The organism is Caballeronia sp. Lep1P3 (assembly GCF_022879595.1).
In the GTDB taxonomy this organism is placed as follows: domain Bacteria; phylum Pseudomonadota; class Gammaproteobacteria; order Burkholderiales; family Burkholderiaceae; genus Caballeronia.
Genome location: NZ_CP084265.1, coordinates 2,104,904 through 2,159,786 on the forward strand (window position 1 = coordinate 2,104,904; position 54,883 = coordinate 2,159,786).

Consider the following 54,883-nt stretch of genomic DNA (forward strand, 5'->3'; position numbering starts at 1 on the left):
ATCCTCGCCCCCATCGACGGCAGCGCGACTTCCGCGCACGCGTTCGACGAAGCCCTCAAGATCGCGCGCGACAATCGCGCCGAGTTGCAGCCGCTGTTCGTGATCGATCTCCAGCCGGTCGCCTACGACGCCGCCGCCGCGTGCTATTCCGACATGCGCGAATCCATGCTCGACGAAGGCCGGCGCCTGACATCCGATGCGGCGAAGCGCATGGATCGCGAGGGCGTGAGCGGCAAGCCGCGCATCGCCGAAGTCGAACTGACGGGCGACGACATCGCCCAGCGCATCTGTCATTGCGCGCAGGACTTCGGCGCCGACCTCGTCGTGATGGGCACGCATGGCCGGCGCGGCTGGCGGCGGCTCGTGCTGGGCAGCGTCGCCGAGCGTTTCCTGCGACTTTCGCGCTGGCCGGTATTGCTCGTGCCGGGCCACGACGCCGAGGAAATCGCGCGCCGGCAGGCCGCTGCCGAAAGCGACTGAACGGCCCGGCGCGGCCAGCGTCGGCATTGCGCTCATCGCGCGCGCGGGCGGTGCGGTTCTTCGCGGGATCGAAAAATCGCTCGGCGATGCGCCACCGGAAGCCGCGCGTGCCGCGACGTCCGCATTCCCCAGCGGGCGCGGCTGAAGAACCGCTAGCGTTCGACGTATCCAGTTCGGCCGCCTCTCGCCTCACTCGTGGATACGCAGCACAGCGGCGCCGACCATGCGCCCTTCGCGGAGATCCGCGAGCGCCACGTTCGCGTCGGCGAGCGCGTACACGCGCGTTTGCACATGAAGCGCAATGGCCGCCGCGCGCGCCATGAATTCCTGCCCGTCCGCGCGCGTCAGGTTCGCAACCGACGCGATGCGCCGCTCCTGCCACAGCAGCGAATACGGGAATGCGGGAATGTCGCTCATATGGATGCCGCCGCACACGACGATGCCGCCCTTGCCCAGCGCCGCGAGCGCCGCCGGCACGAGCGCGCCGGCGGGCGCGAAGATGAGCGCGGCGTCGAGTTCGGCAGGCGGGCGTTCGTCGCTGCCGCCGGCCCATGTCGCGCCCAGTCGCATAGCGAGCGATTGAGCGGCGCTGTCGCCGCGGCGCGTGAAGGCGTAGACGGTGCGGCCCTCGTGCCGCGCGATCTGCGCGACGATATGCGCTGCCGCGCCGAAACCGTAGATGCCGATGCGCTCGGCGTCGCCCGCCATTTTCAGCGTCCGGTAGCCGATGAGTCCGGCGCACAGGAGCGGCGCGGCCTCGATGTCCGAATAGCGTGATGGAAGATGCAGGCAGAAGCGGCTCTCCGCGACCATGCGCTCGGCATAGCCGCCATTGAGCGTGTAGCCGGTGAAGCCCGGCGCATCGCACAGATTCTCGCGATGCGTCGAGCAGTAGCGGCAGCGCCCGCACGCATGGCCGAGCCACGGCACGCCGACGCGGTCGCCCGGCGCGAAGCCTTCCACGCCCGCGCCGATCGCGGCCACGCGTCCGACGACTTCATGCCCCGGAATGACCGGCCGCCTCGGATGCGCGAGCTCGCCATCGACGACATGGAGATCGGTGCGGCATACGCCGCACGCGATCACATCGATCAGAAGCTGCCCCGGACCGGCAACGGGGTCGTCGGTATCGGCGGCGCGCAATCGCGGGCCGGTTCCGTCGAAGAGCATTGCGCGCATCGTCCGCCTCCGTGCGATGCGTTAGTGTTGCCTTAGTGCTGCATTAGCGATGTGCGCTGCGTTCGCGCGGCGCCGCGTTGTCTGCGGGATGAGCGTCGTCGTGCAGCTTCCAGTCGCGATGCGGGTGCAACGCGGCCGTGCCGTCGCTGAAGCGGAAGTAGCCGCTGCGCAGCTTGACCGGCGTGCGCCCCACGCTCGTCAGCAATTGCTCGGCGGCGCCTTCGATATCCGCGCGATGCGTGTCGAACGCGTGCAGCAAGTCGTCCACCCGCGACGACGCCGCGCCGAAGTGATCCATCAACGCCTCGGCGGAAATGGTGCACGGGATACGTTCGCCGTCGGCGAGCGCGTAGAAAAGGAGCGCGGGTTCGTCGCCCCGATAAAGCGGCGCGCCTTCCAGGAATGCGATGTCCATGATGAAAGTCCTCACATCAGGTCGCGATACCCAACCAGTGTCCGCCCGCATGCGCCCGCCGCCGTTGATACAGATCAAGGGCATCGCGCGCCCGCGCCAGCATCGTCGTGATGTGTCTTGCGCGCCATTCGTCGCTGGGACACGTCCGCCTGTTTGCCTGCGCGTGTCCATCGTGCTTTCGCGCACTGGGCCGCCGATGCGTAAGCAAGTAGCGACCGGCAACCATCAGCGCGCCGGCGATGGCATGCGCCGCTGCGAAAGCAGGCGCACCGCGTTGTCGAATGCGCGATGAATCGCGATGCGGATGTCCGCGTCCGTGCTCCGCTGCACCGGCAACAGCTTGAAGTCGCGCGTGACGAGGTCGAGGCGCGCATCGAAAAGGCGGCGCCCGGAGGGATCGCGATAGGCCTCAAGCGTCAGGCGGCAATCGGCGATGTCTCTTGCGCTGCGCTCGAGCCGCACGAGTTCGATGCCCGCCTCGCGCTCCGCGTCGCTGGAGCCGGCGAATCCGAGAAAGTCGATTTGCATTCCGAGTCCCATGATCCCGCCTCCCCACTCTTTTCTGTTTCCGGAACGCGGGCCATGACTGCCAGCGCCCGGATCGCGGCGTCAGGACATCGTCCGCTATTTGCGTCGGATGGCTTTGACCCACGTCAAGCGCATGCCCGTATCGCCGCGAAAGCACGTTGCCTAGCGCTCATGCGGCTGCGGCTGTGGCGGCTGGCTCACGAGCGCATCGCGCGGGAGGCGCACGTCGTCGGACTATTCGCCGTGTTCGAGCCCAGCGCGCGCATTCGCTGTGATGGCCGGCACCGCGGACCACTACGCGCAGCACGCGGCGTTGCGCCGGAAGCAGTGCGGCGCGATCGAGCGTCTCTTCGCGCGGAGCTTGCGCGCGCCGACGTGCGCGGCGAGTGGATCGACACCGACGAGCGCGCCGCCTTCGCCGCGCCGCATTACGCGCGATACGCCGATCTCGTCATCGCGAGCCAGGACGATCCGAACGATCCCGATTCCTTCATCGGCGATCACTTTGCCGAGACGCTCGTCATGTCGTTGGGGCGTCCGGTACTGTTCGTGCCCTATACGGGCGTCTTCGCGTCGGTGGGAACGCACCCGATGATCGCGTGGGACGGCGGGCGCGAAGCGGCGCGCGCCGTCCACCATACGCTGCCGCTGCTCAAGTTCGCCGAACGCGTGACCGTCGTCACGATCGACGCGGACCACAGCGAAGCGGCCGGCAAGCGGACCGACGGCGCGGCCATCGCCGCCTGTCTCGCGCGGCATGAGCCGAACGTGGCGGTGTCGCCGGGCGCGGCGGCCAGCGATGCGCAAGCCGGCGACCTACTGCTCTCGCGCCCGGCCGATCCCGGCGGGAATTTCGGCGGGAATTTCGGCGGGAATTTCGGCGGGAATTTCGGCGGGAATTTCGGCGGGAATTTCGGCGGGAATTTCGGCGGGAATTTCGGCGCGGATTTCGGCGCGGATTTCGGCGCGGATTTCGGCGCGAATTTCGGCGCGGATTTCGGCGCGAATTTCGTCCCGATGCGCGGCTACGGTCATGCGCGCTGGCAGCAGTTCGTGCTCGGCGGCGCCACGCGCACGTTCCTCGCCTCGATGACGATGCCCGTGCTGATGTCTCACTGACGCTTGGGGCGAGCAAAGCCGCCACCCGCTTCCTCTCAAACAATGCCCGCGTGCTCCACGACGAGCCACGCGGACCACGCGATGAGCGCGACGCCGAGCGGCTTGCCGATGCGCCTGCCCGCGCGAAGGTTCTTCTCGGCAGCCATGATCGCGCCGAGCGCGAGCATCCATCCGACGCTCGCCGTGCCGATAGCGAACATCACGAGCATCAGCGCCCAGCAACAGCCGACGCAGAAAAGGCCGTGACTCGCGCCGAGCACGAAGCTCTCGCGGCGCGCGCGCCTGCCGCGCCAATGCCCGGCGATGAACATGAGCGGCGAGCGGCATCGGTCGAGACATCGGCGCTTGAGCGCGCTGAACTGATAGAGCCCCGCGACGGCGGCAATCGCCGCGCCGATGAGCCAGCCGTTCGCGAGCATCGCGGGCGACCGTTCGACGAGCGCATGAAGCGCCGAATCGAAGCCGTGCGCGACGAGGCCGAAAAGCGCCCACACGGTTGCATAACCCGCGATCAGCAAGGCGATCAGCGTGCGCCTGTCGTCGCGCGCGACGGTCATGCGCGCGAAAGCGTCGAAGAGCGGGAACGCGGTCGGCAGCATCATCGCGGCGATCATGACGAGCCATGCGGCGCTGTAGAGCGATGCCGCGAGCGCCGCGCTCGCGCCGGGCAGCGCGCGGCACAGCGCGCCGATGCCCGCGAGGTCGTTCCAGCTCGCCGTGTGCAGATAGCGCGCATACGGCCCCGCGTCCCATATCCAGAGCACGGTCCACGCGCTCGCCGTCAACGCGACGAAAAGCGGCGCGAAAAGCCTCGCGCGCGGGCGCCTTTTCATGACGAGAAACTGAAGGATCCCTGAATGGCGTTGTGTCCGCTCAAGTCGAGATCGAGATCGAGCGCGTCGTGCCGCAGGCGAAAGGAATTGGCTTTGGCGACGAACGCGGCAGACCCCGGTATCGTCGAAAAAATGCTTTCGACGAGTTTCGTCGGCTCGCCGTTCGGACCGCGATACGGCTCCATGTCCGCCTCGACGACTTCGCCGACCTTCATCCTGCCCTTGCCTTCGACGACCGTGTATTCGATCGGCGCGCGCTGCACCGAGACCATTTCGCCGATCAGCTTCACGATGTCCGCGAGCGGTCCGCCGCGCTCGCCACGGTGCGCGCTCACGAGCGCATCGAACTGCGCGTCGCTCGCGTCTTCGTCGACGAACATCGCGACGCGCCAGCCGCCCTTCAGCACGTTGCCGGGGATGAACGCCGCGAACGCGACCGTCCTGCCGGAGACATCGACGCCATCGATCACGCCTTGCTCATAGTGGTACGCGAGCGCGCTGCGGCACGTGCCGTTGTCGGGGTCTTCACCGACCCAGCACGGGCACAGGATCTTGCACTCGCATACTTCGAGGATGCTTCCCATCAGTTGATAGCCCACTTGCGCCTCCCTGCCGGTCGGACCGGCGGATGAACTGGCCGGGCGCAACATCGCCCGGCAATTCTTGTTGTAGGCGTTAAGCGGGCGGTAAGCAAAGCATCCCGAAAGATGCGCGACGCGTCATGGGCGCGTTATTGAAGCAGTCCGAACAGCGTCATGCGCGCGCGACGCTTAGGATCGACGGCGGAAGCGCCGCGCCGCCGGCTTCAATGCACTGGCGATCCGACGGCGGCGCACCGCGCCTCGCCGTCCGTCGCGGGATGACGCGAACGGTAAGCCGCGAGCGCGAAGACGCTCACCGCCGCGACGACGAGCGGCGCGGCCACCGCGCCGAAGATGAACTTCGGTCCCCAGTGCGCGGCGAGCATCGCGCCGCCGACCATCGAACCGACGATCGAGCCGACGCGCCCCATGCCGAGCGTCCACGCGACGCCCGTCGCGCGGCTCGCGGTCGCGTAGTAGCCCGCCGACAGGATATTGGTGCCGGTCATCGTCCCGCCGGTGCCGACGCCGGTCACGAAGAGCGCCAGCAACGCCAGCGCGGGCGCGCCCGACAGATGGCCGAACGATGCGAGGCTCACCGCCGCGCACACGAACGCCGCGCTGAGCACGTACTGCGGATTCATGCGATCCATCAGGATGCCGAGAAAAATCGCGCCGAGGCTGTTGCCGGTCAGATAGAGCGCCGTCATCAGCGAGGCGTTGTGAAACGACACGCCGCTCTGCTGAATCAGAATGGGCAGCCAGTTGCCGAGGAAATAGATGACGAGAAGCGCCATGAAAGCGGTCGTCCAGAGCAGCAGCGTGCCGCCGCCGACGCCCGGCTGCAGCAGTTGTCGGATCGGCAGGCCCTGCGCGCGCTTTTCTTCGAGCGTGATGTCCACATCGCTCAGGTCGAGATCGGCCGCGATCCGCCCGAGAATGGCGCGCGCCTCGGCTTGCCGGCCTCCGCGTGCGACGAGATAGCGTGCCGATTCGGGCAGCCAGCGCGCCAGCACGACGATGAGCAGCAGCGGAAGCACGCCGCCCACGACGAGCATCGCCTGCCAGCCGAACGCGCCGATGACGCGCGACGCGAACACGCCGCCGAGCGCGCCGCCCACCGCGATGCCGCATCCGATGGGCGCAACCAGCGTCGAGCGTAGTCGATTCGGGCAATATTCCGCCGCGAGCGTGTACGCGTTCGGCATTGCGCCGCCGAGCCCGAGGCCCGTCAGAAAGCGCAGCGCGATCAGCATGCCGATGGAGTCCGCCCACGCCGACGCGAGGCTGAAAAGCGCGAAGAGCGCAATGGATACGAGCAGCGTCGGCTTGCGTCCGAAGCGGTCCGCGACCGGGCCGAAGACGAACGAGCCGAGCGTGAGGCCGAAGAGACCCGCGCCGAACATCGGCGCAAGCTGGGCGGGCGTGGCGCCGAAGTGTGCCTTCAGCGCAGGCGCGATATAGCCGACGACGACCGTGTCGTATCCGTCGAGCACGAGGATCGAAAAGCAGAGTACGAACGTCACGATCTGGAAGCGCGACAGGCGGCGCGCGTCGATCACGTCTTGCAGCACCAGCGTGCGGGAATGCTCCATCGCGTATGTCTCCTTTTATCGCTTGTTTTATGCGCTCCGGCCGCGTCGTTTCCCAATCGTCAGATCTTGAAGCTCTCGAGCGTCGCAGGATGAAAGAGTTCTTCCGGCTTGAGCAGACGGCTCGACAGCCCTTCCGCATGATGCCGCTCGAGAAAGCGCGACAGCACATGGCGATTCGGCTCGAAGCCATAGGACCAGAAATCGTGGCCCATCAGCCGGCGCGCGTTGCTCAGTTGCTCTTCGACGAAAGGCAGCGTCACTTTGGTCGCGGACGTATCGCTGAGTTTCGCGAGCGCGATCGACTTGGCTCTCTCCAACGCCTTCGCGATTGCGCCCGGCAGCCACGGATGCTGCTCCGCGAGCGTTCGCCGCACGCCGAGCAGATGCATGATGGGGAAGAGCTTCGTGCGCGTGTACCAGTCGGCGGCGGCTTTTTGCGGATCGTCGTAGAGATACTTGACGTTCGGATGACCGTTCGTGAAGCACGACGGCGCGCGCGGGCCGATCACCGCATCGATGTCGCCGGACGCGAGCAGGCCGGAGATCGTCGCGTCCGGCGGCGCGTTTTCGAGCCGCACATCGGCGGGCAGGTTGAGACTGATCTTTTCCTCGCGGCCCGTGTGCTCGTAGCCGCCGCGCACCCAGGTCACGTCCGACGCCTTCACGCCGTGATCTTCTTCGAGAAAGAGGCGCGCCCAGACGTTGGCCGTCAGCTGATATTCCGGCACGCCGATGCGCTTGCCCTTGAGATCGGCGGGCGACTCGATGCCGCGATCGTTGCGCACGTAGATCGACGTATGACGAAACGCGCGCGACGGAAAGATCGGCACGCCGATATACGGGCTCGTGCCGGCCGCCGTCTTCACGCTATAGCTCGACAGCGACAGTTCGCAGACGTCGTAATCGGCATGGCGGAAGGCGCGGAAAAAAATCTCCTCCGGTTCCTGCAGCATGAACACCGGATCGACGCCGTCGATCTGCACTTCACCATCGACGAGAGGACGCATGCGGTCGTAGTTGCCCACCGCGACAGACAGATTCAGCTTGCTCATGATTTTCCCTTGTGTATTGCTTTGCGTATTCAACCGCCGATGCACACGTCGCGCTGCTCTTCGCTCGAACGCAGCATCGCGAGGCAGATGTCGAGCGTGCCGCGCGCCCAGACGCCGTCGTGCAGCGGCGCGATGCCGCCATGCACGGCGGCGACCAGTTCGTCGATCACTTCGGCGCGCGGCACGGCGGGCGCGTCGAGTTCGATGCGCTCGCGCCGCTCGTCGCCATAAACGACGATGCCGTCGGGCAGAGGCCGCAGATCGCCGCGCTCGCACGACACGATGAGCGGTCCGAAGTGCTGATGTCTGCGCGCTTGCGCCCGCTCGCGCGAAGGCGGCGCATAGGCGTCGCCGCCATACGTTCCCGCCGCCTTGAGCCGCGCTTCCTCTTCCTTCGACGCCACGCGCGAGAGCTTGCGGCGCGCGTTGCCGTATTCGTCGGGGCTGCGCGTCTGTCCCATTTCTCCGATCCAGCCGGTCCATTCGTCGGAATCGAAGTGCGCATAGCCGTTATAGGCGAGCGTCGCGAATGCGCCGTTCTCGAACCAGAGCGTCGCGGTATAGGCGCCTTCGGTCGGACGCGCCGCATCCCAGTTGCCGACCGCCGCGCGAATGCGCGTCGCACGGCTGCCAGCGAGGAGACGCACGATATCCACCTGATGCGCGGCCTGACTGAACACCGCGCCGCCGCCCTCTTCCGTCCTCAGTTCCTCCGGCCTGCGCGGACGAAAAAGATAGTCGGTGTAATTGAGCGCCTGAATCATCTTCACGCCGCCGTATGCGCCCGATGCGATCAGCTCGCGCGTCTTCAGATACGGCGTATCGAAGCTGTGGCAATGACCGACGATCAGATGCACGTTCGCTTCGCGGCACGCGCGGATCATGTCGTCGCATTCGGCGAGCGATAGCGCCATCGGCTTCTCGACGAGCACATGCTTGCCGTGCCGCGCCGCGATGCGCGCATGCGCCGCGTGAAACTGATGCGGACTCGCGATGTAGATCGCCTCGACTTGCGGCATGCGCGCGAGCGCTTCGATGTCGTCGAACGCGGGCGCGTCGAAGTCCGCTTCGAATTGCTGGCGGGCCTGCGCGCGCGGATCGCATGCGCCGACAAGCTCGACGCGCGCATCGGCGAGAAAGGTCGGCAACATCAGCGAGAAGGCGCGGCCCAGTCCGGCGATGCCGAGCTTGAGCGCCGCCATCAGACCTGAACCTGATAGTTCGGCTCGACCGGCGCGGCTTCGTCCACTTCGATCCACACCGGATGCGCGGCGTGTTGCTTCCAGTCGGTGTCCTTCGGCACCATCGCCTGAAACGAGCAGACGCTGCGCGGAATCGCCTTGTCGCCGGTGCCGATCGCGCCTTCGCCGGCCTCGAATTCCTTCACCGCGTCGAGCATGCGGCGGCGGAACTCGACGACGGCGACATCGCTCGCGCCGAGGCGCTCTTCGGTGCGGTCCGCGATAGCGCCCATCGTCAGCCACATCGCGATGTCCTGGTTCGGAAAGCCCTTGATGCCCGTGAAATTGCCCGACTTCATCGCCTCGCGATCCTGCCAGAAACGGTTGTCCGTGTTGCGCAGCGGCCGATAGTGTTCGTCCAGATCGATGCCCACTTGCTGGCCGAGGAACTTGCGCCACGTTTCCGTTTCGGGCGTCTTGTCCGGATGGCCCCACGCCATGAAATAGAACGCGGTGCTGGTGTCGTCGCACGGCACGTTGATGTTCGCGACGTTATAAAGATTGTTCGGCGGAATCAGCGCCGTGGCGGGCGCGACGAACACCGTCGAGCGCACGTAGTCGTGCGTGGCGGCGTTCTGGATCGGGCGGCGCAGCGCGGCATAGCGAAAGCCGTAGCTCGTGCGATGCACCTGCATGCGCGGCGCCTTGTCGGTGGACGGACGCAGCCAGTTCTTCGATGTCGCTTCCGCGCCGCCGACGCGCGCGGGCACGAAGTCCGACGAGTGCAGGCTGGAGCTATGCGCGGAATCGATCGCGCCTTCGAGAATCTGCGCCCAATTGCACGGCAGAATCGCCTTCGCGATGGCGACGCGCGTCTCTTCGGTCGGCGCCCACGCGGGCGGCACGAACGCGGGAATCGCATCCTGCGGGCCCATGTACGCCCACACGAAGCCGCCGCATTCCTTCGTTTCATACGCCTTGTGCTTGACCTTCTTCGTCATGTCGCTGCACGAAGGCTCGGAGACCATCTCGATCACGTTGCCCTTCACGTCCATCTTCCAGCCGTGATAGAGACAGCGCAGGCCGCAATCCTCGTTGCGCCCATACACGAGCGACACACGGCGATGCGGGCAATACTCGTCCATCACGCCCACGTTGCCGTCGGTGTCGCGGAACACGACGAGGTCTTCGCCGAACACGCGCGCCTTGACCGGTGCGCCATCCGGCTCGCTGACTTCCTCGATGAGGCACACGGGCGTCCAGTGACGCCGCATCAGCTGGCCCATCGGGGCATCGCCTTCGACACGGCACAGCAACATGTTTTCTTCATGGGTGAGCATTGCGCTTCTCCTGACCAGCGTATTCAGTGGGGATGTTCGTTTCGACTTCTCAGAGGTCCAGCACGAGTTCTTCGCTCTTCGCGCGCGACACGCAGATCATGATGTGATCGCGTTTCTCGTCGTCGCCCAAGACCATGTCGCGATGGTCCGCTTCGCCCGCGCAGAGCGTCGTCCGGCAAGAACCGCATGTGCCGCTCTCGCACGAACTCGGCGCGCGGATGCCGTTGTCGCGCAGGATTTCGAGGATCGAGCGGTCCTTCGGAATCTCGAACGTGAGGCCGGAGCGTTCGAGCTTCACACTGAACGGCACGTTCTGCGCCGCGCGCGACTGATCGACGCCGAAGCTCTCGAAGTGCACGCTGCCTTGGGGCCAGTGGCCGGTCATGTCGCGCACGCTGTCCATCAATGCGCGCGGGCCGCAGCAGTACACGTGCGTGCCGCTGCCGGGCTTTTCGAAAACGGGCCAGAAGTCGAACGCGTTCGCGAGATCGCCGTGATCGTGATGAATCACGGCATGCGGCTTCCATTCGGCGCCCGAGAGTTCGTCGACGAAGGCCGTCGTTTCGGGGCTGCGCGTCACGTAGTACAGCTTGAAGCGCGGGCCGGCGGTGTTCTTGAGGTAGCGCATCATCGAAAGAATCGGCGTGATGCCGATGCCGCCCGCGACGAACACGTAACTGCGCGCGCGTTCGCTCAGCCCGAACTCGTTGCGCGGCTCCGATACGTCGATGCGATCGCCCTGCGCCACGTCGTCCGTCATGCTGATCGAGCCGCCGCGACCCGCCGCGTCGCGCTTGACCGCGATCACGTAGCGGTCCGTTTCGTCGGGATCGTTGCAGAGCGAATAGTTGCGGTTGGCGCCGCTCGGCACGCGCACCGTCACATGCGCGCCCGCCGTGAACGGCGCGAGAGCGCCGCCTTCGGGATCGCGCAATTCGAAGCTCACGATGCCGTCCGCGACGGGTTCCTTCTTCGTCACCACGAGCGTCCTGAAGGACAGTTCGCCGTTCGCCGTCTCGCTCATTTCGCTGCTCTCCTGCTTCGTTGATTACCCGCGCGGCCTGGCGTTTGGCAAAGCGTTTGGCCGATTCGCCGTCGCTTGCATCCGCTTGCCGCACTCGATGGCTTTATATTAGATATCTAATCATTTGCCGACAAGCGGGTTTTCCCTGAAACGCGGCGCGCACGCCCAAAAAAGAAACGGCGCCCGAAGGCGCCGCCGATGCTGGTGCTGCTGGGTGCTGCTGGGTGCTGCTGCTGCGAGAAATGCATTGCCGTGCGCTTCGGGTTCGCTCAGGCGCGGTTCACGCGCGCTTCTCCGCATGCTCGCGCAAGGTGTTCGCGGGTACGCCGATGAGCACGGCGAGTCCGCCGAGCACGACGAGCGCGGCGATGGCGGCGAGGCCGATCGCGAGGCTGCCCGTCACCGTCTTGATCCAGCCCAGCGCGATCGGCCCGCAGAACGCACCCACCTGACCCAGACAACTGATCGCGCCGATGCCGGCGGCCGCGGCTTCGTCGGAGAGATACGCGGGCGGAATCGACCAGATGATCGCGGCCGCGCCGAAGTAGGAAATCGAAATCATGCCGAGGCAGACGATGGCCGCAGCCGTGCTGCCCGAGAGCACCGGCAGGAGAAAGCCGCCGAGCGCGCCGATGGCCGTGCATGCGAAGAAGTGCCAGCGGCGTTCGAGCGTCACGTCCGAACTGCGCGCCACCGCGAACATGCCGAGCGCGCCGATGATGTACGGCAGCGCGGACAGGAAGCCCACGTTCAGCACGTCCGCGACGCCCGCCTGACGGATGATGGTCGGCGTCCAGTAGTTGAGGATCGTCCCGCACAAAGGCACCGTGCCCCAGCCCGCCGCGAGAATGTAGACGCGCGGGTCTTTCAGCGCGGTGAGCAGTTGATGGCGCGTGTGCTTCGCCGGCTTTTTTTCCGCGCGGTCGGCGGCGAGCGCATCGAGGATGATTTTCTTCTGCTCGTCGTCGAGCCAGCGCGCGTCCTGCGGCCGGTCGACGAGATAGAAGAACGCGACGATGCCCATCGCGAGCGCGGGCAGGCCTTCCAGAAAGAAGAGCCATTGCCAGTTCTTGAAGCCGAGCGTGCCGTTGAAGTTGTGCAGAATCCAGCCGGACAGCGGCCCGCCGATGATCCCCGCCGCCGCGATGGCGAGCAGAAAGCGCGACGTGATCCGCGCACGGCGCGCGCCCGGATACCAGTACGTGAGATAGAGAATGATGCCCGGCCAGAATCCGGCTTCGGCGGCGCCCAGCAGAATGCGCGCGGCATAGAACTGCGCGGGCGACGTCATGAAGGCCATCGCGGTGGAAATGCCGCCCCAGAGGACCATGATGCGCGAGATCGTGAGGCGCGCGCCGATCTTCTTGAGCCACAAAGTGCTCGGCACTTCCAGCAGGATATAGCCGATGAAAAAGAGGCTGACGCCGAGCCCGTAGGCGGCATCGGACAGGCCGAGGTCCTGCTTCAGGCGCAGTTGCGCGAAGCTCACGTTGACGCGGTCGAGGTAGTTCAGCACCCAGCACACGAAGATGAACGACATCAGCCGCCAGGTGACTTTGTGATAGGTCGCCTCGATGCGGGCCTCGGTGCGCGCGTCGATGCGCGCCGCGCTAGCGTCCGATTCCGACATGAGTTGCGTGACTGTGAATTTGGCCACCAAACGTCTCCGTTGCGTCTGCCCATGAGGACGATGCGGCTTAGTCGGGATCAAGCCCGCAACCAAGTCCGCATTCGACGAATTTTTATTCGATATCTAACTATCATGGTACGGAGGCGCCGGCCCGCGAACAAGCTCGGGTTTGCACCGAGACACGCGGCGCAACTGACGCGCGTGAATGCGCCCGACCCAGCGGATATGATGTCAGGCATGCAAGAACTGCGGCTTTGAAAGAAGGCAACGTCATGACACGAAAGAAGACAGTGGAAGGCGCACCGCGCGAAACGGCGGAGATGCTGCGCCATTGGCACGAATCCGTGCCCCACGACCGCCTCGCGCACCTCGTGAAGGACGCGACACGTTCAATGGTGCGCGCGTTGCAGATGCGGCTCGCGGAACATTCGGTGTCGTTCGGACACTGGACCTTTCTGCGCATCCTGTGGGAATCGGACGGTCTCACGCAGCGCGAACTGAGCGAGCAGGCAGGCGTGATGGCGCCGACGACGTTCGCCGCCGTCACCGCGATGGAAAAGCTCGGACTCGTCGAGCGTCAGCAGCGCCCGGAGAACAAGAAGAACACGCATGTATATCTCACCGCCGAAGGACGGGCGCTCAAGGAAAAGCTCGTGCCGCTCGCGGAGGAAGTAAACGACATCAGCGTGACGGGATTGAGCGAGCGCGATATCAAGGTGGCGCGCAAGGTGTTGCTGACGATCATCGAGAATCTCGCCGAGGACGAAGCGGAGTCCACGAATCCGATGCGACGCGTGCCTTCGACGCGCGAGCTGGGGAGGATTATCGCGGAGCGTGGGGAGACGCTGGAGGATGTGTGAGGGAAGGCGCGGCCGGAGTCGGATGAGTCGCGGATTCTAGTCTCGTTTCCCGTGCGGCGCGGTCTACTGCTGGGTTCAGAGCACGGAGCGCCAAACACGCCGGGCGAAGCGCTTCGAGACGCGCATTGACTGCGCTTGAGCGTCGGCATCTGCATCGGCATGGTGCTGCCCGGCTCCAACTATCCGTGGTCGGTCGGCTGGCCCGGGCCTCTGAGCCCGCTCGCCAAACCGACGCGCCACGCGACCACGAAGTCCTCAAGTTTCATGTCAGCGTGCCGATATAAGAATCTCGCGAAATGACATGAGGTAGATCTTGCTTAACGCCAGAAGGTACGCGGTGGCGATATTCGCCGTTTCGGCGCTCTCTGCATGCGCTCCAGCGATTCAAGTTCAGAAGTCCGAGTTGATAGTTTCCTCTACGCCAGAGGAGTCGGTGCGGGTCCTCACTCCGGTGGTCATCAGGCTCTCGACCGGATATTCCCGCCGATTGAGGGCTGGCTCGGTATGGCGATCAGTCGGGGTAGTGTGCAGAAGAATGTGCAAAAACGCTGAGGCGGCAGGAGCGCAGAGGCAGGGGTGGCCGTGGTGTAAGTTGATGAATGTCCAGTTCGTCAACCTGCCCTCGGGAGGGCTTACGCCATGGCCACGACCAAGCGTATTACGAACCGGCCGCCAGCGGAAGCGCTGGTTGCCGGCGACCGGGACCTGATGAAGGCGCTCATGAAGGATGCGCTGCAGGAAGTGCTTGAAGCGGAAATGACAGAGCTGCTGGGCGCGGCGCCCAATGAGCGCAGCGAGACGCGAAGCGGCTATCGTGCGGGCTACTACGGCCGCGCTCTGGTGACCCGCATCGGCAAACTCGAGCTGCGCGTGCCGCGTGATCGACATGGCGAATTCTCAACGGCGCTGTTCGAGCGCTATGCGCGCAGCGAGAAGGCGTTGGTGGCGGCGTTGGCCGAAATGTACGTGCAGGGTGTGTCTACGCGCAAGGTCAAGGCGATTACCGAAGAGCTGTGCGGTCACAGCTTTTCGGCCTCGGCGATTTCGGCGATCAACAAAGGGCTGGATGCAACGCTGGCAAAGTTTGCACACCGGCCGCTCGAAGAAGCGTATCCGTATCTGATCGTCGACGCGCGCTATGAGAAGGTGCGTGAGTCGGGCGTGATCCGTTCGCAGGCGGTGCTGATCGCCATCGGCATCAACTGGGAAGGCCACCGGCAGGTGCTGGCTGTGGAGTTGGCCAACCGCGAAAGCCAGTCGAGTTGGAAGGAGTTCCTTCTGGCGCTAAAGAAGCGCGGCCTGTCAGGCGTCGAGTTCGTCGCCTCGGACGACCATGCGGGGCTGAAGAAGGCGATCGGTGAGGTGCTCCCGGAAGCCGCCTGGCAGCGCTGCTACGTCCACTTCCTGCGCAACGCGCTGGACTATCTGCCGCGCAAGGCCGACGACGACTGCCTGCAGGAGCTGCGCTGGATGTACGACCGTCGCGACTTGCAGGAAGCGCAACAAGATCTGGCAGCGTGGATCAGCAAGTGGCAGGGCAAATATCCGAAGCTGGTGGACTGGGTCGAAGGCAACATCGCTGAGACGTTGACGTTTTACCGGTTGCCCCGCGCGCATCACAAGCACCTGAAGTCCACCAACATGCTGGAGCGGCTGAATGAGGAAATCCGGCGCCGCACGCGTATCGTGCGCATCTTCCCAAACGATGCGTCATGCCTTCGGCTGATCAGGGCCCTGTGTAGCGAAACGCATGAAACGTGGCTGGAAGACAGCCGTTATCTGAACATGGCCTTGCTGGCCGAGCAGAAAAAGGAGTTCTTGCGCGCTGCTGCATAGCGAGCGTGCGGCGCTGCGGGCTACGCCCTTCGCGCCGCATGCCGCACAGAAGGATCAACTGAAACCACCGGCATCCGGTTTCTGCACAACTTGACGCACACAACTTCAGTCGGCGTGTTACCGCAAGGCACAGTCTATCGGCCGGTCGGCTCAGAGTTCACCATCGAAGGCCGGCAGGTTCATGAAGCGTACGTGGTTATCGCTGGCAATGCATTGGTCGGTTTCTTCCTGCCTGGCGAGTCCAGTTTTTCCGCGTTGAATCCCTCCCAATCCATAAGAATAGAGAAGGTAAATGGCTAATCTGTTTCGCGTTTTGTTGACGGGCTCATTCGTGGCGCTTGTTGCATCGGGTTGCGCCAGTGGTCCGCAATACAAAGACGTAGCTTCGTCGATTCCCACCTTGAAGGAGTCGCAGGGCCGCATCTACTTTTACCGGTCCAATTCGATGTTCGGCGCAGCCCTGCAACCCGGCATCAGTCTGAACGGCGCGGTCGTCGGCCAATCGAAACCCGGCGGCTTTTTCTATGTCGACGAGCCCGCGGGAAAGTACATCGTTTCTACCGCGACCGAGACGGAGAAGACGGTGTCTTTCACGCTTGATGCAGGCGAGACAAAGTATGTAAGAACGAGAGTCGGACTCGGGCTGCTTGTCGGGCGTGTTATCCCTTCCTTGGAATCGCCCGACGAGGCATCGAAGGCACTTGAAGGGTCGCACTACATCGGAACGCTGACCACCTCGGCCTCCAAGTAAAGCGACGGGGTCGCCTATCCGGGCGATTCTCGTCCGATTGCCGCCCCTTCTCGATCCTGCATCATCGAGAGGCAGCGTCCCGGATGCCGAACGACAAAGGCCGTTCGGCATGGCTTGCCACTCATCTGAGCCATCACCGATATATGCTGGAAAGCGGCCTACCGACGCATTGCGGCTGCTAGGAACGCCGCGAACGGCGATCTAGAGATCGGACATGGTCGGAATGCATCATCCGGCCGCACTCGGCAATCGAGCCGTTCTCCGCTCGGCCACACGCCTGGATCGGGCCTGACTCACGGAGCAATAACTGTCCTTGCGACGTCTTTCGCTTAGCGCCAGAGTTGACAGAGCAGTAGCAAGCAGGCTCAGAACCGAGCTTGAGAAGCATCGTGGTCCCCCCGGCAGGAATCGAACCTGCATCTAGCGCTTAGGAGGCACTCGTTCTATCCATTGAACTACGGGGAGCGGACCGCGCGTCCCGCCGAGCGCCCTCGAAAAGCCGGGCCTGGCGGGAGCGCAGAGTATAGCAAAGGCCGCCGGGCGCATCGGGCGCGGCGCGCAGAAAAATATGGGCGGCAACGGCTCGCGATGCCGCTCTCGGGTTTGTCCCTATCAAGTTTCGCGCGACGGCGCCGCCATCGGAAGAATGGACCCCATTTCCGATATCAAGCTCCACGGCGCTTTTTCGGCGTTGCTGGCAGACCAGGACCTCGCGCATCTTCAAAAGGTGCTGGGCCGTTCGTTGTCGTGCGATCTCGGCGGTCCTCTGCTGCCGCCTTCGTACTGGCGCGCGCGGCTCGCCGGCGTCACGCGTCAGGCGCATCTTTCGCACAGGCAGATTCAGACCGTGCACCGGCTGTATCTCTGCATCGATGCATTCGAGGCCGCGTCCGCCGCACGGCACGACGAACCCGCGCTCGCCGACGAAGCCGACCAAGCCGAAGTAGCCGACGAACGCCTCGCAGCGGCAGGCGCCCAGAGCGGCTGAACGCGCATCGGCTCGTCAGTGATGATGCCGGAGCCACCAGTCGCGCAACGCATGCTGCCGCGTGCCCGCGCGCGAGCCGGCTTCGCGACGCTCCTCGCGCCAGTCATGCGCGAGAACCACGAGGCCGAGCGCGGCAAGCCCCGCGAGGCCGACGAGAATATCGGGGAAATGGATCATGGCGCCCTCCCGCTCTGCCACGCTGCCATCTGTCAATCATAGGCCACGCATCGCGCGCGACCGTCGGTATTGCCCCTACGCGGCCTGCCGCGTGCGCTGCTGCTGCGCATGCGCCGCGAGCCGCACGGCCGCGTTCGCCGCGCCGTAGCCGTCGTAGCCGCCGCGCCGCTCGATCACTTCGAGAAAGAAGCGCTGATCGAGCTGCTCCGTGTACGCATGAAAGAACTCGCCGCCGCGCTCGTCGCGATCGTAGAGGATGTTGTGCGCGCGCATCGCGTCGATCTGCTCGTCGGGCAGACCGTAGCGCGCGACGAGATCGTCGTAGTAATTGCCCGGAATGCGCAGGAACCGGACGCCATCGGCCTGAAGCCGCGGGATCGCATCGAAGATGTCGGGCGTGCTGAACGCGACGTGGTTCAGCCCGGAGCCGCGATACGTCGAAAGCGATTCGGCCACCGCCGTGTAGCGGTCCATCGACGCATTGAGCGCGATGCGCACCGATCCATCGCGGCTTCGCACCGCACGGCTGCGCACGAGGCCGTAGGGGTCCGGCACGAGCACGCTCGCTTCTGTCTCGAAGCCGAACGCGCTGCGGAAAAAGAGCACCCATGTGTCGAGCGCTTCGGCGGGCAGCGAAAGGCACACATGATCGATGCGCGCGAGCGGGCCGACCTCATACGGGCCGTCGATATCGGTCAGGACGAAGTCGGATTCCCAGAGCGTCGGCGCGCCGGGCGCTTCATCGACGAAATAATCGAGACTGCCATCGGGCGACTGCACGCCCGGCACCACGCGCTCGTTCGGCCCGACGCGCCCCGAGAACGGCTTCGAGCCGTAAGCCGCGGCGCGCTGGAACGCGAGCTTGGCGTCATCGACGTGAAACGCCGACGCGCACAGCGACAAGCCGTGCTGCTGAAAGAACGCGCTCGCGAACGAATCCGCTTCGGCGTTGAGCACGATGGAGCCCGCGCCGTGCCGGTAGAGCGTCACGTCCTTCGAGCGGTGCGTGCCCGCGAGCCTGAACCCGAGCTTGCGAAGCCAGCTTGCGACGTGCTCGCGCGTCGTGTCGTCGACGGCGAATTCGAGGAACTGGAAGCCGATGTGCTCGGGCGGCGCGGGCGGATCGAACAGTTCGGGAATCGCGCGCTCGCCCATGACGGCGCGCGTCTGTTCTTCCAGAAAACGCAGCGAGCGATGCCCGTCCGCCGCGGTGATCGCGGTGGGCGCGGCGCGAAAGCCGTCGTTGAAGATTTCGAGCGAAAGCGGTCCCTTGTAGCCCGCTTCGAGCACGCGCGCGGTGAAGCCGGCGACATCGAACGCGCCCTGCCCCGGAAAGCAGCGATAGTGGCGGCTCCATTCGAGCACGTCCATCGAGAGGACGGGCGCATCGGCGATCTGCACGAACGCGATGCGATCGCCGGGAATCGCCGCGATCTCATCGACGGTATCGCCGATGGAAAGCGTATGGAAGCTGTCGAGCACGAGGCCGAGATTCGGATGATTCACCGCATCGACGAGACGCCACGCGTGCTTGTACGAATTCACGTGGCGGCCCCACGCGAGCGCCTCGTAACCGACGATCACGCCCGCTTCCTGCGCGAGCCGCGCGAGCGCGCCGAGTTGATCGACGATGAGCGCGTCGTTCGCGATGGTCTCCGGCGACACGTTGCTGCACGCGAGCATGCGGTCGGTGCCGAGTTCGTGCATCAGCTCGAACTTGCGCTTCGCGCGCTCGATGTTTCTCGCGAGCCGCTCGGCGCTCACGCCTTCGAAGTCGCGAAACGGCTGGAACAGGTAGATGGCGAGGCCCAGTTCTTCGCACAGGCGGCGCACGTCGGCGGGCGTGCCGTCGAAATACAGCAGATCGTTCTCGAAGATCTCGACGCCGTCGAAACCCGCCGCGCGGATCGCCTTCAGCTTTTCGACGAGCGTCCCGCTGATGGATACCGTCGCGATGGATGTCGGAATTGAACGCGGCATTGCTGCCTCCTCGTGCATTCGTTGCATTCGTTGCGGGTTGGATCGCTCAAGTGTAGGCGCTTGCCGCGCAATCCACGTCATTGTGCGGCAGAATAGCAAACTAACTAGATGGTACAAAATACGTAGAAATACGGAAGGACATGGGCACCGCGCGCGCTCACACTGCGCTCTGCATCGCGGCACTGCAACATCGCGCCCTTTTTCGTTGCTGTACCCTAGGCGTGAAGCGCCTTGCCTTTTTCGCGGGAGTTCCTCGCATGACCAGCAAAACTTCGTATCTGATCGGACTTATCGGCTCGGGCATCGGCGGCTCGCTCACGCCTGCCATGCACGAACAGGAAGGCCGCACGCTCGGGCTGAATTATGTGTATCGGCGCATCGACTTGCAGGCGCTGAAGCTCGAGCCGTCCGCGCTGCCCGACTTGCTCGCCGCCGCCGAGCGCATGGGTTACGACGGCCTCAACATCACGTACCCGTGCAAGCAAATCGTGATCCCGTTGCTCGACGAGCTCGATCCCGACGCGCGCGCGCTCGGCGCGGTCAACACGGTCGTTCTGCGCGACGGCAAGCGCATCGGCTACAACACGGACTGGTCCGGCTTCGCGCGCGCGTTCGAGCGCGGATTGCCGAACGCGCCGCTCGATCGCGTCGTGCAGTTGGGCGCGGGCGGCGCGGGCGCGGCCGTCGCGCATGCCGCGCTGACGATGGGCGCGCGCACGCTCACGCTGTTCGATTCGGACGCGGCGCGCGCGTCGTCGCTAGCGGACGAACTCGGGGCGCGTTTCCCCGACCGCGAAGTGACGAGCGGCGGCGATTTGCAGGAAACGCTGCGCGCCGCGAACGGCCTGATTCACGCGACGCCGACCGGCATGGCGAAGCTGCCCGGCATGCCGCTGCCGGCGGAGTATCTGCACAAGGATCTGTGGGTCGCGGAGATCGTCTACTTCCCCCTCGAGACCGAACTGCTGAAGACGGCGAAGGCGCTCGGCTGCCGCACCGTGAGCGGCGGCGGCATGGCGGTGTGTCAGGCGGTGGATGCGCTGCGCATCTTCACCGGCCGCGAACCCGACGCGGAGCGCATGTTCGCGCACTTTCAGACCTTGCTCGAAGGCTGACGCGCATCGCAACACGCGTCGCGCAAAGTAGAAACGGCGGCCTCGCAAGAGAGCCGCCGTTTCTACTTTGCGGTCGATGTCAGTCGCCGCGCCGCATGAAGCACAGCACGGCATCGATGATCATCTCCCGATGACGCGCCCGCGAGCGCGGCCCCGACGGATCGCGCCCGAACGCCGCGCTCCATGTATGGCGATTGGCGACGCGATGAAAGCAGAACGAACTGATCATCAGATGCAGGTCGATGGCATCGACGTCATCGCGAAAGCGCCCCGCCGCCACGCCGCGCGCGATCAGGTCTTCGATGGTCTTGACGACGGTGGAATTGCGCGCCTTGAAGGTCTTCGACTGCTCGATGTACTTCGCGCCATGCACGTTTTCGATGGTCACGAGGCGCACGAAGTCGCGGTGCTTGTCGTGATAGTCGAACGTGAAGCCGACGAGTTCGCGCAACGCGTGTTCCGGGTCCATCTCCCCGAGCTGAAGCTCCTGTTCGAGCGCGCGAATGTCGCCGTAGACCTGTTCGAGCACCGCTTCGTACAGCCCTTCCTTGCTGCCGAAGTAGTAGTACAGCATGCGCTTCGTGGTGTTGGTGCGCTCCGCGATGGCATCGACGCGCGCGCCGGTGAGACCCATCGCCGAGAACTCCTGCGTGGCGATGTCGAGAATGTTGCGCTTGGTCTCCTCGGGATCGTACTTGCGCCGGCCTTCCGACGCAGCCGGCAAGCTCGCACCGGCGGCCCTGCTCGCATCGTTGGCGGGCTTGCTTGCTTTTTTCATTTTTGCGTTTTTGCGTCGGGGAACGGCGTGGAAATCGATTCTAGCATGGGGGTTCCGGCCATCTTTATCGTCGCGGGCGGCGCTTCCGGAGGCTTCATCTATACTTTTTTGATCCCTTTTCCTCACGCCGACGCGATCCGCCGCATGACGCATTTCAAGGTTCTCGCTGCCTCTTTCGCGCTTGCAGCGTTCGCCGCTTTGCCCGCGTCCGCGCAGACGCAACTGCCGCCCGGCCATCCGGCGACGCCGCAACTGCTCGCCGCCGAAGGCGTGATGACGAGCGCGAATTTGGCGCGCGGCGCGGCGGACATCTGTCATATCGATGCCGCGAAAGTCGCGCGTTTCAAGGACGCCGCGCGCGCCAACTTCACCGACGCGCCCGACTTCGATGCCGAATGGACGCTCGGCTACAGCCAGGCGCAGGCGGCCGTGGACCGCTTCGAGAAGCTCAAGACGAGCAATCCCGTCGAGTACAGGAAGGAAATCGACGAGGCCTGTCCCGCGCTCAGCCGCGGCATCGACGAAGTCACGCAGCCCGCGCCCGCGCAGTAACGTCGCCGCGCTACAAGCATGCCGACCCGCTGAATTCGGGGGCGGATGCTACACTCGATCGACCACCCCGGCCCTGCCTGCCCAAAGCGTTTCGATGCCTCGGGCATGCTTGCTGCGCCGCTTCGCGCATTCAGCGACCAACGCTAACAAGGAGGCACGACTCTCATGGCTGATTTCCGCATCTGGTCCGATGAGTTTCCGGCGAACGGGTTTCTGACCCGCGCCCACGAGTTTGACATGCAAGCCTTCGGCGCGTCGGGCGAAAACATATCGCCCGCGCTGCAGTGGGAGGCGCCGCCCGCCGAAACGAAGAGCTTCGCGCTCACCGTCTACGATCCGGACGCGCCCACCGGCAGCGGCTTCTGGCACTGGGTCGTCGTGAACATTCCGGCCGACGCGCGCTCGCTGCCGCGCAACGCGGGCAAGGCGGACGGCAGCCTGCTGCCGGCTGGCGCGCTGCAACTGCGCAACGACTACGGCACGGTTGGCTTCGGCGGCGCGGCGCCCCCGCGCGGTGACAAGCCGCATCGCTACATCTTCCGCATTCACGCGCTGCAGGCCGAAAAGCTCCCGCTCGATCCGACCGCGACGAACGCCGTCGCGCGCTTCATGACGCATCTGAACGAGATCGACTCGGCGACCTACACGGGCCTCTACGAACTCAAGTAAGGCGCAAAGGGCCGCGCGTTTGCGCGCGGCCATCTTCGCGCCCCGTCTCGCGGCGTGAGCCTTCCAAGCGATTTGAAAACGGCGCGTCATACAATGCGCCGCCTCGCCACTCTCAGCCGCACCGATGGATTCCGACCAGGGCCTTCCCCTTCCTCAACGATACTGGGCCGTCGCGGTCGTCGCGCTCGGCATCACGCTCGCCGTGCTCGACGGCGCGATCGCCAACGTCGCGCTGCCGACCATCGCGCGCAATCTCTCGGCGTCGCCGGCCGATTCGATCTGGGTCGTCAACGCGTATCAGCTCGCCGTCACCATTTCGCTGCTGCCGCTCGCCTCGCTCGGCGATCGCATCGGCTATCGCCGCGTGTATATGGCGGGGCTGGCGCTCTTCACGGTCTCGTCGCTCGCGTGCGCGCTGTCGGGATCGCTCGTCGGGCTCACCGTGGCGCGCGTCGTGCAGGGCTTCGGCGCGGCCGGGATCATGAGCGTGAACACGGCCATCGTGCGCATCATCTATCCGCACAAGTTGCTGGGACGCGGCGTGAGCATCAACGCCAGCGTCGTCGCCATTTCGTCGGTGATCGGGCCGACGGTCGCCTCGGGCGTGCTGGCCGTCGCGCCGTGGCCGTGGCTTTTCGCGATCAATGTGCCCATCGGCCTCGCCGCGTTCGCCATCGGCGCGAAGGCGCTGCCGCGCACGCCGGGGCATCGGCAGCCTTACGACTACGTGAGCGCGGTGCTCAATGCGCTGTTCTTCGGCATCGCGATCGTCGCCGTCGATGGCCTCGGGCACGGCGAGCATCGCCCGTTCGTGATCGGCGAGTTCATCGTGACGGCCGTCATCGGATACTTCTTCGTGCGCCGGCAATTGACGCAGACCGCGCCGCTCTTGCCGATCGACCTCATGCGCATTCCGGTGTTCGCGCTGTCCATCGGGACGTCGGTGTGTTCGTTCTGCGCGCAGATGCTCGCGTTCGTGTCGCTGCCGTTCCTGCTGCAAAACGGCTATGGCATGAGCCAGGTCGAAACCGGCTTTCTGATGACGCCGTGGCCGCTCGTCATCGTGTTCGTCGCGCCCATCGCGGGCATGCTCGCGGACCGCTACTCGGCGGGGCTGCTCGGCGGCATCGGGCTCGCGATCCTGACCGTCGGCCTCGCGCTGATGGCAACGGTCGGCGCGCATCCGTCGGTGGTCGATATCGCGTGGCGCATGGCCGTGTGCGGCCTCGGATTCGGCCTCTTCCAGTCGCCGAACAATCGTCAGATGCTCTCGTCCGCGCCGCGTCATCGCAGCGGCGGCGCGAGCGGCATGCTCGGCACCGCGCGTCTCACCGGGCAGACGCTCGGCGCGGCGCTCGTCGCGCTGATCTTCGGCGTCGAGCCGCAGCGCGGCGCGGTCATCGCGCTCGGGGTCGCGGCGGGATTCGCGGCGGTCGCTGCGGTGGTCAGCATGCTGCGGCTCACGGGCAAGCGCAGCGTGGAGACGGCTTGAGGGCGTAGCCGGCGTGCTGTTGTATGCGCGTCATGACGCGGCTCGCTTCATCGCTGCGGCGGGCGCGGCTGTCGTCAGCATGCTGCGGCTCACGGGCAAGCGCAGAGTGGAGACGGCTAGAGGGCGTAGCCGGCGCGCTGTTGCATGCGCGTCATGACGCGGCTCGCTTCATCCCTGCGGCGGGCGCGGCTGTCGTCAGCATGCTGCGGCTCGCGCGCGAGCGCAGCGTGGAGACGGCTTGAGGCGTAGTCGGCGCGTTGTTGCATGCGTTTTTATGCGCAGCCGCCTGTCATGACGCGGCTCGCTTCATCGCCGCGGCGGTCGCGGCTGTCGTCAGCATGCTGCGGCTCACGCGCAAGCGCAGCGTGGAGACGGCTTGAGGGCGTAGCAGGCGTGCTGTTGTATGCGCGTCATGACGCGCCTCGCTTCATCGCTGCGGCGGGCGCGGCTGTCGTCAGCATGCTGCGGCTCACGAGCAAGCGCAGCGTGGAGACGACTTCAGGGCGTAGCGGGCGCGCTGTTGCATGCGCGTCATGACGCGCCTCGCTTCATCGCTATGGCGGGCGCGGAACGTCGACCTGAGACAGCAGAGCTCCGCCACGCGCATGCGCGAGCCGCACCGTTCCCCCTAAGCGCGAACGCTGAACTCGCCGTCGCGCGAAGTCTTAGAACCGCCCGCTCACACATTCTTTGGGCACACACCTTGCTACCGCTTCGAGCGTGAATCCGCGCGTGCGTCCTCGCGCGAACCATCCGAAACGAGCAACGAAAAAGGAGTGTGTTCATGCCAACTTCCCTCGACGGCTTCAAGGTAGCGATCCTCGCGGTGGACGGTTTCGAGCAGGCGGAACTCGTCGAGCCGCAGCGCGCGCTGAAGGAAGCCGGCGCGCAGGTCGACGTCGTTTCGCAGAAGCCCGGCCAGATTCAGGGCTTCCAGCACGTCGACAAAGGCGACAAGGTCGATGTCGATCGCACGCTCGACGAAGCGACCGCCGCCGACTACGACGCCGTCGTGCTGCCGGGCGGCGTCGTCAACGGCGACGCGATCCGGCTCGACGCGAAGGCGCAGGCTTTCGTGAAGGAAGCCGATCGCGCGAAGAAGCCCATCGCGGTGATCTGTCACGGCGGCTGGCTGCCGATCTCGGCGGGCATCGTCGCGGGCCGCACGATGACGAGCTGGCCGAGCCTTCAGGACGACGTGCGCAACGCGGGCGGCACCTGGGTCGATCAGGAAGTGCAGATCGACGGCAATCTCATCACGAGCCGCAAGCCCGACGATCTCCCCGCGTTCAATCAGGCGCTCATCGAAGCCATCGCCACGTCGCGCGCAGCCTGAAACGCCGCGCCGCAAAAACGAGCCGTTTCCGACCCACGAACCGGAGCCACGCCGATGCCACGCGTTCCGCTCTCTTCGCCGATGGCCGCGCGCCGCGTCGCCGCCCTTTCGCTCGCGTCGCTCGCGGCGCTCGCCGTCTGCGCACACGCGCAAAGCGAGGACAAGGCAGCGGCGGACGCGAGGCCATACACCGAGCAGTCGCAAAAGCTCTCGAGCGCCGATCAGCAGTTCATTCAGGATGCCGGCACGGCGGGCGCGACCGAAATCGCGGCGAGCAAGCTCGCGCTCGCGCGCTCCGGCGACAAGCAGGTGAAGGAGTTCGCACAGCGAATGATCGCGGACCACGCGAAGCTCGCGCGCAACCTCGATGTCATCGCCAAGCGCCACGGCATCACCGCGCCGCCGGGCGCCGATTCGTCGGTCACGGGCAGTCTGCAAAATCTTCAGGGAGCCGAATTCGACAAGGCCTATATTGAGAAAGTCGCGCTGGCGGCGCATCAGAAGGCTGTCGAGCTTTTCGCGAACGAAAGCGAGAAAGGCAACGATGCCGCGCTGAAAGCGGCGGCGGCGAAAGCGCTGCCGATCCTGCGTCATCACTACGCAATGGCGCAGCAACTCGCCCGCGCGAAGGCAGCGTCATAAATGCACTCCATCTTCCCGACCGCGTGGCCGGCGCCGCTTCCCGCGCGAACGCCAGCCCCCGTCCGGCTTATGAGGACTCGACCATGCACATCACGTTTTCGGACCACCCGCCCGTCTACGACGGCGACGACCTCGCGATTCACTTCACCGCGCTCGTCGACGGAGAGGCGGTCGTCTGCTCGATCAGCGCGGAGGCGCTGGAAGATCACTTCGGCGCGCATTCGCCGCGCGAGGAAGACTTGCTCCCGGCCTTCGAAAGCGGCGCGGCGCGCATCCGCGCGGTCTGCGCCGAAGCGCTCGACGACAACGGCGGCCAGCCGGTCGTGCTGCGCAGCGGGCTTTTCCGCGTGGCCGGCATGGAACCGGAATGAGCGCGGCACCGACGAAACGCCCGCGCCCATCGGCGCGCGGGCAATCCACGCAACCGACATCAAAAAAGGAGGGAACATGTCCCTGATCATTGCGGGCCGCTTCCAGACTTTTCCGGCCGCCGAGACGGCCGCACAGCGGCTTTTCGCGGCCGGCTTCGTCGAGGAGGACGTGACGCTCTTCTTCGTGAATCCGAGCGGACAGCACGCGCGCTTTCCGATCGGCGGCGACGTTCACACCGACAAGGGCGCGGGCGCCGCGCCCAAAGGCGCCGGCAAGGGCGTCACGATCGGCGCGGTGATAGGCGCCGTCATCGGGGCGGCGATTTTCGCGGTGTTCAAGGCGCCGCTGCTCGTGTCGGTCGTTGCGGCCGGCGTCGGGGCGTACATCGGCTCGCTCGCGGGCGCGATGTCGCATACGAAGAAGAAGCCCGATTCGCCCGGGCAAGCCGAGGAACCGACGCGGCACGCGGGCGTGCTCGTGGCCGTGCACGTATCGCCGGAAACGTATGACCGCGCGGCGTCGATCCTGCGCGAAGCGGGCGGCCTCGATATCGAACGCGCGTCCGGCCGCTGGAAACAGGGCCGCTGGAGCGACTTCGATCCGCTCAAGCCGCCGCAGCCCGTCGATCAATACGCGCAGCCGCGTGCGTGACCGGGTTTTGGCCGGTGCAAGAAAAAAAGCGCCCGTTTTCGACGGGCGCTTTTTCGTTGTGAGGAGCTTGACCACGACCTGGCCGGCGAGCGTGCCGGTGACCGTCGCGTTCAGCCCGCACGCGAGCATGAGCGTCGCGAACGCGATGCCCGCCAGTAAGTGCCGACAAGCGGCGCGATGAGCCGATGCGCGTTATTCAGCGCTGCCGAACATTGTCCGCGCCATCACACCCACGGCCTCGCGATGCGCTTGGCCGCAGCGCCACCGCGCACCTCGCAGTCGGCGGGATGCAGCCGCGTATCGCCGATGCCATGCGGCGACGGCTCGCACATGCGGCTCACGGTCGCCCGCTCGGGCGTGGTCCGATCGATGGTCTGTTCACGGAAATGCAGCGTGACCGCCGACGCGACGATCGCCACGAACATGAACAACTCGCGATTCGCGAGTGCGTTGAAGCGTTTCATGCATTCTCCCATTGCCTTGTCGTTGCGCCGCCCTGCGTGGAGCGGCGCTTGATGGCTGCGAGTCGAGCAAGCGCCATGCCGGTCCCCGACGCCTCGTCCGGGCACGCGGCGTGCAACTCAATCGTCAGGCGCGCTCCTCCATGCGAGGCCGCTTCCAGCAACTTGGTTACTAAAAGGAGGTATCACATGAGCACGAACGTCGTATCGGTACTGAACGATCTCGTCGAAACGTCGAAGGACGGTGAGAAGGGTTTCCTGAAGGCAGCCGAAGACACGCGTGACCCGAGCCTCAAGCTGCTGTTCCAGAACCGCGCCGAAGCCTGTGCGCAAGGCGCAATCGAATTGCAGAACATCGTGCAGCGTCTGGGCGGCAAGCCCGAAACGGGCGGCTCGATCTCGGGCGCGCTGCATCGCGGCTGGGTGGATATGAAATCGGCGGTAAGTAGTCAGACGGACCACGCGATTCTTGCCGAGTGCGAGCGCGGTGAGGACGCCGCGAAGAAGAACTATCGCCAGGCGCTCGACAAGGATCTGCCGGCCGATATCCGCGCCGTGGTCGAACGTCAGTATCAGGGCGTAATCGAGAACCACGACCGCATCCGCGAACTGCGCGATCAGTACGCAGCTGCGAAGTCCTAACGGCTAGAGCCGGCCAGCACCGCAACGATCGCCGCCTTCGGGCGGCGATTTTTTTGACGCGCATCGTTTCGGCCACCCAAACGAAAAACGGCCACTCGCGTGGCCGTTTTTGGTCGAGCAACCGCAACGCTCAGTGCGGCTGGCCCTTGTCGTTGGTGCCGAGCGACGAAGCCGCCGCCGCCGCCGAAGCGCCCTTCACCTTGTGCGACTTGTTCTGCTGATGCAGATACGTGCCCTTCTTCTTCGCCTGCGTGCCGGTGCTCGTGCCCGCGTCCGTGCCTGCCGCGTCGGAGGCCGCCTGCGCGAACGCCGTCGTCGAGAACGCAAGCGCCAGTGCGCCAATCAATGCCATCTTCTTCGTCTTCATCAAGAGCTCCTTTTGCCGGGGCCTTCGAGCGCCATGACGACGCTTCGTGAGCCACCTGTGAGTAACGACCTTGATCGGCCGTCCTTCGTTTTTAAGGTTTCAAAGATGCTGCGAGGTGATGCAAGCGCTGCTTCAAGGCTTCGGCACGACGCGGCGACAAGGCGCCGCCGCATGTGCAAACCCGCGCCCGAAACCCGTTGCATCGCCGATGCGACGATGCGCCGAATCCCTGCGCGGGTTCCTTGCCGCCGTGACCGCGGCCCGCTCGAGCAGGCCGGGCATACGAACTATGCCATCACTTTCCTGTTACTTGGCAGCAATTTTCAGGTGGTTCTTCACGGATGCAACACCCGACACTTCCTTGACGACCTGCTCCGCATTCGACTTTTCTTCCGCCGACGGCACCGTGCCGGTCAGCGAAACGACGCCGCCGCGCGTCTTGACGTGGATGTGCGTGGACGTGACGTTCTTCGCGCTCAGCAGTTCGGCCTTCACCTTGGTCGTGACCGTGCCGTCATCGACCTTTTGGCCAACGGCATCCATCTTCTGGCCGACCGTCGAACCGGAATCCGACGAGGACGAGTTCGAGTTGGTCTGCGCGCTCGCGCCCAGCGCAAACACCATGCACGCGATACCGCCGGCTGCTTTGAGAAGTTGAGTCGTCTTCATGGAATACTCCTTATTTTCGGTTTTGATGTCGCGCGCCCCGGTCATCGTCGCGCGTATCGCGACGTGGATGAGGCGCCTCGCTCTTCCTGCTTATCGTGTTGCCTAAGGTGTTGCCTAAGTTGCATTCGCGTCCCGCGTTCCGCGTTCCCGACGCAGCGCGAGTCGCCCCGACCGTACCGCAACTTGCGTGCCGGACCCGTCGCGCTCGCGCGCTTGAGCGGGACTGCGTGCGTATCCGCACGCGCTGCGAACCCCTTGCACGCACGCGCCCCGGCGCTTTCGCCGGTGCGTGGCAGCGGCGCGCCGCAGCGTCGCGAAAGCCCGGCGCGGCAAGGCGCGCGCGGCGCGGTGCTTTTGTCTGAGTCCGTGTAAAAAGTGCGCGAAAGGAGACCTCCGCAGGCGCGGATTCGCGCCACACGGCAACAAAAAACGTAGATAGCTTATGACTTTAGCCGAACATGGCACAGCTGTTGCTTATGTGGTCGGACACACATCGACCACGTCCAGAACATCGAGGATCAGCACGCAATGCCGCCTTCACTCGAACTACGCACCAAGCAAAGCCTTGCGCTTACGCCGCGTCTTCAGCAGTCCGTGCGCCTGCTGCAACTCTCCTCGCTCGAATTCCAGCAGGAGCTACGAAACGCGCTGGACACGAATCCCTTTCTCGAATACGACGAGTCGCAAACCGAGGACAACGCTCTCGGCGCCGACAACGGCACCTCGATGAGCGAAACCTCCCTCTCGACCCCGACCGACACCGCCGCCGAAGCGCCGCTCGCCGCCGAAACCAGCATGGACGCCGACCCGGGCGCGGACAGCGGCTCGCGCGACGATTCCATCAGCGAATTCTCGTCCGATCCGTTCGGCCGCAATGGGTCGCGCAATAACGGCGACGGCGAAGGCTCCGATCCCGCCGACTGGGTCCGCATCGAGCCGTCGCTGCACGAGACGCTGCACGACGCGCTGCGCATGTATCAACTGAACGAGCGCGATCGCGCGGTTGCGCAACTGATCATCGAGGCGCTCGACGACGACGGCTATCTGCGTCAGGAATTGAGCGAACTCGCCAATGTCGTCGACATCGAGCCTGCCATCAACGAAGACGAGCTGATGATCGCGCTCAAGCTCGTGCAATCGCTCGACAAGCCGGGCGTCGGTGCGCGCAATCTGTCGGAGTGCCTGACGCTGCAACTCGACGCGTTGGATGCAGACACGCCGGGACGCGATGTCGCGCGCGAAATCGTCGTGCATCACCTCGAACGTCTCGCGCGCCGCGAGCAGGCCGAGTTGCAGAAGAAGATCGGCTGCACGGCCGAGGAACTGCGCATCGCGTGCGCGCTCGTGCGCCGTCTCGACCCGAAGCCGGGCGAGAACTACGGGCAAAGCGAGGACAACTACGTGGTGCCGGACGTGATCGTGCGTCAGGTCAAGAAGCAATGGGTCGTCACGATCAACCCGGCCGTGCTGCCGCGTGCGCGCATCCACCGCATGTATGCGGAACTGTTCGCGCAATCGGCGGGCGCGAGCCGTTCGCCGCTCGCGCAACAGTTGCAGGAAGCGCGCTGGCTGATCCGCAACGCGCAGCAGCGCTTCACGACGATCCAGCGCGTGGCCGAATGCATCGTCTCGCATCAAAAGGCGTTCTTCGACTACGGCGAAATCGCGCTGAAGCCGCTCGTGCTGCGCGATGTCGCCGACGAACTCGGCCTGCACGAATCCACGATCTCGCGCGCGACGGGCAACAAGTACATGGCGACGCCGCGCGGCATCTTCGAATTCAAGCACTTCTTCCCCCGCGAGCTGTCGACGGAAAGCGGCGGCACCTGTTCGGCCGCGGCCGTGCGCGCGCTACTGAAGGAAATGATCGCGAAGGAGAACTCGCGCGATCCGCTCTCGGACGTGAGTCTCGCGAAGATGCTCGCCGATCAGGGCGTGATCGTCGCGCGCCGCACGGTGGCGAAGTATCGGCATCTGATGAAGGTGCCGCCCGCGGAATTGCGCAGGCAGGCGTAAGACGCGCCGCCGCAGGAGCCGTCAGCAGGTTCCGCGCTCCAGCGCTTGAGCGACGACCCGGTCAAAGCGAGTCGCCAGGCGGGATTACCGTGGAGCGTGACCGTCGGGCCGCCCGTATCGTGGGCGGCCTTTTTTTTTCGTCAGCGCGAACGCGATTCGCGGTGCGTGCGCTTGCGCGCAGCCGTCGCGGAAAGCTCGGCGCCCAGCAGGAAAACCGCCGCCGAGTAGTAGAGCCACATCAGGATGATGGCGAGAGACCCCGCCGCGCCGAACATGTTGGCCGTGCCCGCATGCTGAAGGTAGAACGCGAAGAGCCGCTTGCCGCATTCGAAGAGCATCGCGGCGGCGGCGGCGCCGAGCGCGGCGTCGCGCCAAAGCATGCGCGTCGTCGGCAGGAACTTGAGCAGGACGGTGAACGCGAGCGTCAGCATCGCGAGGGAAACGGCGCGGCGCGTGAGGCCCGACAGCAGAACGAACGGACTGCCGTCGCCGAGCGCCCAGTGGCCGAGCACTTCGACGAGCGCATCGAGCACGAGCAGCGCGACCACGAGCAGCCCCGCGCCGATCACGAGCGCGAACGACATCAGCCGCACGCGCAGCAGCCCGACGATGCTCTCGCGCGTGCTCACTGCAGGCGACGGCCAGATCACGTTGAGCGCGCTATGCAGCGAGGAAAATGTCGCGGACGCGCCCGCGAGCACGCCTGCAATCGACAGCAGCGCCGTGCGCCGCGCAATGTCCGCGTGCCACGCATTCGCGACGATCGCTTCGAGCGCATGGCCGGCGTCCGCGCCGACGACGCCGCTGATCTCGTCGAAGAGCCGGCCCTGCACGGCGTCCGCACCGAAGAAGATGCTCGCCACCGCGATCACGATGACGAGCGTCGGCGCAAGCGAAAACGCGGCGAAAAACGAGATCGCCGCGGAGAACATGAGGCAATGGTCCTGAATCCACTGCGTGAGCGGATCGGCGATCCATGAGAGCCAGCCGAAGCGCGACGTGCGGCCTTCGGCGAGGGGAACGGATTGATTCGAGGCTTCGCGCGTCATCGGCCAGATCGGGCGTGTCTTCAAGCGCCGATGTTATCCGCAGCCGGAAGCGCGCGGCAACGCGCGTGCAAAAAAGGCGCGCGCGGCAAGCCGCGCGCGCCTCATCCGTCAAGCAAATCCCGCGTCAGACCTCTTCGTCGTCGGCGGCGGGGTCCGCGTCTTCGTCGCTCAGATTGCGCAGTTCGTCTTCGTTTTCCACTTCGTCGGGCAGGATGTCGGCGTCGGCGAGCAAATTGTTGTCGCCATCGGCGGATGCGTCCTCGCCCGTGCCGAAGCGGTCGCTGTCGCTTGCCAGTTGCGCGTCGGACTGACCCAGCGCGTGCGCGTCGAGTTCATCCTCGATGTCGCCGGGACGCCGCATTTCGCCCTGCACGTCGGAGCCGGAGTCCGACGAATCGCTCGGGCCTAGCGCGCCCGTGCCGTGTCCCTTGCCCCATTCCACGCCGCCCTCGTCGGGCGGGTTCAGTGTGCTTCCTGTCATCGTGTCCTCCTTCGGATGTGTCGGTTTCGCCCATGACTAGCGCAAGGAGCGTTCCGCGCATCCGCGCCCGCATGCAAGAAGCCCCGCGCTTCTCGCGAAGCGCGGGGCTTTCGGAACCACAACTCGTCGAACAGCGCTCGCTCAGGCGCGCGCCGCGCGCTTCGCTTCGGAGGCGCCCTGCTTCACCGTCTTCACGGTCTTGGCCGTCACGGACGTGGCCGTCGCGACACTGCGCAGGTCCGACAGGAACGAATCGCGCCAGACGGACAGATTGTTCTCGCGCAGCGGCGCCATCATGTCCGCGTGGCGCGCCTGACGCTCGGCGAGCGGCATCGACAGGGCGCGTTCGAGCGCCTCGGACATCTGCGAGAGATCGAACGGATTGACGACGAGCGCGCCCGGAAGCTGATCCGCCGCGCCCGCGAATTGCGACAGCACGAGCGCGCCGGGATCGGCCGGGTCCTGAGACGCGACGTACTCCTTCGCGACGAGATTCATGCCGTCGCGCAGCGGCGTCACGTATCCGACCTGCGAAAGGCGGAAAAGCGCCATCAGCAGGTTGCGCTCGTACTTGCGGTTCAGGTATTGAATCGGCGTCCAGTCGAGCTGCGCGAAACGGCCGTTGATGCGCCCCGCCTCGCCTTCCAGAGTCTGACGGATGCGCTGATACGTCTGGACGTCCGAGCGCGTCGGCGGCGCAATCTGCACGAGCGACACGCGCCCATGCCAGCCGGGCGCGGTCAGCAGCAGGCGCTCGAACGCCTGAAAACGCTCGACGAGCCCCTTCGAATAGTCGAGCCGGTCGACGCTCATGATGAGCTTGCGCCCGCGCATGCTGTCGCGCAGGCTCTTCACCTGCTTGCGGCCGGAGAACTGCTCGGCGGCCTTTGCGATCGCATCGGGATAGATGCCGATCGGATACGCGCCCACTTTCAGCATGCGGCCGAACGCCTGCAGCATGCCGTCGTCGCTGAAGTGGCCGCGTCCGCTGCGCTCGAAATAATCGATGAACGACTGCTTGTCGCTTTCCGTCTGGAAGCCGACGACGTCGTACTGGCACAGCGACGCCATCAGTTCTTCATGCGGCGGCACCGTGCGCATGACTTCGGGCACGGGAAACGGGATGTGCAGGAAAAAGCCGATCGGATTGGTGACGCCCAGCTTGCGCAGCTCCTGCGCGAACGGGAGCATGTGGTAGTCGTGGACCCAGATGATGTCGTCGGGCTGAAGCTGCGACTTGAGCTTCGCCGCAAGCGTCGCGTTCACGCGCATATAGCCCGCGTATTCCTCGCGATCGAAGCGCGAGAGGTCATTGCGATAGTGGAATGTGGGCCACAGCGTCGCGTTCGAGAAGCCGCGGTAGTACTGGTCGTAGTCGCGCCGCGTGAGGCCGACCGTCGAATAAGTCACGTTGCCGTTTTTCTCGACGACGGGCGCCGCCGCCTCGCCGACGATCTCACCGCTCCAGCCGAACCACACGCCGCCGGTTTCCTTGAGCGCGTCCAGCACGCCGATCGCGAGACCGCCCGCGCTGGGCTTGCCTTCCTGGATCGGCGCGACGCGATTCGATACCACGATCAATCTGCTCATTACAGCGTTGCTCCTCAATTGTCGGTGCTCGATTTGGCGACTTGAATCATGCAAGTCTTATGCCGTTTTGCTCCTGTGTCGAGTCAAAAATTCGTATCTGGATGTAACCAGCGAACGAAAACACGCGACGAGGCCGCGTCGCGGAGAAATTATTGTCTGTGAACCCGAACGTCGGCGAGCGGCAAATCAGGCGTCCTGCTCCGAGCCGAGGTCGCGCTGGTAGTCCATTCCCTCTTGACGCACGCCGCCCTGGTTGTGCTCGCCATCGGGCGGAGTGCCAGGCGCGGGGCGGTTCTGGCCGGCGGGATCGTGTTCCGCCGTGGCTGACGGCGCAGCTTGCGCCGCGCCGTTCTTTGCGGCTTCGGCGCGGGCTTCACGCTTGGAAGAGTGACGCGCGGAGCGTCGGAGTGCGGGATGCCTCATGGATGCCTCCAGAGAGAAGACCGTCGCGACTGGACCTCGGCGGCGTGAAACCGATGCGCTGGGCGGACTCGAAAAACCAGCGCAATGTCAGAAAAGACGACCGGCGGCTGGTGTCGCCGCCGGTCATTCCTGCTCGATGCGTTGTAATGGATACGACTGCGATGGAAATTTCTTCAATCCTGTCCGTGCTTCGTCGTTCAGGACCATCTTTCGGCTTTAGCGGACGTGCGGCGTCTCGTTCGGGCCGGGCGGCGGATCGCCGATAGGCTGCGTCGGCGGTTCGGGCGGATCGCGCGTTGGATCCGGGTTGGTGTCGGGTGGCATCGGCGTGGGCGGCGGCTGGTCGGGCGGCGTCACCGGCGGGTCCGGCGGCTGCGGCGTCTGCGCGACGATGGGCGCGCGGTCGAAAGCGGGATCGGACATATAGCGGGCTCCTTGCGGTTTTGTGATCGTGGTTGCATCCGCACTGCGAGGCGCTTTCAGCGCACCGCTCTCGCGTTGCACGGGCGTTCCGCGCCGCGCGAATGACACGTCGAACGGCAGCAAGGGCTATGCCCCCGATTTCGGCTCCTCACGCGTCATGCATCCCATTATCGTTGCTGAAAGCGCGCCTGCCAACAGAAACGCCCGCGCTTTTTGCAAGCAACGGGCGTCGTTTTGGTGTGAAGATAACCGACGTTCAGGGATTTTAGCTATCCGACTCACCCAGGTCGCCGCCCTCTCCGACGGCTGCCTTGTTCGAATCCTCGCCGTATTCCACGAGGCGGTTGTAGAGCGTCTTGAGGCTGATGCCGAGGATCTCCGCTGCGCGCGTCTTCACGCCGCCGCATTGTTCGAGCGTCGCGAGAATGAGCTGACGGTCCGCCTGCGCGAGCGACGTGCCGAACGGGATCGTCACGGCCGTGCCCGCCGACGGCTTCGACAGCGAAATCTGCAGCGGGACCGTTGCCGTGCTATCCGAATCCGACGCCGACATGATGTACGCGCGCTGCACGTAGTTCTTGAGTTCACGCACGTTGCCCGGCCAGTTGTACGACGCAAGCATGTCGCGCACGGCGGGCGGGAAGTCCTTGCGCGTGTTGTAGCGCGCGTTCAGTTCGTCGAGAAACGCCTGTCCCAGCAGTTCGACGTCCTTGCCGCGCTCGCGCAGCGGCGGCAGGTTGATCGGGAACACGTTGAGCCGGTGATACAGGTCGAGGCGCAGCTTGCCTTCGAGCACGGCCTGCTCCGGATCGCGGTTGGTCGCGGCGATCAGGCGCACGTCGGTCTCGATCTCCTTGGTCGTGCCGACGCGCATGAACATGCCCGTTTCCAGCACGCGCAGGAGCTTCACCTGAAGCTCGATCGGCATTTCGGTGATTTCGTCGAGGAACAGCGTGCCGCCGTTCGCCCGCTCGAAATAGCCCTTGTGCTGGCGGTCCGCGCCCGTGAACGAGCCGCGCTCGTGGCCGAACATTTCCGATTCGATCAGGTTCGGCGAAATCGCCCCGCAGTTCACGGCGATGAACGAATGCTTACGGCGCAGCGACAGTTCATGCAGCGTCTGCGCGGCGACTTCCTTGCCCGTGCCCGACTCGCCGATCAAAAGCACCGATGCCGCCGTCGGCGCAACCCGGCCGACCTGGTCGTAGACGGTCTGCATCGCCGGCGAGTTGCCGAGCATCAGCCCGAAACGCCCCATGCGGCGCAACTCGCCGCGCAGCGTGCCGATTTCCGCCTTCAGGTCGCCGGCGCGCGGCAGGCGCGACAGGATAGCCTTCACGCGCTGCATGTTGATCGGCTTGACGAGGTAATCGGCCGCGCCCATCTTGAGCGCGCTCACAGCCGATTCCACCGTCGCGTGGCCGGTGATGACGATGACCTCGACGCCCGAGCGCGGATCGAGATCCTCGAACAGATCGACGCCCGTTCCGTCGGGCAGTTTCAGGTCGGTGAAAACGACGTCCGGCGTTTGCCGAACAAGCTGGATGCGCGCCTCGCGCAAGTCGCTGGCGGTGGCCGTAGTCAGTCCGTCTTCGCCGATGATCGCGGCTAGCGCCTCGCGGGTACTGGGATCGTCATCGACAATCAATACGTGTGGCATTGCGTCTCGAATTCTTCCAAAGCGTTTCAGGGTCACACGCCGGGTCGCGGCGTGGTCTTCTCCGGGCGGCGAGGCGCCGTCCGGGCCGGTGCGTCAAATTGGTCGGGCGCGTATGGCTCGGTCCGACTTCAAAGCGCTAGAAATAGAATAATTTCCGAAAGTTCCGCACGCTTGGCCTTGAGCCGCCGTAAGTATTTCCTTTTAGGCCACTTATGGCAGAGGTTCAATGATTATAAGGGTTTATTAAGATAAAAACGCACGCGCAAAAGGCGTGCGTTTTCTTTTCCCCGAAAGTATCGGCAATTCGTCGGATCATTAGGCTCCGGCGCGCAACTGCTTTAAGCGACCTGAGTGACGATGCGCCGCGCGTCAGCTTCGCGGGAAATGCCAGGCGTCGGGCGTCCCGCCGATCTGGTACTGACCGTTCGCGCCTGAGCGCCTGCCGCGCGAACGCGACGATCCGACGCGCACGCCATCACTGCCCCAGCGGTTCGACCCGCCGCCCGCCGATGCGTTCTGCGACTGCATCCATTTCCAGGCGAGTACGCCGCCGACCGCGAACAGCGCCCCGAAAACTCCGATCGAAGACCGTGCCATGTTGTTCTCTCCCGTCGTTATTGAAAGTCGATGTCGCCGCGCGGCCGATGCGCGCGGCAACCGGTGCGTCGAGGGTGCCGGATCAGCGCGAAATCAGCACGGCCAGCAGGAAGCCCGCCGCAGCCGCCATGCCGAGCGATTGCCACGGATTTTCCTGCACATACTTCTCCGTGCAGTCGATGCTCGCGCGATAGCGGCTCTGCGCGTTCGCTTGCGCATCTTCCAGTGCGCCGCGCGCAGTGTCGGCGTGATCGCGCAGACGCGAGCGCAGCGCCTCGACGCCCTCGCCCGGCAGCGACGCCGACAGCCGTAGCAACTCTTCCGAGTCGTTCAGCAGCACCTTGATGTCTTCGATGATTTTTTGCTTGCCCAAGGCAAGCTGAACAGTCGTCTGACTCATGAAATCAGTCCTCGCCAAAGTGGGTTGAAGCGAATCGGCGTTCGCGATTCGCGCCTCGATTTGCGTCTATTGCGTCTTCGCGACCGGCACCGCCAACGGCTGACGCGCGCCGCCGATCGCCATGCGCGCCCGCAATCGACGGACGATGCCGCTCGCCGTCAACGCGCCGCCCGCCACGCCGAACACGAGACTCGTCACGTTCGCGGCCCGCGCGAGCGCGGGCGTACCCGCCGCGTAGCCCAGCACCGCGCACATCAGCGCGGTCACGAGCGCGACCGCCGCCCAGTGATAGATGTCGATCGGTTCGCCCGCCGCGAGTTCCGGCTCGCCGTCCGATGCCCGTTCGCGCCGGCTGCGGATCGAGCGCGCGGCGCCTGCCGCATGCGGCCGCTCTCGCGCGGCGATGTCGTAGTCGAAAAAGTCTTCCATGATGCGCTTCACCCCTCACACTGCCCTTTTGCCTGCTTGCGCGTCGGCGGCGGGCATTCGAATAAGGATGCAAGACGTGGAGCAGCTTTTGTGCCAATCGCGCGAAAGAACGTCGGCGGGCATCGCCTCGGTGCCCGGGGAATTTCGGGTAACTCTTACGCCGTCCGATTGTAATTACGCGGCAGGCGCGGCAACCTTGCCGGAATGCAGCTCGCACCGCATCGGGCATCAGACAAAATGGCCGCCGAACGCGTGCGCGCATTGCCGCAATATCGTTGCGAATGGTTAAATAGCGTTTATGAGATAGAGTCGCCCGCGATGAATCGCGACCCATTTGCCGCGAGGCGCGCTCGACGCCATCGCGGACGCGGCTTCGGACCGACGCATTCGCATGGAAACCGGCTCATCGCCACCGCGAGCACGAGAGCCACGCCCGCGCGTCACCGCCGATGCGCTCGGGCGCTCGTGCGGCGCGGCCGCCTCGTTGGCCGCGCGAGCCGCCCCACCACATTCGCAGAACTCAGGAACTATCAGGACATATGGCGTCAACCGATCTTGACCCGCCGCTTGTCGCAGGCGAAACACCCGCGCAGAAAAAGCGCAATGCGGGGGACGTGCCGGGTCTGAAGTCTTATGGACTGCTGTACGGCTCCTCGCCGGTCATGCTGGAGCTGTATTCGCAGATCGAACGCGTCGCCGGAACCGATGCCACCGCGCTCATCATCGGCGAATCGGGCACGGGCAAGGAACTCGTCGCCCGGACGATCCACGATCACAGCGCGCGCCGCGACGCGCCCTTCATCGCCGTGAATTGCGGCGCGATTCCCGACAATCTGATCGAAGCCGAACTCTTCGGCCATGAGAAAGGCAGCTTCACGGGCGCGGTGCAGGGGCGCATCGGCTATTTCGAGCACGCGAACGGCGGCACGCTTTTCCTCGACGAAGTGACGGAGATGTCGCCGGTGCGGCAAGTGAAGCTGCTGCGCGCGCTCGAGACGGGCACGTTCTTTCGCGTCGGCGGCAACGATCTGATCAGCTCGGACGTGCGCGTGATCGCCGCGACCAACCGCGATCCCGTCGCCGCCGTGAAGGAAAACGGCCTGCGCGAAGACCTGATGTATCGCCTCGCCGTGTTCCCGCTGCGCGCGCCGCCGTTGCGCGAGCGCGATTCGGACCGCGAACTGCTCGCGCAGCACTTCCTCTCCGAAATGAACGCGCAGGAAGGCACGAACAAGGCGTTCAGCAAGCGCGCGCTCGACGTTCTGCGCACGTATTCGTGGCCCGGCAACGTGCGTGAACTCAAGAACACGGTGTATCGCGCGTTCATTCTCGCGGAGAAGACCGTCGAGATCGCCCATCCGCATCTCGCGTCGCGCGTCAAGAAGCCCGTCACGCAAGGCGATGCGATGAACGTGTGGGTCGGCACGCCGCTCGCGGATGCGCAGAAGCAGATCATTCTCGGCACGCTCAAGCACTGCTGCGGCGACAAGCGGCGCGCGGCCAAGGCGCTCGGCGTGAGCCTCAAGACGCTGTACAACCGCTTGGGCGCCTACGAGAACGAAGACACCGACGCAGCCGACACGCCTTCCAGCACCGAAAGCTGAATCCGCTGAACCGCGCCGCGCGGCCATGAGCCGCCTGGCGCCGGCTTGCGTCGAATCCGCGTTTTGTAAATCGCAACGCGTTCCCTTCGCTTGCAATTTCTTGCAATTTTGTCGAACCGGCGAGCCCGCGCTTGCCGCAAAATGCGCGAGGCCCGCGCCGCGTCAGGCGTTCAGCCTTATGCAAGGCGGGCGTCGGCTTCGGAAGTCAAACGAAGATCGCACCAAAAAAACGGCAGACGAAGGAAAAGCAACATGCAGATCTGTGTCCCCCGGCGCGCCGCGCTCGCAGCGATGGTGAGCGGCGCCATTGCGTGCCTGACCTTGAGCGGATGCAACTCCCTGTACAGCGAAGGCGCCACGGCAGGCGCGGGTATCGCGGGTGCCGCGGTCGCGGCGAAAGTCACGAACAACGCCGCGGTCGCGACCGGCATCGGTCTCGGCGCAGTCGCGGCGGCGCGCGCGGGCGTGCAGTACACGCAGCGCATCATCCATACCGACACGCAGGATAAGATCGCGGCGGCGGCCGGCCCACTCGCGATCGGCGCTGTTGCGCCCTGGGCGGCGGTGCATTCCGTCCCGCTCGAAGAAGACGAAAAGGGCCGCGTGACCGTGAGCCGCGCCATCAGCAGCGGCGCGCTCGACTGCAAGGAAATCGTCTTTTCGGTCGACCGCGACGCCACGAAAGACCGTCCCGCCGACAGCGCGTTCTACGTCGCCTCGGTCTGCCGTGACGGCGCAAAATGGAAATGGGCGTCGGCGGAACCCGCCACGCCGCGCTGGGGTTCGCTGCAATGAACGTTCGCCTGGAAGGGTTCGTGGCGCTGCGGCTCGGCGTGATTGCGGCGTGCGCCGCCGCGTGCGTGTCGATGAGCGGATGCGCGTCCGTCGGTGCGGCGACCGGCGCGCTCGCGGGCGTGGCGACGGGCGCGGTGACGACCAACCCGGCGATCGGCATCGGCGTGGGCATCGCGGTGCAGGCGGCCACCGACGAGGCCGTCAAGCGCGTGACGAAGTCGCTGCATGGGGACCAGCAGATGGCCATCGCGGTGACGGCGGGCATGTCGGACGTCGGCGAAACGCGCCCGTGGAAGGTCAAGCACACGCTGCCCATCGAAAATGGCCACGGCGAAGTGCGCGTGCTGCGCGAGTTCGACAACGCGCTCGCGAGCTGCAAGGAATTCGCGTTCTCCGTCGCGGACAGCGACGATCCGGCATCTCACGCCGACTGGTTCCTCGCGACTGCCTGCAAGCAGACCGAAGGCTGGAAATGGGCGTCGGCGGAACCGGCTGTCGAGCGGTGGGGGAATTTGCAGTAGTGCAGTAGCTTTGCCGGCGTGCTGGCTGCAAGGCGCGGTTTCCGTCGGGATAATCGCGCCTTTTTGCATTCAGCCATTGGCAATGGCTTCGAGCGCGACTCGCGCGAGAAAGCCGCTGCGCGTTTCGTGGCGCGCCTCGACGTAGCTGTCGATCTTGCGAAGGACGAAGCGCGGCAGGCTGATGTTAATGCGTTCGGGCTTCGAGTCGAGCTTCGAAAGATCGACTTCCACGAACGCCCAGATTGCGCCTGCATAGTCGGGGTTAGCGACGAGTTCGTCGATCGGCGAAGCGGCGAGAGGCACCTCCATGCCCTCTTCGATCAGGACCGAGACGTGTCCGTAGATCGCTTCCCTGGTGTTCTTGATTGCCTCGTCGACCGTGTCTCCGGCTGAAAAGACGCCGGGAATGTCCGGGACGATCACTCCATAGGAGCTTTCCCGGTCCTTCAGGATTGCGACAGCGAATTCCAATTCCCATTCTCCGTTACGAAGCGTACAGCCGGTCGCGCAGTCCGGCAGCTTTGAGGATGGCTCGCACCAGCCCGATCGAGAGATCCTTCCTCGGATGGGGCACCGTCACTAGAACGCCCCTTCCCGCGCGTTTGAAATGATGATGACTGCCAGTAATGCGAGCGAGCTTCCAACCATCGTCCAGAAGCATTCGTATCAGCCGCGATGAATCCATCTCGTCTCCGAATGCTTCGTGTGTAATTTTACACACGAAGCGCTAAGTGCAGGACGAGAAATGTACTGCGCGGCGCCAGCCTCCGGACAGTCGGCCGAATGGCCTATTCGCAGGGTCCGCAACGAAAAAAGCGCGGCTCCCCTCTCCAGGAAACCGCGCTTTTCTCATCCACTGCCCTTCACCCTACGACTCGACATCCTCCAGACTCAGCATCTCCGTCTGGTCGTTGTACGAGAAAATCTCGCCGTAACGTCCCCAGTCGATGACCGCGTCGAGCGTCTCCTGCGCGGCCTTGTCGGAGAGAAAGTCCTCCAGTTCCTGCTCGAAGCGCACACGCGGCGCGCGATGCCCCGGCCGCTCGTTCAGCACTTTCTTGATGCGCGCAGCGAGCGGCACGTGCCGCAGCAGGTGCTCGGCGAACATCATCTTGCGCTCCTGCGTGCCGAATTCGGCGAACACCCGCGCCTGCGGCGTCAGATAGATGTCGCCCTCGCGCACGTCGGCGAAACCGAGATGCTGCAGCACTTCCGCGATCGGAAAAAGCTCGTCCACTTCCAGATGCAGCGTGCGCGCGATTTCCGGCATGTCCGCGCGCCCGTGATACGGCTCGGCCGCGAGCGTCTCGATGAGACCGGCCATCAGGTTCGTCGAAACCGACGGCAGCCAGCTTCCCAATTCCAGGCCCTTCTTCTTCGATTCGTCGAGCTGGCGCGCGGTCATCTTCGCGTAGATGTCGTCGACGAGCCGTCGGAACGCCGGGTCCAGCCGGTTGCGCGGATGCTTGAACGGCACCTTGATCTCGGCCATCACGCGGCCCGGATTCGACGACAGCACGAGAATGCGGTCGCACATGAACACCGCTTCCTCGATGTTGTGCGTGACGATCAGCACCGATTTGATCGGCAGCCGGCCCTGCGTCCACAAGTCGAGCAGGTCGGTGCGCAGGTTTTCGGCGGTCAGCACGTCGAGCGCGGAAAACGGCTCGTCCATGAGCAGCAGCGTCGGATCGACGACGAGCGCGCGCGCGAAGCCCACGCGCTGGCGCATGCCGCCCGACAGCTCGCGCGGATACGCGTTCTCGAACCCGTCGAGGCCGATCAGGTCGATCGCCGCAAGCGCGCGTTCGCGCCGCTCGCGCGCCGCGACGCCCTGCGCCTCCAGCCCCGCTTCGACGTTTTGCAGCACGGTGAGCCACGGGAACAGCGCGAACGTCTGAAAGACCATTGCGACGCCCTTCGCCGGGCCGCGCAACGGCTCGTTGAGATACGTCACTTCGCCATCGGTCGGCTCGATCAGGCCCGCGATGATCCGCAAAAGCGTCGATTTGCCCGAGCCCGAGCGCCCGAGCAGCCCGACGATCTCGCCTTCACGCAGCGAAAGGTTCGCGTCGTCGAGAACGAGCAGTTCGCCCTGCGTCTTGTTGAAGCCGCGGCTCACGTTCTTCACGCGCAGGATTTCGGCGCCGAGGCGCGGCGGCTTGCCGGCGGCCTGCGTCGGGGTGCCGGCGGGCGTGCCGGTGGCGCCCGCCGTGCGGGTGGCGCCCGGCGCGGCGGGCGTCTGCGTGTTCTTAAGGTTCTGCATCGGAACTCGTCCTCAATCCAGTCGAAGCCTGGCTTCCGCGTAGGCATACAGCGGGCGCCACAACAAGCGGTTGAACAGCGTCACGAAGAGCGACATGATCGCGATGCCGAGAATGATCTTGGGGTAATCGCCTTCGGCGGTGGTCTGGGCGATATACGCGCCGAGGCCGTGCGCGACGACATGGGTGTTGCCCCACGACACCGCTTCCGCGACGATGCTCGCGTTCCAAGCGCCGCCCGACGCGGTGATCGCGCCCGTGACGTAGTAAGGGAAAATGCCCGGCAGCATGGCTTTCTTCCACCACTGCCAGCCGCGAATCTGAAAGTTCGTCGCGGCTTCGCGGTAATCGTTCGGATACACCGACGCGCCCGCGATCACGTTGAACAGGATATACCACTGCGTCCCGAGCACGATGAGCGGAGAAAGCCAGATGTCCGGGTTCAGATGCCACCGCACGATGACGACGACGAACACCGGAAAGAGCAGATTCGCCGGGAACGCCGCGAGAAACTGCGCGAGCGGCTGAAACTTCTCGGCGAGCGCGGGCCGCAGGCCGATCAGCACGCCCACCGGCACCCACACGACCGACGCAATTGCGATCAGCACCACCACGCGGATCAGCGTGATGAAGCCGAGCAGGAACACGTGGCCCACTTCGCTCCACGTGACGCCGGTCGCGACGAACGAGACCACCTTCCACACGACGAACGCGGTGATGAGCAGCACGAGCGCGCCCCACGCGATGTCGCCCGCACGCGTGGACGGCACCGGCGCGCGCAACGGCAGCTTCACGCCCTGCAGCGACGGCAGCTTGATCGGCACGCGCGCGGCCTTCGCGAGAATCCATCCGGCCGGCACGAGCAGCCGGTGAATCAGGCGCGTGCGGCGGATCAGGTCGAGCAGCCACGACTCCGGCGCGTTGCCCGAACTCGTGGTCTCCATGCGGAATTTGTCCGCCCACGCGACGAGCGGGCGGAACATGAGCTGGTCGTAGGCGAGGATCACGATCGTCATCGCGAGGATTACCCAGCCGATCGCGGCCAGATTGCGCTCGCCGATGGCCGCCGCCAAATACGCGCCGATGCCCGGCAGCACGATGCTCCGATTGCCGACGGTGATCGCCTCGGACGCCACGACGAAGAACCAGCCGCCCGACATCGACATCATCATGTTCCAGATGAGGCCGGGCATCGAGAACGGCACTTCGAGCTTCCAGAAGCGCTGCCAGTTGGTCAGGTGAAAGCCGCGCGAGACTTCGTCGAGGTCGCGCGGCACCGTGCGCAGCGACTGATAGAAGCTGAACGTCATGTTCCACGCCTGACTCGTGAAGATCGCGAAGATGGCCGCGCATTCGGCGCCGATCACGCGGCCTGGAAAGAGCGCGAGAAAGAAGGTGACCGTAAACGAGATGTAGCCGAGCACCGGCACCGACTGGAGGATGTCGAGAATCGGCACGAGCACGATGGACGCGCGCCGGCTCTTCGCAGCGAGCGTGCCGTAAGCGAGCGTGAAAATGAGCGAGGCGACCATCGCGGCGAGCATGCGCAGCGTCGTGCGCAGCGCGTACTCGGGAAGGTTCGCGGGATCGAGGGAAATCGCCTGCGTCTGCAGCGTCGATATCGGCGCGAGCGTCTCGTGAAAACCGACGGCGGCGAGCGCGATGATGCAGATGATCATCGGGAACGCCACGAAGTCCCAGCGGTTGGGCAGGAGCCGCCAGGCGGAAGCGTTCGCCGTGCGATTCAGATTGAAGCCAAATTCCATTCAAGGCCCTCCCCGTAAGGCTTTGTTCGACCGCGCGAGACGCGGATGATGCTCGAGACGGCAAGCCGTCGTCCGGGCGAGACGCCTCTCCTTCGCGCGGCCCGCCCGGCTCTTCAACGCGTCCGGCGGCCAGACGGACTACCTGCTGCGTGCTGAACCGAGCGACACTACACCAAGCACGATGACAGGCACAACCGTTGGCGCCGAACTTCGCTCATTCGCGCGATGTTCCTGTTGCTCTTCCGCACGGCAAAGGCAAAATGAAGGGCGGTTCGCCGTCCGCACGCATGCCGCTTTCGCGCCCGGCTCCGCATGGCCGACGCACGCGAAAGCGGGCCCGAGCGGGCAATGCCGAAGCGTCGTGGCGAAGCGTTATGTTGGACGAACGCCGCCCGCAGCGAGAAGGCGCTTGATAGACAACAAAAAACATCGTCCAATCTGGGCTATCACAAACAATAAATTGAGCGCCGATGCAATGCGTGACGCCAAATTCACGTCGGAAGGCCGTACGACAAACGAGACACTCCGCCTCGGCCGCACTTACCGGCTGCGCGCGCACGCGGGAACCGTCGCCGCACCTATCGCGCGACGCAATGAACGCGCCTGCGCTGGGCCGCAGAGCCGCCGCCCCAGGGCGGCGATTATCCCGTTTTTGAGTGGCGGGGGCGAGCCCTCGCGCGGAATCGGCGCGACAGTGCGTCGCCGCGCGTTTCGCGCTCGCCCGATGCGCGCGGCGTGATGCGGCGCCCCGGACTCGCGCCGATGAACGAGCTCATCCTGCACCGTGCCATCGCGACGCTGTGTCTCGCGCTGCTCGTGCTCGGGTGCTGGGTCGCAGCCGGCCTGCTGTCGGACCGGATGGTGCAGCAGGAGATGACGGCCACCGTTCGCACCGAGCGGCAGATGGCGGCGTCCATCGTCGACAACATGGCGCAGATCATCGCGAGCGACCTCGCCATGTCCCGCGCGATTCCCGCGACGCTCGCGCAGATGGACCTCACACAGCGCGCGCTCGCGGAGTCGCGGCATTATGCCCTGAACGCCAAGTCGACGGAAACCGGGCGGCGCGCCGACTGGATGGCGCGTCCCGGCCTCGCGAGAGTCAATCAGTTCCTGCACGAAGCGCAGGGTTTCTCCGGGCTGGACTCGCTCTGGCTCGTCAACGACCAGGGCTACTGCATCGCGTCGAGCAATGCGGCCGACGCGACGAGCTTCATCGGCTACGACATGAGCGCCCGCGCCTACGTCACGCGCGCGCTGCTCGGCGGCTTCGCGGAAATGTACGGCGTCGGAAGGCTCTCGGCCGAGCCGGGCATTTTCATCGCGGCGCCGGTGTACGAGGACGGGCTGCTCGTCGGCGCGGTCATCGCGAAAGTAAGCATCGACCGCCTGCGGCACTGGGTATCGCGCGCGGGCACGTTCGTGACCGACGAAAACGGCGTCGTCGTGATGGCGCACGACGGCCACCTCGAGTATCAGGCGCTGCCCGATGCGCCCATCGCCCGCATGACCGCGCGCGAGCGCGTCGAGCATTACCGGCGCGACGCGTTCGCTCCCTTGCGCATCGAGCGAATCGGCGAGCGCATGCGGCAGTCGGCGCCGTGGCTCGCGCCGTCGCTCGCGCAAGACATCTACGCGGCCAACGGCAACGCCGTGCCGTCGCTCTACGACGAACGCACCGGCCTCAATTCCGGGCTCGCGGCGCACATCGTCCATCCGCTCACGAGCTGGCCGGAGATCGCGCGCAACCATAATCGCGACCGCCTGCTCGTCTTTCTGACGATGCTCGGCGTCGTCACGCTCGCCGTCGTCATCGCGACGTCGTATTCGCGCGAGCGGCGGCTGCACCGCGCGACGCGCGATCTCGCGGAGCAGTTGCAGGCGGCCAATACGCTTTTATCGGCCGAAGCGCGACACGACGCGCTGACGGGCGCGCTCTCGCGGCGCTATTTCCTCGACACGCTGCGTAACGAGGCGGAATTGGCGCGCTCGACGGCCGCGCCGCTGTCGGTGGCCATCGCCGATCTCGATCACTTCAAGCAGATCAACGACCGCTACGGCCACGCATCCGGCGACCGCGCGCTCGAACATTTCGTGGAGGTCTGCCGCCAGCAGCTTCGTCCGAGCGATGCAATCGGGCGGCTGGGCGGCGAGGAGTTCGGCATTCTGCTGCCGCAGACGACACTCGCGGACGCGCAATCGGTGCTCGAGCGGCTGCGCAAGCGCTTTCATCACGAGCACTGCGCGCATTTGCCCGACGATGCGGTGCTTTCGGTGAGCATCGGCATCACGGAACTGGCGACCGAGGACGCGCTCGAATGGATGCTTTCCCGCGCCGATCTCGCGCTCTACGAAGCGAAGTCGCGCGGCCGCGATCGCAGCGAAGTACGCCCCGCCGATCCACGGCCGCCGACGTTACATCCCGAAGACTCGCTCGCGGGCAAGTAGACCGGCGGCGGCGCCGGCCGATCCTGACGCGGCCCGGTCCGCGCAGGTATCATCGGCTATGGGTATTCAATGCCGTTGCCGTCATCGGGAGGGTTGCATGAAGGGAAATCTGGTCATCGTGTGCCGCGATCAGGACGCTGAAACGTTCGATCAGCTGCTCGCGGAGTACGGGTCGTTTCAGACGCGGCTGTCGTCGACCGCGTGGTATCTCAAGATCGGCCTCGCGCCCGAGGTGATCCAGGAAGAAATTTTGTCGCGCCTCGGCAAGTACACGACGCACTATATCTTCGAGGCGTCCACGGTGACCTACAACACCGTCGATAGCGAAGCGGCGTCGGCGCTCGAAACCCTTTTCGACTGATACCGCCCGCCTCTTCCGGCGCTTGTGCACCGGAAGAGAAAAGCGCGCGTGACTAGAGCGCGCGCTCCTCGTGTTGCGGCCCGGCGCGGCGTTCCGTGACCGGGCGCGTGGCGACATCGAAGGGAAAGGTCATTACGATCTGCAAGCCGCCATCGACGCGGTTGCCGATCTCGCATTCCCCGCCCGCGCGCCGCGCGAGCCGCTCGACGATGGCGAGCCCGAGCCCGCTATGCCCGCTGCCGCCGCGCGCAGGATCGAGCCGCACGAACGGCCGGCTCGCCTTGATGACGTCTTCCGGCGCAATGCCCTTGCCGTGATCGGCCACCGACAGCACCCAGCCGTTCGCGCCACGCCGCGTCTCGATGACGATCGGCGGCGCGCCGTAGGCATGCGCGTTATCGAGCAGATTCGATAGCAGGCGCTCGAGCGTCGCGGCGGGCAGCACGAAGGCAGGCCCGGCTTCGAGCTTCAGGCGGATGCCGTCCGCTCCCGGCGACACCGCGCGATACGCCCGCGCAATCCGCTCGCACTGCTGATCCACCTCGACCGGCTCGCTGCCGTCCGGGCGGTCGTGCGCGAAGACCAGGAATTGATCGACGATATGCGCCATCGAATCCACATCGCGCACGACGCCGTCGCGCGTCTTTGCGTCGTCCATCATTTCGGCACGCAGGCGCAGGCGCGCAAGCGGCGTCTTCAGATCGTGCGCGACGCCCGCGAGCATCACGGCGCGGTCGTTCTCGCTTTGCGACACTTCGCGCACCATCTGATTGAAGCCGTGCGTGAGCTGGCGCAATTCGCGCGGGCCGCGCTCGGGCACGGGCGGCGTCGGCTGGCCGCGTCCGAAGCGCGCGACCGCCTGCGCGAGCGAGCGCAGCGGCGACTGCAACTGCCATGCGGCGAAGAGCGCCGCCAGCACCGCCGTCGAGAAAATGATGGCGAGCCACACGAGCATGCGGTCGCGCGAGCGCGGCGGGCGCAGCGGCTGAACCGGCACGACGATCCAGCCCGCGTCCTTCGCGCCGTGCACCCACACGCTCGGCGGCGCGCCGGGGGGACCGGGGCGCACGTCGGTGTCGTCGGGAAGGCGGTCCTTCATGTCGTCGAGGAAACGCGAAAGCGGGCGCGGCACGTCTTCGCTCGCCGGCTGCGGGACATCCGCGGCATCGAGCGGCACGACGCGCACGCGCGAGGGCAGCGGCTGATCCGGGTTGTTCGCGACGTGCTGGCGCACCGCTTCGACGAGGAACGCGGCTTCTTCGACGGCATAGCGCGTCTGCGAGTTGTCGCGCTCGACGCGAATGACCGCGAACCACGCGAGATGCGACAACACCAGCACGCCGATCACCAGAAGAACGAGCCGGCCGAACAGCGAATCAATGGGCCGGCGCATTTTGCTCGCCGTCAGGCACGAAGACGTAGCCGCGCCCCCGCACCGTCTGAATGAAGCGCGGCGCGGAAGGATCGCTTTCCAGGATGCGCCGCAGCCGCCAGACCTGAACGTCGATGCCACGGTCGGTGCCGTCGTACTCGGGGCCGTGCAGCAGTTCGAGCAGGCGCTCGCGCGTGAGCGTGCGCATCGGATGATTCACGAAGATCTTGAGCAGCGCGAATTCGCTGCCGGAGAGCGTGATGGGCTTTTCGTCGTGCTGGAGGGTGCGCGACTGGAAATCGAGCCGGAAGCGGCCGAACGAGTACGGCTCGCGCTGCTCGGGCGCGGCCGACGGAATCGTGCGGCGGCGGCGCAGCACCGCCTGCACGCGCGCGAGCAGTTCGCGGGGATTGAATGGCTTGCCGAGGTAATCGTCCGCGCCGAGTTCGAGCCCGACGATGCGGTCCACGTCGTCCGCGCGCGCGGTCAGCATGATGACGGGGATGTCGTCGCCGGATGCGCGCAGTTTCTTGAGCGCGGTGAGGCCGTCGACGCCCGGCATCATCAGATCGAGCACGATGAGATCGGGCCGCTCGCGCTCGAGCCGGCGTTCGAGCGAACCGGCGTCGTGCAGCACCGAGACTTCGATGCCCTGCCGGACCAGATAGTCGCGCAGAAGGTCGCGCAGTTCGGCGTCGTCGTCGACGACAAGGATTTGTGTAGTCATGGAATGGAGTTTAGCGCGTGAGCCGAAGCGCATCGGTCGCGACGCGGCCGCAAAGGGTTACCGGGTGTTACCGCGAAAGCAGCGCGTAAACCAGCGTAATACGAAAGCGCGGCGCGGTAACACGCGCGTCGGCGCGAGCCTCTACGCTGTGTCTCACCGACAGCCGAGAAACTCCACGAAGCCTCGCCGCTCGGCTCCACAATCAATAAGGGAGTCTCACAATGGGCAAGCACTACCGCATCCTCACTGCCACCGCCACGGCGCTCGCGCTCAGCTTCGGCGCAGCCTACGCCGCCACCAACGACGCCCCGCCCGCGCCGCCCGCAGGCGGTCCGGCCATGATGGGCGGTCCCGGCGGCCCCGGCGCTCACCGCATGGAAATGCGCATGCACAAGCAGATGGATCAACTGCACAGCCAGTTGAAGCTGAACGCCGATCAGGAAAAGCTGTGGCAGACCGCCATCGACACGATGAAGCAGAACCGCCAGACGATGCGCGAGAGCCATCGCCAGATGCACCAGCAATTCGAGTCCATGCAGAACCAGCCGATTCTCGACCTGAACGCGATGCACGCGGCGCATCAGAAGATCGAGCAGCAGCAGGCCCAGTTGCGCGAACAGACCGAGACCGCGTGGCTCAACTTCTATAACGCGCTGAACGACCAGCAAAAGACCACGGTCAGCACGGCGCTCAAGAAGCACTTCGCCCGGATGCACGAACACGAAGAGAAGATGCACGAGCGCTGGGGCAAGCATCGCGGCGGCGCCGACGCCGCGGCGGGCGCGTCCGCCACGACGAAGCCCTGAGCGTTTCGAAAAGGCAGAAAAAAACCGCGGGGCAACGAACTGCCCCGCGGTTTTTTCATGCGCGTGCGGCCGCGTTCACGCCAAATCGAACACCAGCACTTCCGCGTTCTCGCCGCCGTCGATCGTGACGCGCGACACGTCCTCGAGCTTCGCGGCATCGCCCGCCCCGAGCGCCTCGCCGTTCACCGACACCTTGCCACGCGCCACATGCACATACACGCGCCGGCCTGCGGGCACCTCGAAGTCGGCGCGCTCGTCGCCATCGAAGAGGCCCGCGAAGATGCGCGCGTCCGCGCCGATCGTCACCGAACCGTCCGTGCCTTGCGGCGATGCGATCACGCGCAGGCGGCCGCGCTTTTCATCGTCGGCGAAGCGCTTTTCCTCGTAGCCCGGCGCGCCGCCCGCTGCATCCGGAATGATCCAGATTTGCAGGAAATGCGCGGTCTCGGTGGGCGATCCGTTGAACTCGCTGTGCCGAACGCCCGTGCCCGCGCTCATGCGCTGCACGTCGCCGGGGCGGATCGTCGAGCCGTTGCCCATGCTGTCGCGGTGCGCGAGCGCGCCTTCGAGCACATAGCTCACAATCTCCATGTCGCGATGACCGTGCGTGCCGAAACCCTGCCCGCCCGCGACGCGATCTTCGTTGATGACGCACAGCGCGCCGAAGTGGACGTGCTCGGGATCGTGGTAATCGGCAAACGAGAAGCTGTGGTGCGAGTCCAGCCAGCCGTGATTGGCATGACCGCGCTCGTTGCTGCGGCGAATCTCGAACATGATGATGGCTCCCGGTGTAGTCGTTGAACTGCGATGAACGAAATGTAAGGGCGCCCGTCCGCCGAAACAACGAGGGCGACGGCACTACACCGTCCCGCTGGTGGATGTAATCGGACATGTCCGGCTATCGCTCGCGCGCGAGCCGCGTTCGGGTAAAATACCGCGCTTTTCGGGTGGCGCACGCGCGCGCAGGCCACGCGCTGACCACGTGCAGACCACGCGCAAGCCGCGCGGGCACGCACGACGAGCTTGGTCCGCGCCATTTTTGGCCACCTAGAATACGCACCGCCGGCGCGGCGAGCCGGAGCGCCGGGCAGAAGAGAGAACATCGGCACTGGCGGGACGAAACGCCGGGGACGCTCCCGCGGCGCGCACTGGCGACTGCGGCGGCGAGCCGCTTCGCGCACATGTCGAATGTTGCGCACCCTTACCAAGGAATCACCATGTTGCAAGGCTACGGTCCGCTGATCCTCGCGGGCACCTGGCAGACCGTCAAGCTGGCGGTGTTGTCGCTCGCGTTCGCCTTCGTGATCGGCCTGATCGGCGCGGCGGCGAAGCTCTCCCGCAACCGGCTGGCGTCGGGCATCGGCACCGTCTACACGACGCTGATTCGCGGCGTGCCCGATCTCGTGCTGATGCTGCTGCTCTTCTATAGCCTGCAAATCTGGCTGAACCTGCTCACGGATCAGCTCGGCTGGGACCAGATCGACATCGACCCGTTTCTCGCCGGTATTCTCGTGCTCGGCTTCATTTACGGCGCGTACTTCACCGAGACCTTTCGCGGCGCGTTTCTTTCCGTGCCGCGCGGCCAGCTCGAAGCCGGCGCCGCTTACGGCATGACGCCGTGGCAGACCTTCTCGCGCATCATGTTTCCCCAGATGATGCGCTTCGCGCTGCCGGGCATCGGCAATAACTGGCAGGTGATGGTGAAGGCGACGGCGCTCGTGTCGATCATCGGACTCGCCGATGTCGTGAAGGCCGCGCAGGACGCGGGCAAGGGCACGCAGCGGTTCTTCTTCTTCACGCTGCTTGCCGGCGCGGTCTATCTCGTCATCACCACGGTTTCCAACTTCGTGCTGATCTGGCTGGAGCGGCGCTATTCCACCGGCGTGCGCAAGGCGGACCTGTAACAGCGATATGCAGCGATATAAGCGGCGGACTTCATGATCGAAATCATCCAGGAATACTGGAAGAACTACCTCTTCACCGACGGCTACCGCATCACCGGTCTCGCGATCACGATGTGGCTGCTCGTCGTTTCCATCGGCTTGGGCTTTTGCCTCTCCGTGCCGCTCGCGGTCGCGCGCGTCTCGAAGAACAAGCTGCTCTCGCGCGGCGTGTGGCTCTATACGTATGTGTTTCGCGGCACGCCGCTCTACGTGCAGCTGCTGCTCTGCTACACGGGCCTCTACAGCCTGCAGGTCGTGCGCGATCACATGCTGCTCTCCGAATTCTTTCGAAGCGGCATGAACTGCACGCTCCTCGCGTTCACGCTGAACACCTGCGCCTACACGACCGAAATCTTCGCCGGCGCGATCAAGGCGACGCCCTACGGCGAGATCGAAGCCGCGCGCGCGTATGGCATGTCGACGTTCACGCTGTATCGGCGGGTAATTCTGCCTTCCGCGCTGCGGCGCGCGCTGCCGTACTACAGCAACGAAGTCATCCTGATGCTGCACGCGACGACCGTCGCCTTCACCGCGACCGTGCCGGACATCCTCAAGATCGCGCGCGACGTAAACTCCGCGACCTATCAGTCGTTCCAGGCGTTCGGCATCGCCGCCCTGCTGTATCTCGTCATTTCGTTCGCGCTCGTGTGGCTCTTTCGCCGCGCCGAGCATCGCTGGCTCGCGTACCTGCGGCCTCAAGGCAAATAAGTCAGGCAATCGGGCTTGAAGGACCGTTCATGAATTCCCAGAAGCACAAGCTGTTCGTCGATGACATCCACAAGCAGTACGGCAGCAACGAAGTTCTGAAAGGCGTTTCCCTGCGCGCCAATGCGGGCGACGTCATCAGCATCATCGGCTCGTCGGGGTCGGGCAAGAGCACGATGCTGCGTTGTATCAACTTCCTCGAACAGCCGAATCAGGGCCGCATTTTTGTCGACGGCGCCGAAGTCCGCACGACGAAGGACAAGACCGGCGCGCTGAAGGCCGCCGATCCGAAGCAGTTGCGGCAAGTGCGCTCGAAGCTCTCGATGGTGTTCCAGCACTTCAATCTGTGGTCGCACATGAACGTGCTGGAGAACGTGACCGAAGCGCCCGTCAACGTGCTCGGCCTGCCGAAGAAGGAAGCCGAAGACCGCGCGCGCACGTATCTGGAAAAGGTCGGGCTCGCGCCGCGGCTCGAGAAGCAGTATCCATCGCATCTGTCGGGCGGGCAGCAGCAGCGCGTGGCGATTGCGCGCGCGCTCGCGATGCATCCCGATGTGATGCTCTTCGACGAGCCGACGTCCGCGCTCGACCCGGAACTCGTCGGCGAAGTGCTGAAGGTGATGCAGACGCTCGCCGAGGAAGGCCGCACGATGATCGTCGTCACGCACGAAATGGCGTTCGCGCGCAACGTGTCGAACCATGTCGTCTTTCTGCATCAGGGACGCATCGAGGAGGAAGGCCATCCGGACGACGTCTTCGGCAATCCGCGAAGCGAACGGCTCAGGCAGTTCCTCTCGGGCAGCCTCAAGTAGCCCGCCTTGAATCGTTGCAGCAAAGCGCCCTTCGCGGCGCTTTTTTTACGCCCGTTCACCGCCTGAACCGGCGTTTTCATGGCCTGCGCCGAACTAGCGCCACGACGTGGCGGCGTCAATAGGCGTCAAACCTGACCCCGAAACTTCACACGTCTGAAAGCCTTACAGGACAAGGCGCTCGCGCCCGTTTCCCATGCTATGGGTCGCGTTCGTACCACACAGGCATTGCGTTTTTGACACACAGCCGCGTCAATCATCAAATTCCTTTGGCGACTGCAACGTATTTTGTTAAATTGGTAACTAAAGTACCAAAACGAAGTGCACAAAAAGTAGTTTTACTTCAAAACAAAATGAGGAGACACCGATCGACGGGTCGGCGTCACGGTTCGGCGTCGA

The 54,883-nt window shown here is 65.2% G+C and carries 56 protein-coding genes, 1 tRNA gene and 3 pseudogenes (1 of these 60 only partly in view); 25 read left to right on the forward strand and 35 right to left on the reverse strand.

Going from position 1 to position 54,883, the window contains the following annotated elements; genetic code table 11:
- Positions 1-480: the 3' portion of a universal stress protein gene (locus LDZ27_RS09845; protein WP_244813920.1), read on the forward strand. 12 nt of this gene lie to the left of the window's left edge; only the last 480 of its 492 coding nucleotides appear in the window; its start codon lies beyond the left edge, outside the window; the stop codon is at positions 478-480.
- 189 nt (positions 481-669) lie between these two features.
- On the opposite strand, the gene LDZ27_RS09850 is transcribed toward LDZ27_RS09845, so the two are convergent.
- From LDZ27_RS09850 to LDZ27_RS09860, 3 genes and pseudogenes are all read right to left on the reverse strand, one after another.
- Positions 670-1,659 (reverse strand): zinc-dependent alcohol dehydrogenase family protein, encoded by a 990-nt coding sequence (locus LDZ27_RS09850; RefSeq protein WP_244813921.1) that lies wholly within the window; start codon positions 1,657-1,659, stop codon positions 670-672.
- 130 nt (positions 1,660-1,789) lie between these two features.
- Positions 1,790-2,074, reverse strand: a pseudogene (locus LDZ27_RS09855) (DUF1488 domain-containing protein); the annotation flags it as partial.
- 225 nt (positions 2,075-2,299) lie between these two features.
- Positions 2,300-2,602, reverse strand: coding sequence for a hypothetical protein (locus LDZ27_RS09860; protein WP_244813922.1), 303 nt, complete (start codon positions 2,600-2,602; stop codon positions 2,300-2,302).
- 327 nt (positions 2,603-2,929) lie between these two features.
- Between LDZ27_RS09860 and LDZ27_RS29005 the strand changes: the two genes are divergently transcribed.
- The gene (locus tag LDZ27_RS29005; RefSeq protein ID WP_370653295.1) at positions 2,930-3,721 is read left to right on the forward strand and encodes a universal stress protein; all 792 of its coding nucleotides are present in this window, start codon (positions 2,930-2,932) and stop codon (positions 3,719-3,721) included.
- A gap of 35 nt (positions 3,722-3,756) precedes the next feature.
- Here the strand turns inward: LDZ27_RS29005 and LDZ27_RS09870 are convergent, their stop codons facing one another.
- The 8 genes from LDZ27_RS09870 to LDZ27_RS09905 form a co-directional block, all read right to left on the reverse strand.
- Positions 3,757-4,554, reverse strand: coding sequence for a DUF2182 domain-containing protein (locus LDZ27_RS09870; protein WP_244813923.1), 798 nt, complete (start codon positions 4,552-4,554; stop codon positions 3,757-3,759).
- Positions 4,551-5,153 carry a DUF1326 domain-containing protein gene (locus LDZ27_RS09875; protein WP_244816108.1) on the reverse strand — a complete coding sequence of 201 codons (603 nt, stop codon included), beginning with the start codon at positions 5,151-5,153 and terminating at the stop codon, positions 4,551-4,553. The genes LDZ27_RS09870 and LDZ27_RS09875 overlap by 4 nt, the downstream gene beginning before the upstream one ends.
- A gap of 206 nt (positions 5,154-5,359) precedes the next feature.
- Positions 5,360-6,730, reverse strand: a complete 1,371-nt coding sequence (locus LDZ27_RS09880) for an MFS transporter (protein WP_244813924.1) — start codon at positions 6,728-6,730, stop codon at positions 5,360-5,362.
- A 59-nt stretch (positions 6,731-6,789) separates the two neighbouring features.
- On the reverse strand, positions 6,790-7,782 hold the full coding sequence (locus tag LDZ27_RS09885) for an ABC transporter substrate-binding protein (RefSeq protein WP_244813925.1): 993 nt from the start codon (positions 7,780-7,782) through the stop codon (positions 6,790-6,792).
- A 29-nt stretch (positions 7,783-7,811) separates the two neighbouring features.
- Positions 7,812-8,984: a Gfo/Idh/MocA family protein gene (locus tag LDZ27_RS09890; protein WP_244813926.1), complete on the reverse strand. Its 1,173-nt coding sequence runs from the start codon at positions 8,982-8,984 to the stop codon at positions 7,812-7,814.
- Positions 8,984-10,303: a Rieske 2Fe-2S domain-containing protein gene (locus LDZ27_RS09895; protein ID WP_244813927.1), complete on the reverse strand. Its 1,320-nt coding sequence runs from the start codon at positions 10,301-10,303 to the stop codon at positions 8,984-8,986. Before LDZ27_RS09895 ends, LDZ27_RS09890 begins: the two co-directional genes overlap by 1 nt.
- Before the next feature lie 49 nt (positions 10,304-10,352).
- On the reverse strand, positions 10,353-11,327 hold the full coding sequence (locus LDZ27_RS09900; protein WP_244813928.1) for a PDR/VanB family oxidoreductase: 975 nt from the start codon (positions 11,325-11,327) through the stop codon (positions 10,353-10,355).
- 280 nt (positions 11,328-11,607) lie between these two features.
- Entirely contained in the window at positions 11,608-12,957 is a 1,350-nt protein-coding gene (locus LDZ27_RS09905; protein WP_244816109.1) for an MFS transporter, read from the reverse strand.
- Between the two features lie 272 nt (positions 12,958-13,229).
- Between LDZ27_RS09905 and LDZ27_RS09910 the strand changes: the two genes are divergently transcribed.
- The 3 genes and pseudogenes from LDZ27_RS09910 (at position 13,230) to LDZ27_RS09925 (ending at position 16,404) form a co-directional block, all read left to right on the forward strand.
- Positions 13,230-13,817, forward strand: coding sequence for a MarR family winged helix-turn-helix transcriptional regulator (locus LDZ27_RS09910; RefSeq protein ID WP_244813929.1), 588 nt, complete (start codon positions 13,230-13,232; stop codon positions 13,815-13,817).
- Positions 13,818-14,549: 732 nt separating this feature from the next.
- Positions 14,550-15,653 (forward strand): annotated as a pseudogene (locus tag LDZ27_RS09915) (IS256 family transposase); the annotation flags it as partial.
- Positions 15,654-15,945: 292 nt separating this feature from the next.
- A complete protein-coding gene (locus LDZ27_RS09925) occupies positions 15,946-16,404 on the forward strand; it encodes a DUF2846 domain-containing protein (protein ID WP_244813930.1) in 459 nt (152 codons plus the stop codon).
- A gap of 390 nt (positions 16,405-16,794) precedes the next feature.
- On the opposite strand, the gene LDZ27_RS09930 is transcribed toward LDZ27_RS09925, so the two are convergent.
- Positions 16,795-16,869: transfer RNA gene (locus LDZ27_RS09930), tRNA-Arg, on the reverse strand.
- 181 nt (positions 16,870-17,050) lie between these two features.
- Here LDZ27_RS09930 and LDZ27_RS09935 point away from each other — a divergent pair.
- Positions 17,051-17,392, forward strand: coding sequence for a hypothetical protein (locus LDZ27_RS09935; RefSeq protein WP_244813931.1), 342 nt, complete (start codon positions 17,051-17,053; stop codon positions 17,390-17,392).
- 15 nt (positions 17,393-17,407) lie between these two features.
- On the opposite strand, the gene LDZ27_RS09940 is transcribed toward LDZ27_RS09935, so the two are convergent.
- Together LDZ27_RS09940 and LDZ27_RS09945 are read right to left on the reverse strand one after the other, a co-directional pair.
- Positions 17,408-17,569, reverse strand: a complete 162-nt coding sequence (locus tag LDZ27_RS09940) for a hypothetical protein (protein WP_244813932.1) — start codon at positions 17,567-17,569, stop codon at positions 17,408-17,410.
- A gap of 75 nt (positions 17,570-17,644) precedes the next feature.
- Complete coding sequence (locus LDZ27_RS09945) at positions 17,645-19,537, reverse strand: bifunctional sugar phosphate isomerase/epimerase/4-hydroxyphenylpyruvate dioxygenase family protein (protein WP_244816110.1); 1,893 nt, start codon at positions 19,535-19,537, stop codon at positions 17,645-17,647.
- Between the two features lie 269 nt (positions 19,538-19,806).
- Between LDZ27_RS09945 and LDZ27_RS09950 the strand changes: the two genes are divergently transcribed.
- A complete protein-coding gene (locus LDZ27_RS09950) occupies positions 19,807-20,664 on the forward strand; it encodes a shikimate dehydrogenase (protein ID WP_244813933.1) in 858 nt (285 codons plus the stop codon).
- A 79-nt stretch (positions 20,665-20,743) separates the two neighbouring features.
- Here the strand turns inward: LDZ27_RS09950 and LDZ27_RS09955 are convergent, their stop codons facing one another.
- On the reverse strand, positions 20,744-21,442 hold the full coding sequence (locus LDZ27_RS09955) for a TetR family transcriptional regulator (protein WP_244813934.1): 699 nt from the start codon (positions 21,440-21,442) through the stop codon (positions 20,744-20,746).
- A gap of 144 nt (positions 21,443-21,586) precedes the next feature.
- Here LDZ27_RS09955 and LDZ27_RS09960 point away from each other — a divergent pair, with 144 nt between their 5' ends.
- From LDZ27_RS09960 to LDZ27_RS09990, 7 genes are all read left to right on the forward strand, one after another.
- A complete protein-coding gene (locus tag LDZ27_RS09960; RefSeq protein ID WP_244813935.1) occupies positions 21,587-21,994 on the forward strand; it encodes a hypothetical protein in 408 nt (135 codons plus the stop codon).
- A 165-nt stretch (positions 21,995-22,159) separates the two neighbouring features.
- Entirely contained in the window at positions 22,160-22,663 is a 504-nt protein-coding gene (locus LDZ27_RS09965) for a YbhB/YbcL family Raf kinase inhibitor-like protein (protein ID WP_244813936.1), read from the forward strand.
- 124 nt (positions 22,664-22,787) lie between these two features.
- Positions 22,788-24,155 (forward strand): MFS transporter, encoded by a 1,368-nt coding sequence (locus LDZ27_RS09970; protein ID WP_244813937.1) that lies wholly within the window; start codon positions 22,788-22,790, stop codon positions 24,153-24,155.
- A gap of 784 nt (positions 24,156-24,939) precedes the next feature.
- The gene (locus LDZ27_RS09975; protein WP_244813938.1) at positions 24,940-25,491 is read left to right on the forward strand and encodes a type 1 glutamine amidotransferase domain-containing protein; all 552 of its coding nucleotides are present in this window, start codon (positions 24,940-24,942) and stop codon (positions 25,489-25,491) included.
- A gap of 54 nt (positions 25,492-25,545) precedes the next feature.
- Positions 25,546-26,133, forward strand: a complete 588-nt coding sequence (locus LDZ27_RS09980; RefSeq protein ID WP_244813939.1) for a DUF4142 domain-containing protein — start codon at positions 25,546-25,548, stop codon at positions 26,131-26,133.
- A gap of 83 nt (positions 26,134-26,216) precedes the next feature.
- Complete coding sequence (locus LDZ27_RS09985) at positions 26,217-26,504, forward strand: DUF1488 domain-containing protein (protein WP_244813940.1); 288 nt, start codon at positions 26,217-26,219, stop codon at positions 26,502-26,504.
- Between the two features lie 76 nt (positions 26,505-26,580).
- A complete protein-coding gene (locus tag LDZ27_RS09990) occupies positions 26,581-27,156 on the forward strand; it encodes a hypothetical protein (protein ID WP_244813941.1) in 576 nt (191 codons plus the stop codon).
- A 9-nt stretch (positions 27,157-27,165) separates the two neighbouring features.
- Here LDZ27_RS09990 and LDZ27_RS09995 read toward each other — a convergent pair.
- Both LDZ27_RS09995 and LDZ27_RS10000 read right to left on the reverse strand, forming a co-directional pair.
- Positions 27,166-27,356, reverse strand: a pseudogene (locus LDZ27_RS09995) (divalent metal cation transporter); the annotation flags it as partial.
- Positions 27,357-27,380: 24 nt separating this feature from the next.
- Entirely contained in the window at positions 27,381-27,620 is a 240-nt protein-coding gene (locus tag LDZ27_RS10000; protein WP_244813942.1) for a hypothetical protein, read from the reverse strand.
- Positions 27,621-27,806: 186 nt separating this feature from the next.
- Here LDZ27_RS10000 and LDZ27_RS10005 point away from each other — a divergent pair, with 186 nt between their 5' ends.
- Positions 27,807-28,259: a PA2169 family four-helix-bundle protein gene (locus LDZ27_RS10005; protein WP_244813943.1), complete on the forward strand. Its 453-nt coding sequence runs from the start codon at positions 27,807-27,809 to the stop codon at positions 28,257-28,259.
- Between the two features lie 130 nt (positions 28,260-28,389).
- Here the strand turns inward: LDZ27_RS10005 and LDZ27_RS10010 are convergent, their stop codons facing one another.
- Entirely contained in the window at positions 28,390-28,626 is a 237-nt protein-coding gene (locus tag LDZ27_RS10010) for a hypothetical protein (RefSeq protein ID WP_244813944.1), read from the reverse strand.
- 306 nt (positions 28,627-28,932) lie between these two features.
- Positions 28,933-29,295 carry a BON domain-containing protein gene (locus LDZ27_RS10015; protein WP_244813945.1) on the reverse strand — a complete coding sequence of 121 codons (363 nt, stop codon included), beginning with the start codon at positions 29,293-29,295 and terminating at the stop codon, positions 28,933-28,935.
- A 528-nt stretch (positions 29,296-29,823) separates the two neighbouring features.
- On the opposite strand from LDZ27_RS10015, the gene LDZ27_RS10020 reads away from it, so the two are divergent.
- Complete coding sequence (locus LDZ27_RS10020) at positions 29,824-31,311, forward strand: RNA polymerase factor sigma-54 (RefSeq protein ID WP_244813946.1); 1,488 nt, start codon at positions 29,824-29,826, stop codon at positions 31,309-31,311.
- A gap of 140 nt (positions 31,312-31,451) precedes the next feature.
- Here LDZ27_RS10020 and LDZ27_RS10025 read toward each other — a convergent pair whose 3' ends face one another.
- The 9 genes from LDZ27_RS10025 to LDZ27_RS10065 all read right to left on the reverse strand — a co-directional run bounded on the left by LDZ27_RS10025 (position 31,452) and on the right by LDZ27_RS10065 (position 38,363).
- The gene (locus LDZ27_RS10025; RefSeq protein WP_244813947.1) at positions 31,452-32,360 is read right to left on the reverse strand and encodes a YihY/virulence factor BrkB family protein; all 909 of its coding nucleotides are present in this window, start codon (positions 32,358-32,360) and stop codon (positions 31,452-31,454) included.
- A gap of 124 nt (positions 32,361-32,484) precedes the next feature.
- A complete protein-coding gene (locus tag LDZ27_RS10030; RefSeq protein ID WP_244813948.1) occupies positions 32,485-32,841 on the reverse strand; it encodes a chemotaxis protein in 357 nt (118 codons plus the stop codon).
- 141 nt (positions 32,842-32,982) lie between these two features.
- On the reverse strand, positions 32,983-34,431 hold the full coding sequence (gene otsA / locus LDZ27_RS10035) for an alpha,alpha-trehalose-phosphate synthase (UDP-forming) (RefSeq protein ID WP_244813949.1): 1,449 nt from the start codon (positions 34,429-34,431) through the stop codon (positions 32,983-32,985).
- A gap of 186 nt (positions 34,432-34,617) precedes the next feature.
- The gene (locus tag LDZ27_RS10040; protein ID WP_244813950.1) at positions 34,618-34,854 is read right to left on the reverse strand and encodes a hypothetical protein; all 237 of its coding nucleotides are present in this window, start codon (positions 34,852-34,854) and stop codon (positions 34,618-34,620) included.
- 216 nt (positions 34,855-35,070) lie between these two features.
- The gene (locus LDZ27_RS10045; RefSeq protein ID WP_244813951.1) at positions 35,071-35,277 is read right to left on the reverse strand and encodes a hypothetical protein; all 207 of its coding nucleotides are present in this window, start codon (positions 35,275-35,277) and stop codon (positions 35,071-35,073) included.
- Positions 35,278-35,542: 265 nt separating this feature from the next.
- Positions 35,543-36,937 (reverse strand): sigma-54 dependent transcriptional regulator, encoded by a 1,395-nt coding sequence (locus tag LDZ27_RS10050; protein ID WP_244813952.1) that lies wholly within the window; start codon positions 36,935-36,937, stop codon positions 35,543-35,545.
- A 369-nt stretch (positions 36,938-37,306) separates the two neighbouring features.
- Entirely contained in the window at positions 37,307-37,534 is a 228-nt protein-coding gene (locus LDZ27_RS10055; protein ID WP_244813953.1) for a hypothetical protein, read from the reverse strand.
- An 82-nt stretch (positions 37,535-37,616) separates the two neighbouring features.
- Entirely contained in the window at positions 37,617-37,934 is a 318-nt protein-coding gene (locus LDZ27_RS10060) for a YqjD family protein (protein WP_244813954.1), read from the reverse strand.
- Between the two features lie 66 nt (positions 37,935-38,000).
- Positions 38,001-38,363 carry a hypothetical protein gene (locus LDZ27_RS10065; RefSeq protein WP_244813955.1) on the reverse strand — a complete coding sequence of 121 codons (363 nt, stop codon included), beginning with the start codon at positions 38,361-38,363 and terminating at the stop codon, positions 38,001-38,003.
- A 539-nt stretch (positions 38,364-38,902) separates the two neighbouring features.
- On the opposite strand from LDZ27_RS10065, the gene LDZ27_RS10070 reads away from it, so the two are divergent.
- The 3 genes from LDZ27_RS10070 (at position 38,903) to LDZ27_RS10080 (ending at position 41,283) form a co-directional block, all read left to right on the forward strand.
- Positions 38,903-39,967, forward strand: a complete 1,065-nt coding sequence (locus tag LDZ27_RS10070; protein ID WP_244813956.1) for a sigma-54-dependent Fis family transcriptional regulator — start codon at positions 38,903-38,905, stop codon at positions 39,965-39,967.
- Between the two features lie 252 nt (positions 39,968-40,219).
- Complete coding sequence (locus LDZ27_RS10075; RefSeq protein WP_370653296.1) at positions 40,220-40,762, forward strand: hypothetical protein; 543 nt, start codon at positions 40,220-40,222, stop codon at positions 40,760-40,762.
- Positions 40,759-41,283 carry a hypothetical protein gene (locus LDZ27_RS10080; protein ID WP_244813957.1) on the forward strand — a complete coding sequence of 175 codons (525 nt, stop codon included), beginning with the start codon at positions 40,759-40,761 and terminating at the stop codon, positions 41,281-41,283. The genes LDZ27_RS10075 and LDZ27_RS10080 overlap by 4 nt, the downstream gene beginning before the upstream one ends.
- Positions 41,284-41,352: 69 nt before the next feature.
- Here the strand turns inward: LDZ27_RS10080 and LDZ27_RS10085 are convergent, their stop codons facing one another.
- The 4 genes from LDZ27_RS10085 to LDZ27_RS10100 form a co-directional block, all read right to left on the reverse strand.
- Positions 41,353-41,754 (reverse strand): type II toxin-antitoxin system HicB family antitoxin, encoded by a 402-nt coding sequence (locus LDZ27_RS10085; protein ID WP_244813958.1) that lies wholly within the window; start codon positions 41,752-41,754, stop codon positions 41,353-41,355.
- 13 nt (positions 41,755-41,767) lie between these two features.
- Complete coding sequence (locus LDZ27_RS10090; RefSeq protein WP_244813959.1) at positions 41,768-41,968, reverse strand: type II toxin-antitoxin system HicA family toxin; 201 nt, start codon at positions 41,966-41,968, stop codon at positions 41,768-41,770.
- A gap of 183 nt (positions 41,969-42,151) precedes the next feature.
- Positions 42,152-43,549 (reverse strand): AAA-associated domain-containing protein, encoded by a 1,398-nt coding sequence (locus tag LDZ27_RS10095; RefSeq protein ID WP_244813960.1) that lies wholly within the window; start codon positions 43,547-43,549, stop codon positions 42,152-42,154.
- Between the two features lie 12 nt (positions 43,550-43,561).
- The gene (locus LDZ27_RS10100; RefSeq protein WP_244813961.1) at positions 43,562-45,313 is read right to left on the reverse strand and encodes an ABC transporter permease subunit; all 1,752 of its coding nucleotides are present in this window, start codon (positions 45,311-45,313) and stop codon (positions 43,562-43,564) included.
- A 762-nt stretch (positions 45,314-46,075) separates the two neighbouring features.
- Between LDZ27_RS10100 and LDZ27_RS10105 the strand changes: the two genes are divergently transcribed.
- Together LDZ27_RS10105 and LDZ27_RS10110 are read left to right on the forward strand one after the other, a co-directional pair.
- A complete protein-coding gene (locus tag LDZ27_RS10105; RefSeq protein WP_244813962.1) occupies positions 46,076-47,761 on the forward strand; it encodes a diguanylate cyclase in 1,686 nt (561 codons plus the stop codon).
- Between the two features lie 97 nt (positions 47,762-47,858).
- Positions 47,859-48,122 carry a hypothetical protein gene (locus LDZ27_RS10110; RefSeq protein WP_244813963.1) on the forward strand — a complete coding sequence of 88 codons (264 nt, stop codon included), beginning with the start codon at positions 47,859-47,861 and terminating at the stop codon, positions 48,120-48,122.
- A 52-nt stretch (positions 48,123-48,174) separates the two neighbouring features.
- On the opposite strand, the gene LDZ27_RS10115 is transcribed toward LDZ27_RS10110, so the two are convergent.
- Together LDZ27_RS10115 and LDZ27_RS10120 are read right to left on the reverse strand one after the other, a co-directional pair.
- A complete protein-coding gene (locus tag LDZ27_RS10115) occupies positions 48,175-49,515 on the reverse strand; it encodes an ATP-binding protein (RefSeq protein ID WP_244813964.1) in 1,341 nt (446 codons plus the stop codon).
- The gene (locus LDZ27_RS10120) at positions 49,499-50,221 is read right to left on the reverse strand and encodes a response regulator (protein ID WP_244813965.1); all 723 of its coding nucleotides are present in this window, start codon (positions 50,219-50,221) and stop codon (positions 49,499-49,501) included. The genes LDZ27_RS10115 and LDZ27_RS10120 overlap by 17 nt, the downstream gene beginning before the upstream one ends.
- A 221-nt stretch (positions 50,222-50,442) precedes the next feature.
- Here LDZ27_RS10120 and LDZ27_RS10125 point away from each other — a divergent pair, with 221 nt between their 5' ends.
- Positions 50,443-51,027, forward strand: a complete 585-nt coding sequence (locus LDZ27_RS10125) for a periplasmic heavy metal sensor (protein ID WP_244813966.1) — start codon at positions 50,443-50,445, stop codon at positions 51,025-51,027.
- Between the two features lie 75 nt (positions 51,028-51,102).
- On the opposite strand, the gene LDZ27_RS10130 is transcribed toward LDZ27_RS10125, so the two are convergent.
- Complete coding sequence (locus tag LDZ27_RS10130; protein ID WP_244813967.1) at positions 51,103-51,801, reverse strand: pirin family protein; 699 nt, start codon at positions 51,799-51,801, stop codon at positions 51,103-51,105.
- 443 nt (positions 51,802-52,244) lie between these two features.
- Here LDZ27_RS10130 and LDZ27_RS10135 point away from each other — a divergent pair, with 443 nt between their 5' ends.
- From LDZ27_RS10135 to LDZ27_RS10145, 3 genes are read left to right on the forward strand one after another with little or no spacing between them, the layout of a single operon-like run.
- On the forward strand, positions 52,245-52,931 hold the full coding sequence (locus tag LDZ27_RS10135) for an ABC transporter permease (protein ID WP_244813968.1): 687 nt from the start codon (positions 52,245-52,247) through the stop codon (positions 52,929-52,931).
- A gap of 33 nt (positions 52,932-52,964) precedes the next feature.
- Positions 52,965-53,678, forward strand: a complete 714-nt coding sequence (locus LDZ27_RS10140) for an ABC transporter permease (RefSeq protein WP_244813969.1) — start codon at positions 52,965-52,967, stop codon at positions 53,676-53,678.
- 29 nt (positions 53,679-53,707) lie between these two features.
- The gene (locus tag LDZ27_RS10145) at positions 53,708-54,487 is read left to right on the forward strand and encodes an ABC transporter ATP-binding protein (protein ID WP_244813970.1); all 780 of its coding nucleotides are present in this window, start codon (positions 53,708-53,710) and stop codon (positions 54,485-54,487) included.
- Positions 54,488-54,883 lie beyond the last annotated feature (396 nt).

Bases quoted from the DNA above. Each gene is read 5' to 3' on its own strand.
- LDZ27_RS09850 (WP_244813921.1), bottom strand. From the start codon at position 1,659: ATGCGCGCAATGCTCTTCGACGGAACCGGCCCGCGATTGCGCGCCGCC.
- LDZ27_RS09860 (WP_244813922.1), bottom strand. From the start codon at position 2,602: ATGCAAATCGACTTTCTCGGATTCGCCGGCTCCAGCGACGCGGAGCGC.
- LDZ27_RS09870 (WP_244813923.1), bottom strand. From the start codon at position 4,554: ATGAAAAGGCGCCCGCGCGCGAGGCTTTTCGCGCCGCTTTTCGTCGCG.
- LDZ27_RS09880 (WP_244813924.1), bottom strand. From the start codon at position 6,730: ATGGAGCATTCCCGCACGCTGGTGCTGCAAGACGTGATCGACGCGCGC.
- LDZ27_RS09885 (WP_244813925.1), bottom strand. From the start codon at position 7,782: ATGAGCAAGCTGAATCTGTCTGTCGCGGTGGGCAACTACGACCGCATG.
- LDZ27_RS09890 (WP_244813926.1), bottom strand. From the start codon at position 8,984: ATGGCGGCGCTCAAGCTCGGCATCGCCGGACTGGGCCGCGCCTTCTCG.
- LDZ27_RS09895 (WP_244813927.1), bottom strand. From the start codon at position 10,303: ATGCTCACCCATGAAGAAAACATGTTGCTGTGCCGTGTCGAAGGCGAT.
- LDZ27_RS09900 (WP_244813928.1), bottom strand. From the start codon at position 11,327: ATGAGCGAGACGGCGAACGGCGAACTGTCCTTCAGGACGCTCGTGGTG.
- LDZ27_RS09905 (WP_244816109.1), bottom strand. From the start codon at position 12,957: ATGTCGGAATCGGACGCTAGCGCGGCGCGCATCGACGCGCGCACCGAG.
- LDZ27_RS09910 (WP_244813929.1), top strand. From the start codon at position 13,230: ATGACACGAAAGAAGACAGTGGAAGGCGCACCGCGCGAAACGGCGGAG.
- LDZ27_RS09925 (WP_244813930.1), top strand. From the start codon at position 15,946: ATGGCTAATCTGTTTCGCGTTTTGTTGACGGGCTCATTCGTGGCGCTT.
- LDZ27_RS09935 (WP_244813931.1), top strand. From the start codon at position 17,051: ATGGACCCCATTTCCGATATCAAGCTCCACGGCGCTTTTTCGGCGTTG.
- LDZ27_RS09940 (WP_244813932.1), bottom strand. From the start codon at position 17,569: ATGATCCATTTCCCCGATATTCTCGTCGGCCTCGCGGGGCTTGCCGCG.
- LDZ27_RS09950 (WP_244813933.1), top strand. From the start codon at position 19,807: ATGACCAGCAAAACTTCGTATCTGATCGGACTTATCGGCTCGGGCATC.
- LDZ27_RS09955 (WP_244813934.1), bottom strand. From the start codon at position 21,442: ATGAAAAAAGCAAGCAAGCCCGCCAACGATGCGAGCAGGGCCGCCGGT.
- LDZ27_RS09960 (WP_244813935.1), top strand. From the start codon at position 21,587: ATGACGCATTTCAAGGTTCTCGCTGCCTCTTTCGCGCTTGCAGCGTTC.
- LDZ27_RS09965 (WP_244813936.1), top strand. From the start codon at position 22,160: ATGGCTGATTTCCGCATCTGGTCCGATGAGTTTCCGGCGAACGGGTTT.
- LDZ27_RS09970 (WP_244813937.1), top strand. From the start codon at position 22,788: ATGGATTCCGACCAGGGCCTTCCCCTTCCTCAACGATACTGGGCCGTC.
- LDZ27_RS09975 (WP_244813938.1), top strand. From the start codon at position 24,940: ATGCCAACTTCCCTCGACGGCTTCAAGGTAGCGATCCTCGCGGTGGAC.
- LDZ27_RS09980 (WP_244813939.1), top strand. From the start codon at position 25,546: ATGCCACGCGTTCCGCTCTCTTCGCCGATGGCCGCGCGCCGCGTCGCC.
- LDZ27_RS09985 (WP_244813940.1), top strand. From the start codon at position 26,217: ATGCACATCACGTTTTCGGACCACCCGCCCGTCTACGACGGCGACGAC.
- LDZ27_RS09990 (WP_244813941.1), top strand. From the start codon at position 26,581: ATGTCCCTGATCATTGCGGGCCGCTTCCAGACTTTTCCGGCCGCCGAG.
- LDZ27_RS10000 (WP_244813942.1), bottom strand. From the start codon at position 27,620: ATGAAACGCTTCAACGCACTCGCGAATCGCGAGTTGTTCATGTTCGTG.
- LDZ27_RS10005 (WP_244813943.1), top strand. From the start codon at position 27,807: ATGAGCACGAACGTCGTATCGGTACTGAACGATCTCGTCGAAACGTCG.
- LDZ27_RS10010 (WP_244813944.1), bottom strand. From the start codon at position 28,626: ATGAAGACGAAGAAGATGGCATTGATTGGCGCACTGGCGCTTGCGTTC.
- LDZ27_RS10015 (WP_244813945.1), bottom strand. From the start codon at position 29,295: ATGAAGACGACTCAACTTCTCAAAGCAGCCGGCGGTATCGCGTGCATG.
- LDZ27_RS10020 (WP_244813946.1), top strand. From the start codon at position 29,824: ATGCCGCCTTCACTCGAACTACGCACCAAGCAAAGCCTTGCGCTTACG.
- LDZ27_RS10025 (WP_244813947.1), bottom strand. From the start codon at position 32,360: ATGACGCGCGAAGCCTCGAATCAATCCGTTCCCCTCGCCGAAGGCCGC.
- LDZ27_RS10030 (WP_244813948.1), bottom strand. From the start codon at position 32,841: ATGACAGGAAGCACACTGAACCCGCCCGACGAGGGCGGCGTGGAATGG.
- otsA (WP_244813949.1), bottom strand. From the start codon at position 34,431: ATGAGCAGATTGATCGTGGTATCGAATCGCGTCGCGCCGATCCAGGAA.
- LDZ27_RS10040 (WP_244813950.1), bottom strand. From the start codon at position 34,854: ATGAGGCATCCCGCACTCCGACGCTCCGCGCGTCACTCTTCCAAGCGT.
- LDZ27_RS10045 (WP_244813951.1), bottom strand. From the start codon at position 35,277: ATGTCCGATCCCGCTTTCGACCGCGCGCCCATCGTCGCGCAGACGCCG.
- LDZ27_RS10050 (WP_244813952.1), bottom strand. From the start codon at position 36,937: ATGCCACACGTATTGATTGTCGATGACGATCCCAGTACCCGCGAGGCG.
- LDZ27_RS10055 (WP_244813953.1), bottom strand. From the start codon at position 37,534: ATGGCACGGTCTTCGATCGGAGTTTTCGGGGCGCTGTTCGCGGTCGGC.
- LDZ27_RS10060 (WP_244813954.1), bottom strand. From the start codon at position 37,934: ATGAGTCAGACGACTGTTCAGCTTGCCTTGGGCAAGCAAAAAATCATC.
- LDZ27_RS10065 (WP_244813955.1), bottom strand. From the start codon at position 38,363: ATGGAAGACTTTTTCGACTACGACATCGCCGCGCGAGAGCGGCCGCAT.
- LDZ27_RS10070 (WP_244813956.1), top strand. From the start codon at position 38,903: ATGGCGTCAACCGATCTTGACCCGCCGCTTGTCGCAGGCGAAACACCC.
- LDZ27_RS10075 (WP_370653296.1), top strand. From the start codon at position 40,220: ATGCAGATCTGTGTCCCCCGGCGCGCCGCGCTCGCAGCGATGGTGAGC.
- LDZ27_RS10080 (WP_244813957.1), top strand. From the start codon at position 40,759: ATGAACGTTCGCCTGGAAGGGTTCGTGGCGCTGCGGCTCGGCGTGATT.
- LDZ27_RS10090 (WP_244813959.1), bottom strand. From the start codon at position 41,968: ATGGATTCATCGCGGCTGATACGAATGCTTCTGGACGATGGTTGGAAG.
- LDZ27_RS10095 (WP_244813960.1), bottom strand. From the start codon at position 43,549: ATGCAGAACCTTAAGAACACGCAGACGCCCGCCGCGCCGGGCGCCACC.
- LDZ27_RS10100 (WP_244813961.1), bottom strand. From the start codon at position 45,313: ATGGAATTTGGCTTCAATCTGAATCGCACGGCGAACGCTTCCGCCTGG.
- LDZ27_RS10105 (WP_244813962.1), top strand. From the start codon at position 46,076: ATGAACGAGCTCATCCTGCACCGTGCCATCGCGACGCTGTGTCTCGCG.
- LDZ27_RS10110 (WP_244813963.1), top strand. From the start codon at position 47,859: ATGAAGGGAAATCTGGTCATCGTGTGCCGCGATCAGGACGCTGAAACG.
- LDZ27_RS10115 (WP_244813964.1), bottom strand. From the start codon at position 49,515: ATGCGCCGGCCCATTGATTCGCTGTTCGGCCGGCTCGTTCTTCTGGTG.
- LDZ27_RS10120 (WP_244813965.1), bottom strand. From the start codon at position 50,221: ATGACTACACAAATCCTTGTCGTCGACGACGACGCCGAACTGCGCGAC.
- LDZ27_RS10125 (WP_244813966.1), top strand. From the start codon at position 50,443: ATGGGCAAGCACTACCGCATCCTCACTGCCACCGCCACGGCGCTCGCG.
- LDZ27_RS10130 (WP_244813967.1), bottom strand. From the start codon at position 51,801: ATGTTCGAGATTCGCCGCAGCAACGAGCGCGGTCATGCCAATCACGGC.
- LDZ27_RS10135 (WP_244813968.1), top strand. From the start codon at position 52,245: ATGTTGCAAGGCTACGGTCCGCTGATCCTCGCGGGCACCTGGCAGACC.
- LDZ27_RS10140 (WP_244813969.1), top strand. From the start codon at position 52,965: ATGATCGAAATCATCCAGGAATACTGGAAGAACTACCTCTTCACCGAC.
- LDZ27_RS10145 (WP_244813970.1), top strand. From the start codon at position 53,708: ATGAATTCCCAGAAGCACAAGCTGTTCGTCGATGACATCCACAAGCAG.